Origin of the sequence: Micromonospora wenchangensis (assembly GCF_002210435.1) — a bacterium.
GTDB lineage: Bacteria > Actinomycetota > Actinomycetes > Mycobacteriales > Micromonosporaceae > Micromonospora > Micromonospora wenchangensis.
Map to the genome: position 1 here is coordinate 1 of NZ_MZMV01000050.1, position 51,866 is coordinate 51,866.

The window sequence follows — 51,866 nt, forward strand, 5'->3', positions numbered from 1 at the left end:
CTGGTAACTGCCGGCCCGGCGGGCGCCCCCGGGCGCCCGCCCTCGGCGACACCGGACCACCCGTGACCGACGAGCCACCCCGCCACGACTGCCACCGCGACCTCGGGCCGTACGCCGGGGTCGCCGACCTGCTCCACCGGATCGCCGCCGACCGCCCCCGGCTGGCCGCCCGGCACCGGACCGAGCTGCGGGCCGTCGTGCCCCGGCTCGACCCGACGGCCCGCGCCGCCGCCGACGAGGCGCCGATCCGGTTCCACCCCGCCCGACGCACCGCCGCCCTGGCCTACGGCGCGACCGAGTTCGTGGCGGCCTGGGCGGGCACCCTGCGCCGACCGGTCACGCTCCGGTTCGTCCACGTCGGCGCGGCCGACGAGACCACCCGCGAGCTGCTCGACGCGCTCGCCGGCCGGCTCGGGGCGTACCCGGTGCGGCTGGACCTGCGCGACGACGGCCCGGCCCGGCCCGCGGTCGACCCGACCCCGGCGGCCCTGCGCACCGCCCTCGGCGAGAGCCTGGCCGCCGGCTTCTACCACCACGCGGCCCGCACCGCCCGGCACGGACGCGCCCTGGTCACCCCGCACGACGACCTGCCGCACTGGTGGGCGTTCACCACCGGCCTGGCCACCGCCCTGGCGGCGCTGGACCGGGCCACCGAGGCGCTCGACCTCTACCACGAGACCCGGACCGTCACCGACGATCCGAAGATCACCATGTCCGCCGCGTACGCCACCGCCATGCTGTACGCCCGCCACCTGCCCGCCGACGCGCAGGACCCGGCGCGGGCGCGGCACTGGCTCCAGCAGGCGCTCCGGCTCGCCGGCACGGTGCCCGACCCACGGCAGCGGGTGCTGTCGACGGTCTTCTACGAGCAGGGGGTGGCCCTGCTGGACAGCCGGGCGGGCGAACCGGAACGCGCGCTGCGCCTGATCGACGACGGGCTGGCCCGGCTGACGGCGGTGCTCGCCCCCGGGGAACGCCCGCAGGACGTGGCCCGGCTGCGGCACAACCGGGCCCAGGTCCACCTGGCGCTGGGCGACCCGGAACGGGCCCTGGCCGAACTCGACACGGTGATCGGCCACGACCCCGACAACTGCGAGTACTACGTGGACCGGGCCGCCCTGCACCGGGCGGCCGGGCGGCACCGGGCCGCGATCCGGGACTACGGCAGCGCGATCCGGCTCGGCCCGCACCTGCCGGAGGCGTACTACAACCGGGCGGTGCTGCACCAGGAACGGGGCCGCACCGGGCGGGCCCGCGACGACCTGGAACGGGTGCTCGCCATCGAGCCGGGGCACCTCGACGCCCGGATCGCCCTGGTCAACCTGCACCTCGGCCGGGGTGCGCTCGACGCCGCCGAGGCGGGGGCGCGGGCCGGGCTGGCGCGGGCCCCGGACGAGCCGGCCCTGCTGTGCACCCTCGGTCTGGTCCGCTCCGAGCGCGGCGACCCGGCCGGGGCCGAGGAGCTGTTCAGCCGGGCGGTGACCGGCGACCCGGAGCTGGTCGAGGCGTGGACGAACCGGGCCGCCGTCCGGTTCGACCGGGGGGAGGTCGCCGCCGCCGTGGCCGACCTGGACCGGGCGGTGGCGCTGTCGGCGGCGGCGGTGCCCCGCTACAACCGGGGCACCGCGCTGGCCCGGCTCGGCCGCTGGGACGCCGCCGCGCGGGACTTCGCCGCCGCGCTCGCCGCGCCCGACCTGGACCGGTCGCTACGCCGCGAGCTGCGCGCCGAACTCGCCCGCTGCCGCCGGCACACCTCCTGACCGCCGCACGTCGCGCGCGGTGACCCGGGGCGACGACCGTCGGGGTGCGTGCGGGCCGCGCACCCCGACGGTCGACCGGTCAGCTGCGCAGGCTCCACTGCTGGTTGGTGCCGCCGTTGCAGGCCCAGAGGATCAGCTTCGTGCCGTTGGCCGTGCCGGCGCCGTTCGCGTCCAGGCACAGGCCGGACTGCACGCCGGTGATCGTGCCGTTGGCGTTGACGTTCCACTGCTGGTTGGTCTGCCCGTTGCAGTCCCAGATCACCACCTGGGTGCCGTTGCCGGTGCCCTGCCCGGAGGCGTCCAGGCACTTGGAGCCGTAGACCATGAGCTGCCGGCCGGTGGTCTGGGTGAACCGCTGGTTGGCCGCGCCGGTGCAGTCCCAGAGCTGGGCCTGGGTGCCGTTGGTCGTGCTGGAGCCGCCGATCTCGGCGCACCTGCCGGACTGCCCGCCGACGATCTGCACGCCCTGCGCCGGCGGGTTGCTCGTGCCCTGCACGCCCGCGTTGGCGATGACGGTCTGCGCGCCCGACGGCCAGTTGTTGTTGCTGACCACCGTGTTGTTGTTGACCACGTTGCCCCGGTCACCGTTGGTCACGTTGGTGCTGTTGTTGGTCGACCAGTTGTTGGTGACGGTGAAGTTGCCCATGTTCTCGGCGTACCAGTAGTTGGCGGTGGCCCAGGTGCCGGTGTTGGCGAACACGTTGCTGCGGGCGGTGTAGTAGCGGGAGCCCTCGTCGAAGTAGAGCCCGAACCAGCCGTTGGTGCGCAGGCAGTGGTTCTCGGTGATGCTGCCGCCCGGGTTCGCCGACAGCGTGTAGATGCAGCCGCCGTCGGTCATCTGCTGCATGACGTCGTGCACGTAGTTGCCGACGACCTGGTTGTTGGCGGCGGTGGTGGCGGTGGAGTAGCGCGGCTGGTAGTTGTACAGCCCCCGGTCGGCGTAGTGGTTGCTGCCGCCCGCGTCGTTGGCACCCCAGCCGTACCCGACCGACAGCCCGGTGTACGGCATGTTGTAGACCTCGTTGTGCGACACCAGCGAGGTGTTGACGTACGTGGTCAGGATCGACACCACGCCCCGGTACTCCAGACCGAGGTCGTGCACCCGGTTGTTGCTGATGGTGATGTTCCGGTTGGTCATCCGCTGGTCGCCCGGGTGGTGGGCGTCGGCGCGCACCCCGCCGACCACCACGCCGCCGGCCGAGCTGCGGGCGATCTCGGAGCGGGTGACGGTGATGTTGCTGGCCCCCAGGCCGACCCCGCTGGCGTGCGCGTTGGCGTCGTTGCCGATGCCGATGGCGGTCTGTCCGAGGTTGACGAACTGGGAGTCGCTGAAGGTGATCGTGTTGGCGGCGGAGACCTGCACGGCGGCCGGCATCTGGTTCCAGCTCGGCCGGGTCGCCTCGAACAGCGGGCAGCCCTCCTGGCAGGAGGTCAGGGCGTCGGCCGGGCGGGCCCAGGTGCCGGTGATGTGCGCGCCGGTCTGCTGGTCGGCGAAGCCGTTGCTGCTGCTCGGGCCGAGCCAGCTGGTGCCGGTGAAGGTGATCCCGCTGAACGCGATGTGGTGCGCCGGGGCGTCGTAGCTGCCGCCGACGTTCACCAGCGACTGCAACTGGGGCAGCTCCACGCTGACGCTGTTCATGTTCTGCCCGGCCAGCGGGATGTAGTTGAGCTGCCCACTGCCCGGGTTCAGGTACCACTCCCCCGGGCTGTCCAGGAACTCGTAGGCGTTGGCCAGGTAGAACGGGCCGGCGCGGTGCGGCTTGGACAGCGTGTCGAAGCCGAAGGTGTTGTTGTTCCAGGCCGGCTGCTGCATCGTGAGGAAGTTGCCGCTGATGCTCTGCACCGGGGAGTACCGGTCGGTGAACGAGCCGACGCTCTCCACCTCGACCCGGTTCTGGTTGCCCAGGTTGTTGAGGTAGCTCAACGCGCCGTTGCTGAACCGCATGCCGCTGGTGGTGAAGGTGAAGTCGGCCCGGTTGACGGCGGTGCGGGCCCGGGTGGCGACCGCACCGTTGACGTAGAGCTGCCGGCTGTCGAGCCCGGCGGGCACGCTCGCCCGCCAGATGTTCTTCCCGGCGTCGACCTGCGACCAGCCGGTGACCGCGCGGGCCCCGCTGATCTGCGGACGGGCCGAGGCGGCGGCCCGCCAGGTCACGGTGTAGCCGTTGGTGCCGGAGTCGGCGGCGGTGAACCGCAGCGGCGCGGCCAGCCGGTAGACGCCGTCGGCCAGCTCGACGACGATGTCGCCGGACATCCCGGCGGTGCGGGACCGGACCGCGTTCTGCGCCTCGGTCAGTGAGCAGGGCTGGCTGGTGGAGCAGGCGGTGCCGCTGCCGGCGGGGGACGCGTAGAGGGTGGTGGTGGCGGCGAGGGCGGGGCCGGCCGGGGCGAGCACGGCGACCGTGGCGGCGAGCGCCGTGGCGGCCAGGCCGGCCAGCACCGGCCCGCGCCGGGCGGGTGATGTCGGGACGGACACGGGTGGGACTCCAATCATGGTGGGGTGGTGGGGTGCCCGGCGTCGCGGTGGAATCATGCCGCGACCGGGGCGAGCAGTCCGGCGGCCCGCAGCGCCGGCCACAGCGCCGCCGGGACGTCGGCGTCCGCGCGGGTCAGCGTCTGCGTGACCTGCGCGCGGTTACGCAGGCCGACGACAGTCGAGACGACGGCGGGATGGGAGCGGACGAAGGCGAGCGCCGCCTGCGGCAGGGTGACGCCGTGCGCCTGGCAGACGTCGGCGATCCGGTGGGCCCGGTCGATCAGCTCCGGTGGGGCCTGCTGGTAGTTGTAGGTCGCGTCGGCCGGGGGCCGGTCCTGCGACAGCAGGCCGGAGTTGTAGACCCCGGCGACCACCACGCCGACGCCCCGGCGCTCGGCGGCGGGCAGCAGGTCGGCCAGCGCCCCCTGTTCCAGCAGGGTGTACCGGCCGGCGCACATCACCACGTCGACGTCGGTCTCCTCGACGAACCGGGTGAGCAGGTGGGACTGGTTCATGCCGGCCCCGATGGCCCCCACCACACCCTGGTCGCGCAGCTCCACCAGGGCGGGCACCGCCTCGGCGGCGGCCTGTTCCCAGTGGTCGTCGGGGTCGTGCAGGTAGACGACGTCGACCCGGTCCAGGCCGGTGCGGGCCAGGCTGGACTCCAGCGAGCGGAGCACGCCGTCGCGGCTGAAGTCCCAGACCCGCCGGTGGTCGGCGGGCACGTCGAACCCTTCCGGGTCGCGCCGCTGCGCGTCCTGCGGCGACGGTACGAGCAGCCGGCCGACCTTCGTCGACACCACGTACTCGTCGCGTGGCCGGGTACGCAGCGCCGCGCCGATGCGCCGTTCGGACAACCCGAGCCCGTAGTGCGGTGCGGTGTCGAAGTAGCGCAGGCCGCCCGCCCAGGCGGTGTCGACGGCGGCGGCGAACTCCTCGTCGGTGGTGGCCCGGTAGAGGTTGCCGGCCTGTGCCGCGCCGAAGCCCAGCGCGGTAAGGCGTACCGAGGGCCGACGTGGCAGCGGACGGGCTCTCACGACGACTCCGGTCGGTAGACCCGGCGGGCGGTGTGCCGCCAGATCGCCGCCCGCTCGTCGTCACCGAGCGGGTCGAGCAGTTCCGCCAGCGTGTCGACCCACCTGTCGTACGTGCTGGCGAGCAGGCAGACCGGCCAGTCGGAGCCGAACATCAACCGGTCGGGGCCGAACGCGTCGAGGGCGTGCTCGACGGCCGGGCGCAGGTCCCGCGGCGTCCAGGGTGACCGGTGCACCTCGGTGACCAGGCCGGAGAGTTTCGCCGTGGTGTTGGCCGGGGCGGCCAGGGCGCGCAGGTCGCGGGCCCAGTCGTCGAGGTCCGTCCCGCCGAGGGCGGGCTTGCCGAGATGGTCCAGGACGAACCGCACCTCGGGCAGGTCGCGGGCCAGCCGACCGGCCGCGCCCAGTTGGTGCTGCCGGACGAGCAGGTCGAAGGCGAGACCGGCGGCGCCCACCGCGGTGATCCCCCGCCGCACGTCGGCCCGGTCGAGGAACGCCGGGTCGGGCTCGTCCTGCACGCTGTAGCGGACGCCGACCAGCAGGTGCCCGCCCCGGGCCGTCCGCAGCCGGGCCAGCCGGTCGGTGACGTCGACCGCCGTGACGTCCAGCCAGCCGACGACCCCCCGGACCAGCGGGTGGTCGGCGGCTACGCCCAGCAGGTCCACCGTCTCCGCCTCGGTGGAGTTGGCCTGGACCAGCACGGTCTCGGTGACCCCGGCGGCGCGGGTGACCCGGGCCAGGTCGTCCGGGGTGAAGTCGGCGTCGATGGCGGCCATGGTGGCCGGGTCGATCCAGGGCTGCGGGTGCCGGGCCCGCACCCAGAGGTGGTGGTGGGCGTCGACGGTACCGGGTGGCGCGCTCACCGGCCCAGCCATCCGCCGTCGACGGGCAGGACGATGCCGTTGACGTAGTCCGAGGCCGGGGCGGCGAGGAACACCGTCGCGCCGGCCAGGTCGGTGGCGTCCCCCCACCGGCCGGCGGGGATGCGGGTCAGGATGGCCCGGTCGCGTTCCGGGTCCTCGCGCAGCGCCCGGGTGTTGTCGGTGGCGATGTAGCCGGGCGCGACGGCGTTGACGTTGACCCCGTGCGCCGCCCACTCGTTGGCCAGCGCCCTGGTCAGCCCGGCGAGGCCGGACTTCGAGGCGGCGTAGCCGGGGACGGTGATGCCGCCCTGGAAGCTGAGCAGCGACGCGGTGAAGATGATCTTGCCTCGTCCCCGGGCCACCATCGCCCGGCCGATCTCCCGGCTCAGCACGAACTGGCTGGTGAGGTTCACCTCGATGACGTGGTCCCACATCTCGTCGGGATGCTCGGCGGCCGGGGTGCGGGCGATCGTGCCGCCGTTGTTGACCAGGATGTCGACCGGGCCGAGCGCGTGCAGGTCCGCGACGAGCCGGCGGACCTCGGCCCGGTCGGCCAGGTCGGCGCGCAGCGCGGTGAACGAGCGGCCCGCCGCGCGTACCCGCTGCTCCACCTCGCTGCCGGTGGCCTCGAGGTGCGCCGAGACGCCGACGACGTCGGCGCCGGCGACGGCCAGCGCCTCGGCCATGGCCAGCCCGATGCCCCGGCGCGCGCCGGTCACCACGGCCGTGCGGCCGGAGAGGTCGAACAGGGCGTTCACCGGTCGGCCTCCTGCCAGTCGAGCAGCACCTTCAGCACGCCGCCGCCCTCCTCCAGGGCCGTGAACGCCGACGCCGCCGCCTCGACGGGCACCACCCGGGAGATGAGCTGCCCGGCCGGCACCACGCCGGAGGCGACCAACCGGACCGCCTCCACCATGTCCTCGCGCTGGTAGAGCCGCGCGCCGAGCAGTTCCAGCTCGCGCCAGAAGATCCGGTGCAGGTTCACCGGCCGGGGCTGCGGATGGATCGCCACCATGACCAGCCGGCCCCGGGTGGTCAGCACGTCGACGGCGGTGCCGACCCCGGCGGCGGACCCGGACACCTCGAAGGCCACGTCCGCTCCCGCGCCGTCGGTACGCCCGTCGACCAGCGCCACCACGTCGGTGCCGGCCGGGTCGACCGCGTCGATCCCGACCCCGGCGGCCACCGACCGGCGGAACGGGTCCGGTTCGACCAGCAGGACCCGCGCGCCCCGGTGCCGGGCGACCGTGGCGACGAGCACGCCGACCGGCCCGCCGCCGACGACCACCACCTGGTCGGCGTCGGTCACCCGGCCCCGCCGCACGTCGTGCACGGCGACCGCGACCGGTTCGACCAGGGCGGCCCGGTCCAGCGGCAGGTCGTCGGGGAGCGGCACCACCAGGTCGGCCGGTACCGTCCAGGAGGACTGCATCGCGCCTGGCGAGTCCACCCCGAGGAAGTCCATGGCGTGGCAGACGTGCGCGTCGCCCCGCCGGCAGGCGGCGCACCGGCCGCAGAACCGGGTCGGCATCACGGTGACCGGCTGGCCCACGGCGTAGCCGGTGACCCCCGCGCCGACCTCGGCCACCCGGCCGGACATCTCGTGCCCGATCACCGCCGGCGGGCCCACCCGGGCGTCCATGTCCCCGTGGTAGACGTGCAGGTCGGTGCCGCAGATCCCGGTGTAGGCGACCGCGATCCGCAGCTGTCCCGGCCCCGGCGGCTCCGGCGCGCGCCGCTGCACCTCCAGGTGCCGGGCGCTGCGGTAGACCACTGCCTTCATTCGTGCTCCCTCGCGGTCGGGTCAGTGCGGGACGGCGGACGGCAGACCGTCGTGGTTGTGGTGCGTCGGGGTGCCGGGCAACGGGGTGACGTACCGGCCCGCCGGGGTGGCGGCCGGGTCGGCCACGGCCAGCAACCGGCGACCGGCCCGTTCCGGCCGTACGTTGGGGCCGTCCGGCGTCGGCACGTCGGAGCGGCGCGGGTACCTGCCGATCTCCTCCTCGCAGACCGTGACGCCCAGTCCCGGGGAGTCGCCGAGGACGAACGCGCCGTCCTCGACGTGCAGGTCGCGGGTGATCCCGACCGGCGGGTGGAGGTCCTGCAACTCGCTGACCATGTGGTTGGGCACCGACGTGGCGGCGTGCAGCAGGCCGACGGGGTGGTTGCCGATCGGGCTGACCGGCAGGTCGTAGGCGTGCGCCAGGGCGGACACCCGCAGGAAGTGGGTGACCCCCCACACCGCGGCCATCTGCACGACGTCGACCGCCGCCGCAGCGATCAGCGGCCGGTACTGCTCCAGGCCGGTGAGGTTCTCCCCGGTGGCGACGGACGCCCGGATGCCGCGCCCGACGACGGCCAGGCCCTCGGCGTCCCACCGGCGGACGGGCTCCTCGATCCAGACGAGGTCCAGGGTGCGTTCGAGTTCGGCGACGTGCCGTACGGCCTGCTTGCGGGTCCACGCCTCGTTCACGTCGAGCATCAGGCCGGGCCGCTGCCCCCGACCGGCCTCGGTCAGCACCTCCCGGACCACGTGCAGCCGGTGCCGGTCCCGTTCGATGTCGAGGCCGCCCTTGAGCTTGGCGGCCCGCAGCCCGTGCCGGGCGTAGACCGTGTACGCCGCGGCGAGCGCGTCGTCGTCGAGGCCGATGTCCAGGCCGGAGGCGTAGGCGGGCACCCGCCGGTCGCGTCCGCCGAGCAGCCGCCACAGGGGTTGCCCGGCCGCCTGGGCCTTGATGTCCCACAGCGCGGTGTCCAGCGCCCCGATGGTGCCGAACACCGAGCCGGCGTGTCCCGCCTTGAAGGTCTGCCGCAGCATCCGGTCGTAGAGGGTGGTCACCGCGCGGGGGTCCTCCCCGTCGATCGCGGCGAAGATCCGTTCGAGGTCGGTGTGCGGCCCGAGGCCGACGCCGGTGATGCCCTCGTCGGTGTCGACCAGGACGATCGGCACGGCGGTCACCCCGTCGGCGAACACGCCGTTGGCGTCGCCGACGGGCCGCCCCCACTCCTGCACGGTGGTCAGGGTCCGGTATCCGGTGATCCGCATGTCAGCCCTTCGTGGCGCCGGCGGCGACACCGTCGGCGATCTGACGCTGGAGGAAGAGGTAGATCACCAGTACGGGCACCGCGGCGATCAGCACCCCGGAGGCGAAGGTGGGGATGTCGTCGGAGTACTGGCCGCGCAGCGAGGTCACCCCGACCATCAGCGTGCGGTGTTCGGCCGAGGGCATCAGCAGCAGCGCGATCAGCACGTCGTTCCAGCAGAACAGGGCGTCGAGGATGCCGACCGACAGCAGCGCCGGGGTGCCCAGCGGCAGCATGATCCGTCGGTAGACGCCGTAGACGCTGTTGCCGTCGATCCGGGCCGCGTCGATGATCTCGGTCGGGATGGTCCTGTAGTAGCTGGTCATCAGGAAGATCGTGAACGGCAGGAACTGCGCCACGTAGGCCAGCACGAGCCCCGGGTAGGTGTCGACCAGGCCGGCGTCCGCCATCACCCGGGCCAGCGGCACCATGATCACCTGGAACGGCACGAACAGCGCCGCGAGGCAGCACAGGAAGAGCACCGACGAGCCCCGGAACCGGAGCTGGCTCAACGCGAAACCGGCCATCGAGCCGAACAGCAGCAGCAGGAGCACCGACGCCGTCACCACGCCCACCGAGTTGGCCAGGTAGCGGGCCATCCCCACGCTGTTCCACGCCGCGCCGATGTTGTCGAAGCGTAGGGCGTCGGCCAGGGAGAACCGGTCGAGGACGTACTCGCGGCGGGTCTTCATGGCCACGTTGAGGGTGAACGCCAGGGGGTAGACGGTCGCCAGGGCCAGGACGGCCATCGGGAGGGCGAGCAGCCACCGCCCCCACCGCAGGTGGGACATCACGCCTCCCTCACCGCCCGCCGGAGCAGGCTGATCTGCAGCAGCCCCACCACGAGCATGATGAGGAACAGCACCGTCGAGGCGGCCGAGGCGAGCGCCGGCCGGTTGAGCTGCCCCTGCTGGATCCAGATGTAGTACTCCGGCAGGTAGGTGGAGCCCTCCGGGCCGCCGCTGGTCATCACGTAGAGCAGGCCGAACATGGAGGTGAGCATCCCGATCATCGTGGTGACGACGACGAACTGGATGGTGCGGGAGAGGCTGGGCACGATCACGTGCCGGATGGTCTGGGGCAGTGACGCGCCGTCCACCCGGGCGGCGTCCAGCAGGGAGGCGTCCAGGGTGGCGAAGCCGGCGAGGAACACCACCAGCGCCATCCCGAAGGTCGCCCAGACGTGCACCCCGACCACCACGAACATCGCCACGTCCGGGTCGCCCAGCCAGTCCACCGGCCCGAGCCCGACCCCGCCGAGCAGGGCGTTGAGCGGGCCGTCGAAGGCGAGCAGGAGGTTGAAGATGGCCCCGACGATGACCGGGGACAGCACGGCCGGGAAGAAGTAGACGCTGCGGTACAGCCGGTGCCCGGGGACCCGCAGGTAGATGAAGGTGGCCAGCAGGCCGGGGATCGCCACCGCCACCGGCAGCAGCAGCACGAGCAGCCCGACGTTGCGCAGCGCGCCCAGGAACAGCGGGTCCCGCGCCAGCTCCAGGTAGTTGGCCAGGCCGACCGCCGACCCGTCGCGCTCGCCGTCACCGGTGAACGAGAAGTTCACCCCCAGCAGCAGCGGCCAGAACCGCAGCAGCAGCAGGATCAGCAGGGCCGGGGCCAGCAGCACGTACGGGGCGAGGCGCTCGGAGCGCCGGCCGCCGCGACCGCGACGCGGGGTGGCCCGCGACCCCGACCCGGCCCGTCGCGCCGGGCCGGTGGGGGCCGGGCGGACCGCCGGCGTCGCCTCGTCGACCGGCACGGCTCAGCCGGCCTGGTCGGAGGCGGCCAGCTGCTTCACCGCCTCGTCGACGGTGACCGAGCCGCTCAGCAGTTGCTGGGAGAGCCGGCCCATCAGGTCCAGGGTCTTCGAGGACAGCGCCACGTGCAGGGCGGGCTTGCCGGCCTTGAGGTCGGCGACGATGGTGGTCACCGCCGGGCCGCCCTGGGAGACGTCGATGGTGGTGTCGGCGGCGATCGCCCCGGCGTCGGCGTAGAACGACTTCAGCGCGTCGGTCGAGGTCAGCGAGCGCACCAGGTCCGCGGCGACCTTCGGGTCCTTCGTCCATCTGGCGACCCCGTAGCCGATGCCGCCGTCGTAGGGCAGGCTCGGGGTGGCGCCGGGTTCGACGACCGGGGCGCGCATCACGCCGAGCTTCTCGGCGGTGAGGAACTCGCTGAAGTCCTTCCAGTGCCCGACGTCGGACATCAGCCCGATGACGTGGGCGGCCTTGGCGGACTGGAAGATCGCGAACGAGTCGTTGAACATCGCCGTCGAGTTCGCCCCGTCGCTGTTGAGCTTGGCGTCCTGGGTCTCCTTCCAGAGCGCGAAGATCCGCTTGACGTGCGGGGAGTTCCAGTTCCGTCGGCCGGCGATCCAGTCGTCGTACTCCTGCGGGGTGAGCACGCCGGAGCCGAGGACGGAGAGGAAGAACTGGATGCCGAAGCCCTCCTTGTTGCCCAGGGCGAAGCACTTCGCGCCGGTCCGGGTGGTGATGGTGGCGCAGTCGGCGACGAACGTCGACCAGGTGGTGGCGGGCTTGGCCGGGTCGAGGCCGGCCTTCTCGTAGAGGGTCCGGTTGTAGTAGATCGGGTGGCCCTGCAACGTGACCGGGCCGGCGTAGGTCTTGCCGTCCTTGCTGAACGCCTCCCAGCCGGTGAGCCGCTGCCGGTCCTCGGCCAGGTAGTCGTCGAGGGGCAGCAGCGCGTCGGCCCGGTCCCGGATCTGGCCGCCGCCGTTGAACAGGATCACGTCGGGGCCCTTGCCGGCCTGGATCGCGGTGCCGAGCAGCGTGTAGTACTGCTCGAAGGGCTGGGCGACGAACTCGACGGTAACGCCGGGGTGCTTGCGGGCGAAGTCGGCCTTCGCCTTCTGCAGGTACGCCGCGGCGGATGCCTCGCCGGACTTCCAGTCCCAGACCACCAGCTTCCCGTCCGCCCCGCCGGACGGGGAACGCGTCCCGCCGGCGCTGCCGCAGCCGGCCAGCGCCAGCGCCGCGACGAGGACGGCCGACCACACTGCTCGCTGCTTCATCGCTGCTCACCTTCGAACTCGGTCGATTGCGCTGATCGAGACGCATGAATTGACGAGAAAGTAACTCGTATGACGTATGACGTCAACAGTGGGACGTAGAATTCGCGTCAGTCAGGTCGTGGCGCGGTCCGCGGGAGTCACTGGAGGGGACATGACGGCACGGGAGGTCACCCTGAACGCGTCCACGCCGCCGAGCTGGGCGCGACGACCGGCCAACCTCGCCACGGCCGTCACCGCGGAACTGGTGGAACGCATCGTACGCGGAGTTCACCCGCCCGGCGCCCCGCTACCGCCCGAGCCGGCGCTGTGCGAGGCGTTCTCGGTCAGCCGCACGGTCGTCCGGGAGGCGGTCAAGATCCTCCAGGAGAAGGGTCTGGTGCAGGTCCGTCAGGGCAGCGGCACCATCGTCACCCCGCCGTCGATGTGGGACATGCTCGACGAGCTCGTGCTCGCCGCGACCATCGCCGAGGACGACAGCCTGACCATCCTCGACGACCTGGTGGCCACCCGGCGGGTGCTGGAGTCCGACATGGCCAACGTCGCCGCCCGGCTGGCCGACCAGGAGACCGTCGACCGGCTGCGCGCCCTGGTCGACCGGATGGACGAGCTGGTCGACGACCAGGTCGCCTACCACGAGCACGACCGGGCGTTCCACGACGTGATCATGCAGGCGTCCGGCAACCGGATCGCCCGGGGCGTGGTGCGGTCGCTGGAGAGCCAGGTGGTCAACACCGCCCGCTACATGGGCCGCTCCGAGCGGGCACTGTGCGTGGCGTCCAACCGGGGTCACCGGCGGATCTACGAACGCATCGCGGCCCACGACCCGGACGGCGCGGCCGAGGCCATGGTCACCCACATCACCGAGGCGTGGCTGGTCCGGCGGGGCGGACCGGACACCGGGCGGCTGGTGCGCTGACCCGCCGGGGCCGGCGGAGAGCCCACGGCCCGAAATGGCGCTGCGCAACCAACGGACGTCAATGGCTTGCGGGTGTTAACGATAACAAGATACCGTCGGCCGCGGGAGCGAAGGGCACGCTTCCGCGCTGTGCCCACCGGCACCGGTCGGTGCAGCGGAGTGCGGGCACGGGCAACGTCGGTGGGACACCTCCGGGCACTTCCGTGGATGCGGCACGCCGCCGGGTCGGGTCGAGGGTTCGACGCGCCCGGAATCCCCCGGCGCACGTCGTCCACCGCCACCGTGGGGTCCTGACCCGACCGCGCGCCGACCGCAGAGCCGTCCCCGGCCGGGAGCGCGATCGAGCCGTGACGCCACACCCCCGCGTACCCGCGCACGGCGGGCCGCTCGAACACGTCCAGACCCACCGGCAGACGGCCGGGGTGCCGGCGGAGTCCGGGTAGGCCACCGACGCGTCGACGCCCTCAACACGCATCGCCCACACTGGGAGGTACTGGTGAAACCCGCACTGCCACCGCTGACCCGACTGCGGCGCACCCTCGCCTGGCTGACGGCCCTGCTCCTGGTCTCGACCCTGCTGCCGGCCGGCACCGCGAAGGCCGACAACCCCATCGTCCAGCACATCTACACCGCCGACCCGGCCCCGCTGGTGCACAACGGCCGGGTGTACCTCTACACCGGCCACGACGAGGACGGCTCGACGTGGTTCACCATGAAGGAGTGGCGGGTCTGGTCCTCCGCCGACATGGTCAACTGGACCGACCACGGCTCGCCGCTCAACGTCGGCACCTTCAGCTGGGCGAAGGCGGACGCCTGGGCCGGCCAGGTCATCGCCCGTAACGGCAAGTTCTACTGGTACGTGCCGGTGACCGCGAAGTCGACCAACTCGATGGCCATCGGGGTGGCGGTGAGCGACAGCCCCACCGGCCCGTTCCGCGACGCCATCGGCCGGCCGCTGGCGGCCAACGGCGAGATCGACCCGACCGTCTTCATCGACGACGACGGGCAGGCGTACCTCTACTGGGGCAACCCGAACCTGTGGTACGTCAAGCTGAACGCCGACATGATCTCGTACTCCGGCAGTGTCACCAAGATCCCGCTGACCACCGCCGGATTCGGCACCCGGACCGGCAACACCACCCGCCCCACCCTCTACGAGGAGGGGCCCTGGGTCTACAAGCGCAACGGGATCTACTACAACGTGTTCGCCGCCGAGTGCTGTTCGGAGTTCATCGGCTACTCGACGGCCACCGGGCCGCTCGGACCGTGGACCTACCGGGGCACGGTCATGCCCCGCCAGGGCGGCAGCTTCACCAACCACGCCGGGGTCGTCGACTTCAACGGCGGCTCGTACTTCTTCTACCACAACGGCGCGCTGCCCGGCGGCGGCGGCTACACCCGGTCCGTCGCGGTGGAGAAGTTCACCTACGGCGCCAACGGCACCATCCCGACGATCAACATGACCACCACCGGCGCGCCGCAGATCGGCACCCTCAACCCGTACGTGCGGCAGGAGGCCGAGACGATCGCCTGGGGCTCCGGCATCGAGACGGAGGTGTCCAGCGAAGGCGGGATGAACGTCGGATACATCGAGAACGGCGACTACATCAAGGTCAAGGGGGTCGCCTTCGGCACCGGCGCGACCTCCTTCAACGCCCGGGTCGCGTCGGCCGGCAGCGGCGGCACCATCGAGGTCCGGCTGGACAGCGCCACCGGCACCCGGGTGGCCAGCTGCTCCGTGCCGGTCACCGGCGGCTGGCAGAACTGGCAGACCGTCTCCTGCCCGGTGTCCGGCGCGACCGGCACCCACGACATGTACCTGCGGTTCACCGGCGGCAGCGGCACCCTGTTCAACGTCAACTGGTGGCAGTTCAACGGCAGCGGCACCACGCCGACGCCCACCCCGACCGCGACGCCCACCCCGACGCCCACCGCGACCCCCACCCCCACCCCGACGACCCCGGCCCCGACGACTCCGGCTCCGACCACTCCGGCTCCGACCACCCCCTCCGGGCTGTCCTGCGCGGCCACCAACACCGTGGTCAACACCTGGCAGGGCGGCTTCGAGGGCAAGCTGACCATCACCAACGGGTCCACCCCGATCACCGGCTGGCGGGTGTCCTTCACCCTCCCCAGTGGCCAGACGGTGGCCCAGGCGTGGAACGGCACCCTGACCCAGCAGGGCAACCAGGTGACCGTCACCAACGCCGCCTACAACGGGCAGCTCGGGGCCGGTGGCTCCACCACCGTCGGCTACATCAGCTCGACCACCGGCAGCAACCAGCCACCGACCGACCTGACCTGCACCCCCGTGTGACCCCGTCGCGCGGCTGACAGTCACGCCGGCCCGCTCCGCCCCACCGGGGCGGGCCGGCGCCCCACCACCCGACACCACCGTCCGTACGACCCACCCGGACGGGCGCTCGCCCGTGATCCGGTCCGCTGGAGGTTCCCATGTCCTTCCCGTCCCTCAACCGACGCCAACTTCTCCAGGCCGCCGGCGCCACCGCGCTCGCCTCCGCCGCGGGTGGCACCCTGCTCGGGTCCGGGCCGGCCGGCGCGGCGCTGGTGGTCCCCCCGGCCCGGGCCGACCTGGGCGTCTCGGCGTACCCGTTCGAGCTGGGTCAGGTCCGGCTGACCGCCGGCCGGCTGCTGGACAACCAGAACCGGACGCTGAGCTACCTGCGGTTCGTCGACGTCGACCGGATGCTCTACAACTTCCGGGCCAACCACCGGCTGGGCACCAACGGGGCCGCGACCAACGGGGGCTGGGACGCGCCGTCCTTCCCGTTCCGCACCCACATGCAGGGGCACTTCCTCACCGCCTGGGCGCAGGCGTACGCGGTGCTCGGCGACACCACCTGCCGGGACAAGGCCAACTACATGGTGGCCGAGCTGGCGAAGTGCCAGGCCAACAACGGCGCGGCCGGGTTCACCGCGGGCTACCTGTCCGGCTTCCCCGAGTCGGACTTCGCGGCGCTGGAGGCCAGGACCCTGTCCAACGGCAACGTGCCCTACTACTGCATCCACAAGACCCTCATGGGGCTGCTCGACGTGTGGCGCTACATCGGCAACACGCAGGCCCGCTCGGTGCTGCTGGCGCTTGCCGGCTGGGTCGACACCCGCACGTCGCGGCTGAGCTACAACCAGATGCAGGCGATGCTGGAGACCGAGTTCGGCGGCATGAACGAGGCGCTGACCGACATCTACCAGCACACCGGCGACGGGCGCTGGCTCACCGTCGCCCAGCGGTTCGACCACGCGGGCGTGTTCAACCCGCTCGCCAGCAATTCCGACCAGCTCAACGGCAAGCACGCCAACACCCAGGTGCCCAAGTGGATCGGCGCGGCGCGGGAGTTCAAGGCGACCGGCACGACCCGTTACCGGGACATCGCCGGCAACGCGTGGAACATGACCGTCAACGCGCACACCTACGTCATCGGCGGCAACAGTCAGGCCGAGCACTTCCGGCCGCCGAACGCGATCGCCGGGTACCTGACCAACGACACCTGCGAGCACTGCAACACCCACAACATGCTCAAGCTGACCCGGGAGCTGTGGCTGCTCGACCCGAACCGGGTCGCGTACTTCGACTTCTACGAGCGTGCCCTGCTCAACCACGTCGTCGGCGCGCAGAACCCGGCCGACGGTCACGGCCACGTCACCTACTTCACCCCGCTCAAGCCGGGCGGACGCCGGGGGGTCGGCCCGGCCTGGGGCGGCGGCACCTGGAGCACCGACTACAACTCGTTCTGGTGCTGTCAGGGCACCGGCATCGAGGCGAACACCAAGCTGATGGACTCGATCTACTTCTACAACGACACCACGCTGACGGTGAACCTGTTCGTGCCGTCGGTGCTGACCTGGTCGCAGCGCGGGATCACGGTCACCCAGAGCACCAGCTACCCGGCCAGCGACACCAGCACGCTGACCCTCTCCGGGTCGATGAGCGGCTCGTGGAGCATCCGGGTCCGCATCCCGGCCTGGGCCACCGGCGCGACGATCGCCGTCAACGGCGAAACCCAGAGCGTCGCCACCAACCCCGGCAGTTACGCCACGGTCACCCGCGCCTGGGCGGCCGGCGACACCCTCACCGTACGGCTGCCGATGAAGGTCGTGGTGCAGCCGAGCAACGACAACGCCAACGTCGCGGCCCTCACGTACGGACCGGCGGTGCTGGCCGGCAACTACGGCAACACCGCCCTGAGCGCCCTGCCGTCGCTCAACGCCTCGTCGGTGACCCGGACCAGCACCAGCACCCTGGCGTTCACCGCCACCGCGAACGGGTCCACGGTCAACCTCGGGCCGTTCTACGACGCCCACGGCTTCAACTACACGGTCTACTGGAGCACCAGTGGTGGCAGCACCGGCGGCAGCACGCGGATCGTCAACGTGGGCAGCGGTCTGGTCCTCGGCATCCAGAACATGTCCACCGCCGACGGCGGGCTGGCCCTGCAGTGGGGCGACACCGGCACCGCCGACCACAACTGGGTGGTGGTGACCGACGGCGACGCGGTCCGGTTCCGCAACGTCAACAGCGGCAAGGTCCTCGGCGTGGAGAACATGTCCACCGCCGACAACGCCCGGGTCCTGCAGTGGGCGGACAACGGCACCGCTGACCACCGGTGGACCCTGCTCAGCCAGGGCGACGGCACCTACAAGATCCGCAACGTCAACAGCGGGAAGCTGCTCGGCATCCTCAACGGCTCGACCGCGCAGGGCGCGCAGGCCGTGCAGGACTCCGACAACGGCAGCGTGGACAACCGGTGGCGGTTCGTCGCCAACCAGTGAGGACCACCGTCGGGCCCGCACCGCCGGCGAGACGGTGCGGGCCCGACGGTCCCACGAACGGGGCCGCCCCCGCCAAGGGGCGGCCCCGTTCCGTGCGCGGTGGCTGTCGGCGCAGGCCGGGCGGCCCGCCCCGGGCGCAACGGGCCGGGCCGCCCGCACCGACCGGCCCGCGAGGGGTGCCGACGGTACGGGCGGCCCGGCCGCTCCGCGCCCCTGACCGGCCGGGTCAGGGGGTGGTGAGCTGGAACTGACGGATCGTGCTGGTGCCGCCGAGGGCCTGGGTGGCGTGGTTGAACAGGGCGAACCGGTAGCCCATGAAGAACTGCCAGGTGTTGTCGAGGGTCAGCGCGTTGCCCAGCGCGGTGAAGGTGACCCCGTCGGTGCTGTAGGAGAACCGGGCCTGCCGGCCGGAGCCGGGGCGGATGTCGGCGGTGGCCCGTAGCCAGATGCGTCCCCCGCTGACCGGCGCGGAGGCGATCTCCGTGCCGGTGTTGGTGGTCCGCCAACTGCCGTCCATGGTGAGGTTGTTGGTCATCGACACCCGGGTGGCGCCGTTGTCCCGCCGGACGCCGATCCAGGCCGACGAGTTGCGCAACACCGCCAGCCCGGTCCGGTCGCCGTCGCGCAGCGCCGAGTAGTCGAGTTCGACGGTGGCGGTGGAGGTCGGCCCCTGGATGCGGTGGGTGACCGTGTTCCGGGCGCTGTAGAGGTCGTTGGTGACGGTGGCGGTCTGCAGGCGCAGGCCGTCGTTGACCGACCACTTGCTGTTGTCCGGGTTGTGGTTCCACTCCCACTGCGGGCCGAGGGTGCTGCCGGAGAACGTGTCGGTGCCGGTCAGCGGCTTGACCGGCCGGGTCGGCAGCGGGTTCGGGTACGACGTGCCCCAGCCGCCGTTGACCGTCTGGATCTGCGGCCAGCCGTCGGCGGTCCAGGTGATCGGGGCCAGGGCGGGCACCCGCCCACCGGGGTAGGCGTCCACGAAGGACATGTAGTACCACTGGCCGGCCGGGGTCTGCACCAGGCCGCCCTGGTGCGGCACGCCGCCGCCGGAGATCGGGCCGGGCATGTTGAGCAGCACCTGCCGCATCTCGTACGGGCCGAACGGGCTCGACGACTTCAGCACGTACTGGCCGTTCGCCGGCCGGGTGAGCCAGATGTAGTAGCTGCCGTTGCGCTTGTAGAACCGGGCCCCCTCCAGGGTGCCCACGCTCGACGGGGTGGAGAAGACCTGCTGGCTGCGGACCTCGCTCTTACCGTCGGCGGACAACTGCGCGACGCTGATCTGGGTGTTGCCGTAGGCGACGTACATGGTGTCGTTGTCGTCGACCAGCATGCCGGCGTCGTAGTAGCACTTGTTGATGGTGGAGTGCTGGTTCCACGCCCCGTCGACGGCGGCGGCGGTGTAGATGTAGGTCTTGGCGAAGTCGATGCAGCCGGCCCAGTAGTAGGTGCGGTTGCTCGGACGGTAGTTCAGCGTCGACGCCCAGATCCCGTTGACGTACGCCCGCGCGCCGTTCAGGTCGTACTTCGTGCCGAAGTCCAGCCGGGGCACCGAGTGCCCGGCGAACTCCCAGTTCACCAGGTCGTACGAGCGCAGGATGGGGGCGCCCGGCGAGTAGTGCATGGTCGAGGCGGACAGGTAGAACGCGTCGCCGACCCGGATGATGTCGACGTCGGCGAAGTCCTGCCACACCACCGGGTTGGTGTACGAGCCGCTCGCCGGTGGCGTGGTGGGCGGCGGCGTGGTCGGGGTGGTGCCGCCGTCGACCCGGACGAGCTGCCACTGCTGGTTGGTACCGCCCCAGTCGGCGTACTGGACGATGTTGCCGCCGTCGGCCGTCGAGGCGTTCTGCACCTCGACCGCCTTGCCGCTGTTGCGGTTGAGCAGCCGGACGTAGCCGTCGGCCGAGTCGGCGAGCCGGAACTGCTGGTTGGAGCCGTTGCCGTCGGTCCACTGCACGATCGCCGCGCCGTCGGCGGTGGAGAGGTTGTAGACGTCGAGCACCTTGCCCGACAGCCGCGACTTCAACCGGTAGTAGCCGCCGCCGGAGTCGACGAACTGCCACTGCTGGTTGGTGCCGTCGCCGCGGGTCCACTGGGTGATCCGCGCGCCGTCGTTGGTGGCGAAGTTGTACACGTCCAGCGCCTTGCCGCTGTTGCGGTTGACCAGCACGTACCAGGCGGTGGTGTCCACCGTCGCCGCCGCCGCGCCGGTCGACTGGACCACGACGAGACCACCGCCGACCAGCACCGTCAACAGCGCGGCCACGACCCGTGACCACCAGCCCCGCCGTCGCCGGACCGCGATCGGCACCTCACCCATGGCTACCATGACCCTCCTTCGCCAACGGTCGATCGACGGTCGCGCCGGGAACGCGGGCCACCGTCGTCGCTGTGTTCGAAGCCTGCCGATGTCAACGTTCACTCGGCGGTGCGTCCGCGATGGCGCACGACGCGGCGCGGCGACGGGTCGGGCCTGCCGACCAGCCGCCGCGGGAACGGCTTCAGCTATCCATAGACTGTGAGCGATAACATGATGCTCGTCAAGCTGAAACAGCGCGGACACGATCGACAGGCGCAGATGCCGACACCCCGGGCCGGGTCGGAACGGTCCGACGTGGCCCGGGGTGTCCGGCGCGGGGGGTGGGCGACGCGGGCGGCTGCCGCGTCACCGGTCAGCGGGAGGAGCCGGCGCGCCGCTTGTTGTAGACGTCGAACGCCACGGCGACGAGCAGCACGAGACCCTTGACCACCGACTGGATGGACTGGTCGACGCCCATGAGCTGCATCCCGTTGCTCATCACCGCCATGATCAGACCGCCGACCATCGCACCGACCACGGTACCGACCCCGCCGGTGACCGCCGCGCCGCCGATGAACGCGGCGGCGATCGCGTCGAGTTCGAACATGTTGCCCGCGGCGGGCTGGGCGCCGTTGGAACGCGATGAGTAGATCACCCCGGCCACCGCCGCCAGGAAGCCCATGTTGACGAACATCCAGAAGTTGACCGTCCGCACCTTCACCCCGGACAGCATCGCCGCCGAGAGGTTGCCGCCGATCGCGTAGACCTGCCGGCCGAAGACCGTACGCCGGGTGAGCAGGCCGTAGACCAGCACCAGCACGGCCAGGATGATCAGGACGATCGGCAGGCCCCGGGCGTGGGCCAACTGCCAGGCGAAGTACATGATGACCGCGCCCACCAGCACCACCCGGGCGACGAACAGCGGGAACGACTCCACCGGCTGCTGGTAGCGCACCCGGGCCACCCGGGTCCGGAAACCGCTCACCGCGTACCCGGCCACCGCGACCGCGCCGATCAGCAGGGTGAACGCGTCGAAGCCGTCCCCGCCGAGCAGGCCGTTGAGGAAGCCGGCCGCGACCTGCTGGTAGTCGGCGGGGAACGGGGACAGCGAGATGTTGTCCAGCACCCGCAGGGTCAGGCCCCGGAACAGCAGCATGCCGGCGAGCGTCACGATGAAGGCCGGGATGCCGGCGTACGCCACCCAGAAGCCGTGCCACGCGCCGACCGCGACCCCCACCGCCAGCGCGGCCAGGATGCCGACCCACCACGGGAAGCCCTCCCGGATGACCAGCACGGCGGAGACCGCCCCGGTGAGCGCCACCACCGAGCCCACCGACAGGTCGATGTGCCCGCCGATGATGATGATCACCATGCCGATCGCCAGCACCAGGATGTAGGAGTACTGGAGCACGATGTTGGTGATGTTGCCGGGGCTCAGCGACACCCCGTCGGTGAGCACGGCGAAGAGCCCGACGATGACGACCAGCGCGACGTAGATGCCGCTCTGCCGCAGGTTGTTCATGATCAGCGCGCGCAGGTCGCTGGTGCCGGCGTGCAGGGCGACGCCCGGGCTCTTCCCGGTGGGCGGCGGGGACGGCGGCGATGAGGTCTTGACGCTGGTCATCCCACGCGCTCCTTGTCCTTCGTCATCAGGTCCATGAGGTTCTCCTGGGTCGCCTCGGCCACCGGCACCTGGCCGGTGATCCGGCCGGCGGCGAGGGTGTAGATGCGGTCGCACATGCCGAGCAGCTCCGGCAGCTCCGAGGAGATCAGGATCACCGCCTTGCCCTCGGCGACGAGCCGGTTGACGATCGTGTAGATCTCGAACTTCGCGCCCACGTCGATGCCCCGGGTCGGCTCGTCCAGGATCAGCACGTCCGGGTTGGTGAACAGCCACTTCGACAGCACGACCTTCTGCTGGTTGCCGCCGGAGAGCTTGCCCACCACTGCCATCACGCTGGTCGTCTTGATGTTCATGTCGCGCCGGCTCTGCTCGGCGACCCTGATCTCCTCGTTGCCGTTGACCCAGCCGAGGCGGGCCAGCCGGCCCAGCGCGGCGGCCGAGACGTTGCGCCGCACGTCGTCGATGAGGTTGAGACCGAAGCGCTTGCGGTCCTCGGTGACGTAGGCGATGCCGTGCTCGATGGCCTCCGCGACGGTGTTCGCCCGGACCTCCCGGCCCCGCACGAACAGCCGGCCCCGCACGTCCCGGCCGTACGACCGGCCGAAGACGCTCATCGCCAGCTCGGTGCGCCCGGCGCCCATCAGCCCGGCGATGCCGACCACCTCGCCGGCGCGGACGTCCAGGCTGACGTCGTCGACGACGAGCCGGTCCTGGGTGGGGTGCCGCACGCTCCAGTTCTCGATGCGCAGCACCTCCTCCCCCGGCTTCGAGACCCGGTCGGGATAGAAACTGTCCAGGTCCCGGCCGACCATGCCCCGGATGATCCGTTCCTGGGTGACCTCGCCGGAAGCCAGGGACAGCGTCTCCACGGTGCGCCCGTCCCGGATGACCGTGGTCGCGTCGGCGATCGCGGTGACCTCGTTGAGCTTGTGCGAGATCAGGATGCAGGTGATGCCCCGGTCGCGCAGCCGACGCAGCAGGTCGAGCAGGTGCGCCGAGTCGATGTCGTTGAGCGCGGCGGTCGGCTCGTCCAGGATGAGCAGCCGGACCTTCTTGGACAGCGCCTTGGCGATCTCGACGAGCTGCTGCTTGCCGACGCCGAGCTGGATGACGGGGGTGACCGGGTTCTCGTGCAGGCCCACCGAGGCCAGCAGGTCGGCGGCCTCGGCGTTGGCGCGGTTCCAGTCGATGAGTCCACCCGGGCCGCGCCGCTCGTTGCCAAGGAAGATGTTCTCGGCGATCGACAGGTGTGGCACCAGGGCGAGTTCCTGGTGGATGATGACGACGCCCTGGGACTCGCTGTCGCGGATGCCCCGGAAGTGCACAGGCGTGCCGTCCAGCACGATCTCGCCGTCGTACGACCCGGTCGGGTGCACCCCGGAGAGCACCTTCATCAGGGTGGACTTGCCGGCGCCGTTCTCGCCGCAGATGGCGTGGATCTCCCCCCGGCGCACCGCGAGGGAGACGTCGGCAAGCGCGGTCACCCCGGGGAAGGTCTTCGTGATGCGTCGCATCTCGAGGATGGTGTCGTCCATGGTCAGCGTCCTGATCGTCGAAGCCTGAGGCGGGCTTGCGATGCGTCGGGCGCGGCGGCCGGTGACCGCCGCGCCCGACGACCGGTTTACTTCTTGGCCTGACCGGCGGCGACCTCGTCGGCCGACCAGTACCCGGAGTCGACGAGCACCTTGGTGATGTCGTCCTTGTAGACGGTCTCGATCGGCAGCAGGTACGACGGGACGACCTTGACCTTGTTGTTGTAGGTCTTGGTGTCGTTGGCCTGCGGCTCCTTGTCCTGCAGGAACGCCTCGGCCGCGATCACGGCCTGCTCGGCGAGCAGTCGGGTGTCCTTGAAGACGGTGGAGCTCTGCACCCCGTCGTTGATCAGCTTGACCGAGGCGATCTCGGCGTCCTGACCGGTCACCACGGGCAGCTTCTTGGCGCCCTTGCCGTAGCCGGCGTTCTGCAGGGCGGTGATGATGCCGCGGGAGATGCCGTCGTACGGCGACAGCACCCCGTTGACCACGGTGCCGTCGTTGTAGCCGGAGGTGAGCAGGTCCTCCATCCGCTTCTGCGCGGTCTCCTGCTGCCAGCGCAGGATCGCCGCCTGCTCGATGCGGGTCTGGCCGGACTTGACCTTCAGGGTGCCGTTGTCCATGAACGGCTTGAGGGTGTCCATCGCCCCGCCCCAGAAGTACTGGGTGTTGTTGTCGTCCAGCGAGCCGGCGAACAGCTCGACGTTGAACGGGCCGGTCGCGGTGCCCTTGCCGCCGTCCTTGGTCTGCAGGCCGAGGCCCACCAGCAGGGCGGTCGCCTGGGCGACCCCGACCTTGTAGTTGTCGAAGCTGACGTAGAAGTCGACGTTCTTGTTGCCCAGCAGCAGCCGGTCGTAGGAGATGACCGGGATCTTCGCGGCGGCGGCGGCGTCCAACTGGCCGCTGAGCGCGGTGCCGTCGATGGCCGCGATGATCAGGACGTCCGCGCCCTGCGTGATCATCTGGTCGACCTGCTGGGACTGGGTGGGGATGTCGTCGCCTGCGTACTGGAGGTCGACCTTGTAGCCCTTGGCCTCCAGCTTCTCCTTGACCGCCTTGCCGTCGGCGATCCACCGCTCCGAGGTCTGGGTCGGCATGGAGACGCCGATGGTCAGGTCGGCGGGCTTCTTGTCGCTGGTGTCACCGCCGCTGCCGGCACCCCCGCCGCTGCACGCGGCCAGGCTGAACGCCAGTGCCGCGCCGCCGAGCGCGACCAGGAATTTCCTGCGCACAGGTTTCTCCTCTCCGGAACTCCCGCCGACTGCGGGGACCACCTGTCACCTTTCGGGGTAGTGTTAGCGCTCACATCGCCGCCGTCAACAGTCCCCCGGAAATCCGGACGTCACGGTCTCGTAACGGGGCACACCGCGTGGATCACCCGCCCGCCGGGCCCGACCGACCGCCGGGGCCCTGGCCAGCGAACCGGTTCGCGGTACCCCGCACCGGAGGCCGACCACCGGGCCGGGGCACGCCGACGCGATCGTCACGCCAGGTTTCCGGCTTGTTACGGGCTCGCCATTGACACGACGCGGGCCGACGACCATGCTCTGCTAAATCAGTTTAGCGACCGTCCTTTCTGCACAGTCGGTCGACGCCGGGCCGGACACCCGACCCGGCGACCGGCGAGCCGGACCAACCGGCGTCGGGCGGCCGTGTCCCCAGGAAAGGACCCGGATGAGACTGCGCACCGGACTGATCCCGCTCGTCACCACACTCGCGCTGGTCGCCCCCGCCGGCGTCGCGTACGCCGCGCCCGTCGCCGACCGCGGCGGCCGGGACGCGATCCGCAGCATCACCCCGATCACCACCGTCTACACCTACGGCCAGAAGGTCTCCGCGGTGGCCGTCGAGTACGGCGCGACGGTCAACCCCCGCACCCTGGACAACGGCACCTTCACCGTGGCCGACACGATCTACAACTTCCGCTTCAACCCCATCGAGGACCTGCCGAAGCTCGCCGACCGCACGGTCACCCGCACCTACACCAACAGTGCGCCGGCCCTGCGCCCCGACCACCGCTCGGCCCCCGGCCGGTACGTCATCGTCGAGCTGGACCCGGCCGACCCCGGCGGCTGGACGGTCATCGTCTCCAAGTGCCCGACGTTCCTATGCTCGGTGAAGGTCAACCCCGAGTTGCCCACCCGGGTGGTGCAGCGCAAGGACGTGCACGCCCAGCCCGGCCGGGGCCTCGGCAGGGGCCCGGTGCTGGCCAGGGCGACCCCGGGTGAGTCCCGGCCGGTCACCGAGCCGCCTGTCGACCGCGAGGTCGACGCGTTCCGCTCCGGCTCGTTCGTCAGCGCCGGCACCGTGCTGCCCTACCACTACCGGCTGCCGCGCGACTACCGGCCGGGCCGCGCCTACCCGCTGATGGTCGTCCTGCCCGGTCACGGGATGGGCTGGGACGGCGACAACCTCGGCGTCCAACTCGCCGCCGACATCCCGGCGACCGCCTGGTCGCAGCCGGGCTGGACCGGCAGCCGCGAGGACGTGATCGTGCTGGCCCCGCAGCACCAGCGGGTCGGCGGCGTGGCCGAGGCCGACCTGCTGGTCAAGCTGCTCGACAGCTTCGTCGACGAGTACGCCGTGGACCGCCGCCGGGTCTACGCGACCACCGTGTCGTACGGCTCGCAGCTGCTGTGGGAGGCGTTCGCCAAGCGGCCGGACCTGTTCGCCGGCGGGCTGGTCACCGGGGGTTTCCCGGTCGACGCCGGCCAGGCCACCGCGATCGCCGCCGCCGGGGTACCGGTCTGGATCACCCACGGCGAGCACGACCACCTGCTCCCCGTCGCGGGCGCCCGCAACTCCGCGACCGCGCTGCGGCAGGCGTACGAGGCCCGGGGCAGGACCCCGGCGCAGATCGCCGACCTGGTCCGCTACACCGAGTACGCCGACTCGGCGTTCACCCTCCCGGACTACCACGCCGCGTTCGGGCCCACCTACGAGGACGGCCGCATCCTGCGCTGGCTGCTGGCCCAGCGCAAGCCGGCACGGGCTGGCCGCTGAGCCGGCGCGGCGGCCGACGGCAGCGCGCCCCGGGTGTCCCTCGTCGGGACGCCCGGGGCGCGACGCGTCGGGTCCGGCCGGTCAGTCGTCCAGGCAAGTCCGCAGGGCGGCGGTCAGCAGGTTGGCGCGTTCGTCACCCATGCCCTGCATCTGGTTCACCACGTAGCCGAAGCCGACCTGGTGGGCGTCGTCGCCGAAGCCGAGGTTGCCGCCCGCGCCGTCGTGGCCGAAGCTGCGCTCGGACAGCAGCGGCCGGGCCGGTGGGGAGTGCAGCAGGAAGCCGGTGCCCCACCGCTGGCCGGTGTCCGGCGGGCCGTGCCGCTGCTGGCCCCGGGACCGCACGACGGTCGCGTCGTCGACCGACGCCGGGTCGAGCACGGGCGGTCCCGCCACCGGCGACACGCAGGCGGCGTAGAGGCGGGCCAGCCCGTCGGCCGTGCTCACCGCGCCCGCGCCCGGGATGCCGGCGGCCTGGATGGCGGGGTCGTTGAAGCTGACCAGGCCGGCGTCGTCGGCGGGGAACGCGAACGCGCCGCCCATGGTGATCCCCCGGTCGGCCACCGGGTCGACGAACGGCTCCGCCTCGGGTGCCGGGGCGATGTTCCAGGCGACCGTGTCCCGTTCGGCGGCCGGTAGCCCCAGCCAGGTGCGCAGGCCCAGCGGCGTCGCCAGGGCGTCCCGGAAGAACGCGCCGGGAAGCTGGCCGGTGATCCGGTGGATCACCTCGCCGATCAGCCAGCCGTAGGTCATCGGGTGGTAGCTGTGCGCGGTGCCCGGCTCCCACAGCGGCGTCTGGGCCTCGATCGCCGTGACCACCGGGTCCCAGGCGAGCACCTCGTCGAGGGTCAACGGGCGGTCGAGCGCGGGCAGGCCGGACTGGTGGGTGAGCAGCCAACGCACCGGGATGTCGGCCTTGCCGTGCCGGCCGAACTCCGGCCAGTAGCGGGTGACCGGCGCGTCCAGGTCGAGTCGGCCCTGCTGCACCAGCAGGTAGGCGCAGACCGCCAGGATGCCCTTGGTGCAGGAGTAGACGACGACCGGGGTGTGCGCCGTCCAGGGCCGGCCGGTGCGCGGGTCGGCCGTCCCGCCGTACAGGTCGACGACGCGGCGACCACCGACGTAGACGGTGACCGCCGCGCCGACCTCCCCCCGGTCGGTGAAGTTGGCGCGGAAGACGTCGGCCACCCGCCCGTACCGTTCGTCGGCGTCGCCGTGGATCTGCGGCTGCGTGGCCACTGCTATCCCTTCAGAGAGCCCTGGATCAGGGCCTTGATGAACTGACGCTGGAAGATCAGGAAGACGATCAGGGTCGGGGTGAGGATCAGCAGCGAGCCGGCGCACAACAGCACCAGGTCGGTGCCCCACTGCCCCTGGAACGCCCCGAGCGCGCCCGCCATCGTCCGCTTGGCCGGGTCGTCGACCAGGACGATGGCCAGCAGGAACTGGTTCCACGTCCAGAGGAACATCAGGATGGTCAGCGACGCGATGGCCGGGCGGGCGAGCGGCACCTGGACCCGCCAGAAGAGCTGCCAGGTGCTGCTGCCGTCGACCCGGGCCGCCTCGGACAGCTCGACCGGCACGTTGCTGAAGTGGGCCCGCATCCAGAACACCGCGAACGGCATGTAGAGGCCGATCAGCGGCAGGATGATCGCCCAGCGGGTGTTGAGCAGGCCGAGATCCTGCATCTGGTAGTACAGCGGGGTGACCACCGCCTCGAACGGCAGGGTCAGGCCGAGCAGCAGCAGGGCGAACACGATCCGGCCGCCGGGGACCCGGAGCTGGCCCAGTCCGAAGCCGGCCATGGTGGCGATCAGCACCGAGACCGGCACCACCCCGGCCACGATGAGCAGGCTGGAGCGCAGCAGCGCGCCCATGTTCGCCACCGTGAAGGCGTCGGCGAAGTTGCCCCACTGCGGGTCCGACGGCCAGGCCAGGCCGCTGGGCACGGTGCCCCGGGGCTGCAACGCCGCGGAGAGCATGCTGACGAACGGCAGCAGGGTGACCACGACCAGGACGAGCAGGAAGACCCGGCCGGTCAGGTTCTCGCGCCGGCTCAGGTTCATGACTTGTCCCCCCGGGTCAGTCGCTGGATCGGCAGCACGCAGAGCACCACCAGCAGCATCAGCACGACGGCCAGCGCCGAGGCGAGGCCGACCTGGCGCTGCGAGAAGGCCAGCCGGTAGATCTCCAGGCCGGGCACGGTGGTCTGCAGGCCGGGGCCGCCGCTGGTCGAGATGTAGACGATGTCGAAGCTGGCCAGGGCGGCGATGATGGTCACCGTGAGGCAGACGCCGATCTCCTGGCGCAGGCTGGGCAGGGTGACGGCGAAGAACTCGCGGACCGGGCCGGCGCCGTCGAGGCGGGCCGCCTCGTACAGCGCGGGGTCGATCTTGCTCATGCCGGTGACCAGCAGGATCGTGCAGAGTCCGAGCAGGACCCAGGCGCCGATCACGCCGACGGCGGGCAGCGCGGTGTCGAAGTCGCCGAGCCAGGCGCGGGCCACCCCACCCAGGCCGACCGCCCGCAGCACCTGGTTGACCAGGCCGTTGGACGACAGCAGCCAGCTCCACGCGATGCCCGCCGCGACCAGCGGGATGACCTGCGGCAGGAACAGCACCGTCCGGACGACGGTGCCGAACACGCCGGTGGTGATCCGGCGGACCAGGCTGGCCACCAGCAGGCCGAGCGCGACCGGGACGAAGCTGAAGAAGACGATCAGGACGAGCGCGTTGCCGATGATCTTCAACAGGTCGCTGTCGGTGAACACGGTGAGGTAGTTGTCCAGCCCCGCCCAGCGGGCCACCCCGATGCCGTTCCAGTTGTAGAACGAGTACTGGATGGTCAGCGCGAGCGGGCGCAGCACGAACACCGCGTACATCAGCACGGCGGGCAGGACGAAGAGCCAGCCCGTCCCGCCCGCGCGGGCCCACCGCCTCCGGTGGGCCCGCGCGGGCGACGGGCGGGTGGGACGGTCCGGCGACGGTGCCGTCCCACCCTGCCCGGTCGGTACGCTGCCGAGGGCAGACGTCATCGGGACAGTTCCTTCGCGTACTCGGCCTGGACCGCCTTCACGTACCCCTCGGGGGTCTGCTGACCGGCGATCAGCTTCTGCATCTCGGGGGTGATCGCCGCGGCGAAGATGCCACCGGTGGCGTTGGCGGTGAAGTCCACCGCGCCGTTCTCCTCACCGAGCTGCTGGGACGCCTTGAGCGTCTCGGCCAGCACGGTGCCGGGGGCGGCGGCCGGCACGGGCAGGTCGCTCGGGCCACCCGGGCTGGAGCCGCCGATCTTGACCGCGATCTCGCGGGCGGTGGCGTTGGTGTGCGCCCAGTTCAGGAAGTACGCGGCGGCGTCGGGGTTCTTGGCCTTGGCGCCGATGCCGAAGGTGTTCGGGGCGGACATCGCCACGTGCTTGCCGCCGGCCGACTCGGTCGGGAACAGGAAGAAGCCGACGTTGCCCGGCATCGTCTTGTCGAGGTTGGCCGACTCCCAGTCGCCGTTGAACATGAACAGGCCGTTGTTCTTCTGGAACTCGCCGACCATGCTCGCGTAGTCCAGCGCGTTGGCGTCCTTCGGGAAGTAGCCGGCCTGGGCCCACTTCTGGATGGTCTGGGTGGCCTTGAGCGCGGCCGGGGTGTCGAACGTCGCGCCGGGCTTCTGGAAGATCCAGTCGGCCACCTGGGCCGGGTCGCCGAACTGGTTCTGCAACGCCTGGTGCGGGAAGTTGATGCCCGCGGTGTTCTTGTTGAACTGCATGATCGGCTGCACGCCGGCGGACTTGGCCTTGGCCAGCAGTTCCTCGAACTCGGCGATGGTGGCCGGCGGCTGGGTCATGCCGACCTGCTCGGCCAGCTTCTTGTTGTAGAACACCCCGGTGACGCTGTAGCCGAGGCCCATCCCCCACAGCGACCCGGTGCCCCGGGTGGTGCCGCCGTCGCCGACCCGCAGCTGCACCAGCTGCGAGGCGGGGAACTTGTCCCAGCCGTACGCGGTGAAGTACGGGTCGAGGTTCTTGAGCAGGTCGTCCTTGACCAGGTCGACCATGGTGGGGAGCCGGATGATGTCGGGCGAGTTGTCCGAGGCCATCACCCGGGGCGCGTTCTCCACGATGACCGTGAACTGGTCCTCGCGGATGTTGAACTTGACGTTCGGGTGCTGCTTGGTGAACTCGTCGGCCAGCGCCTTGGCCAGCGGGAAGCCGGTCTCGGCGTACATCTCCAGGGTGATCGGGTCGCTGCCCAGCTCGGTGCTGACGGTGGCGTCGCCGCCGGTGCGCGGCGCGTCGTCGGCCCCGGGGGCGCTGCACGCCGTGGCGGCCAGCCCCAACGCCAGCACGGGGGCCAGGAGCGCCGTCCGGCGGGAGAACCTTGCCAGTGGTGTAGCCAATTGAGGACTCCTCGACTCTTCCGTGCGTGCCCCGGCCGCGGTGCGGGCCGAGCCGGCGGGTCGTTACGGTGGGTGACCAGCCGCAACAGTACGTCGCCGTCGGCGTGCCGCCGCAGCACGCGTTGTCGTTACCGATGACCATGCCGAGGGTCACCGAGGGTGCCGCCCGACCTGTCAAAAGTAGCCGCTAAACTGATTTAGCAGAGCATGCGCGCGGCGACCTGAGCTGTCAAGGACCAAAAGGCAACGGTCCGGAAACATCCGGTTCACGCTCGGCCACCCGCTCCACCGGCCGTAGCGGGTGGTGACCGACACACACCCGGGGTGACCGCCGACACCGGGCCGGGCCGGACCACGCATCATGATGGGCGGGAGCGCGGCCGCGACGCCGCCGGCGATTCGGAGGACTGATGGGCCGCAACAGAGCAACCCTGGCCGACGTCGCGCGGCGGGCCGGGCTGTCCAAGACCGCCGCGTCGATGGTCCTCAACGGCCGGGAGGGCACCCGGCTGTCGGCCGAGGCGCACCAGCGCGTCTTCGCCGCCGCCGAGGAACTCGGCTACCGGCCCAACCTGGCCGCCCGCAGCCTGCGTACCCGCAAGACCGCCACCATCGCGTTCGTCTCCGACATCGTCGCCACCACCCGGTTCGCCGGCGGCCTCATCCGGGGCGCGCTCGACGCGGCCCGGGAGCGGGACCACGTGCTGCTCATCACCGAGACGCAGGGCGACGCCACCTTCGAGCAGTACGCCATCGAGGCGATGCTCGACCGGCAGGTCGACGGCGTGATCTACGCCGCGATGGCCACCCGCCGGCTGACCGTGCCCCCGGCCATCCTCGGCGGCCCGGTGGTGCTGCTCAACGCCACCAGCCCCGACGATCTGCCCTGCGTGCTCCCCGACGACGAGCGGGCCGGCCGTACGGTCACCACCGCCCTGCTCGACCTCGGCCACCGGGACCGGATCGCGCTGATCGGCCGCAACCGGCTCAAGGAGGACGACGCCGAGGTCTCCCTCGCCGCACGCGCCCGGCTGCGCGGCGTCCACCGGGCGCTGGACGACGCCGGGGTCGATCTGCTGACCGAGTGCTTCTGCGCCGAGTGGCTGCCCGAACACGGCTACGCCGCGATGCGGACGCTGCTGGGCCGGCCGACCCGGCCCACCGCGATCATCTGCATGAACGACCGGCTGGCCTTCGGCGCCTACCAGGCGCTCGCCGAGGCGGGGCTGACCGTCCCGGACGACATCTCGGTGGTCTCGTTCGACGACGACCCGATCGCCGCCTGGCTGCGCCCCGGCCTGTCCACCACGGCGCTGCCGCACGAGCAGATGGGTCGGCGGGCGGTCGAGATCCTGCTCGACGGCGGCGGGGCCACGCCGTCGCTCGTCCCCATGCCGCTGCGCCGCCGCCGCTCCCTGGCCGCCCCGGCCGGATAGCCCTCCCCCACCGCCCGTCGACCACGCCAGCGCGGGTCGTCGCAGGAGGGCCGACCTGGCCGCTAAAACGATTTAGTGCTAGCTTCCCCGGCATGCTACGTCTACCCGACCACTGGGTGTGGGACAGCTGGTACGCCCGGGACGACACCGACCGGTGGCACGCGTTCTTCCTGCGCGCCTCCCGCGCCCTGCACGACCCGCACCGCCGGCACCGCCGTGCCACCATCGGCCACGCCGTCTCCACGGACCTGCGCACCTGGCAGCTCGTCGCCGACGCGATCGTGCCCGCCGACGCGCCGAGCTGGGACGACCTCGCCACCTGGACGGGATGCACGGTGCGCGGCCCGGACGGGCGGTGGTACCTGTTCTACACCGGGGTCGGTCGGGCCGAGGACGGGCTGGTGCAGCGGATCGGCCTGGCCGTCTCCGACGACCTGACCACCTGGCACCGGTACGGCACCGGGCCGCTGGTCGAGGCCGACCCCACCTGGTACGAGCTGCTCGACCGGACCCTCTGGTACGAGCAGGCCTGGCGTGACCCGTGGGTGTTCCCCGACCCGGACGGCGACGGATGGCACATGCTCGTCACCGCCCGGGTGAACACCGGCCCGGCCGAGGCCCGGGGCGTCGTCGGGCACGCCACCTCACCGGACCTGCTGCACTGGACCGTGCAGCCGCCGCTGTCGGTGCCCGCCGGGTTCGGGCACCTGGAGGTGCCGCAGGTCGCCGTCGTGGACGGGCAACCGCTGCTGCTGTTCTCCACCGACGCCGCCGGCACCCGCCGCGACGGCCACCGGATCTGGGCGGTCGAGGGGCACGACGTACGCGGCCCGTGGGACGTAGCCGCGGCCCGGCCGTTCCCGCACCCGCACCTCTACGCTCCCCGGCTGGTCGCCGGCCCCACCGGCGACTGGTCCCTGATCGGGTTCCTCGACCACGTCGACGGGGAGTTCGTCGGCGCGCTGACCGACCCGATCCCGGTCCGCTACCGGGCCGCCACCGGGCTGACCCCGGTCGACACGTCCGCCGTCGCCGCGACCGGCTGAGGGTTCCCGACCCCGCCCGGTCGTCCGAGCGGGCGGGACGACGTCCACCGGCACGTCGACGGGGACGTCGGACGACCGGACCCGGACGGTGCCCGCACCACACCGTCCGGGTCCGGCACCCGATCGCCGTCGGCTCGTCCGGGGGCTGCCGGACGAGCCGACGCGATCCGCCCGGTCAGATCCGGTTCCACCGCTGGTTGGCCGCCCCGGTGCAGGTCCACAGGAGCACGGTGGTGCCGTTGGCGGTGCCGTTGTTGTTCACGTCGAGGCACAGGCCGGACTGCACGTTGCTGATCGTGCCGTTGGAGTTGAACGTCCACTGCTGGTTGGTGCCGCCGTTGCAGTCCCAGATCTGGGCCTTGGCGCCGGCGGTGGCGTTGAGCGGCGCGTCCAGGCACTTGCCGAGGGCCTGGAGGGTCTGGCCGTTGGCCGTCCAGCGCTGGTTGGCCGCCCCGTTGCAGTCCCAGATCACCGGCTGGGTGCCGTTGGCGGTGTTGCTCTGCGGCACGTCCAGGCAGCGGCCCGAGGAGACGCTGGACAGCGCGTTCGCCGTGGACGGCGGCGGCGTCGTCGGCGGGGCGGTCCCACCGCCGCTGACCCGGTAGACCACCGTGCCGTGCGACGGCACGCTGGCCGAGATGGTGCCGGTGCTGGTGGTGCTGGCGTTGGTCCAGGCGTCGACCAGGGTGAAGGAGGACCCGGACTTGCCGATCGCGGCGGCGGTGGTGGAGATCGTCGTCGTCGAGCCGCCCTGGTTGAACAGGGCCACCGCCACGTCCCCGTTGGCCAGCCGCTTGGCCAGCACCCGGCGGGTGCCGTCGAACGAGACCTGGGCGCCCTGCAACGCCAGGGCGTCCTGGTTGATGGCGATCAGGTTCGCGTTCTTGAGGATGGTCTGGGTGGCCGCGTTCATCGACCGGACGTCGTTGCCGGCGATCAACGGGGAAGCCATGATCGCCCACATCGCGAAGTGGCTGCGCATCTCGGTGTCGGTCATGCCGCCCCGGCCGACCTCCATCATGTCCGGGTCGGTGAACGCGCCGGGCTTCGCGTACTGGGCCAACGGCACGTTGACGTCGATGATGTTCTGGATGCCCATCGGGTAGCCGTTGGTCTGCCCGCTGTTCCAGGTGTTGGTGATGTCCTCGGTGGTGCGCCACATGTTCGCCACGTCGCCCCAGTTGCGCTGCGGGCCGGTCTTGGCGTGGATGCTGTTGGGATTGATGCTGTAGACGATCGGCCGGCCGGTGGCCGCCAGGGCGTCGCGCATCTTGGCGAACGTGGCGACCTGCTGGTCGATGGACCCGTTCGGCGAGCACCAGTCGTACTTGAGGTAGTCGACACCCCAGGCGGCGAACTGCCGGGCGTCCTGCGCCTCGTGGCCCTGGCTGCCCGTCGCGCCCGGGTAGGAGTTGAAGTACTGGGCACAGGTCTTGTCGACCGGGACCTGGTAGATGCCGAACTTCAGCCCCCGGGCGTGGATGTAGTCGCCGAGCGCCTTCATGCCGCTGGGGAAGCGGGTCGGGTCACCCTGGAGGTTGCCGGCGGAGTCCCGGTTGGGGTTGAACCAGCAGTCGTCGACCACGACGTACTGGTAGCCGGCATCCCGCATCCCGCTGCTGACCAGCGCGTCGGCCGTCTGGCGGATCAGGGCCTCGTTGATGTTGCAGCCGAAGGAGTTCCAGCTGTTCCACCCCATCGGCGGGGTGCGGGCCACCCCGTTGTCCAACGCCTGCGCCATCGGGGCGCGCACGCCCACCAGGACGCCCGCCAGGAGCAGGCCGGCCGCTGCCGCCCGCCCCCAGCTCCGGGCTCGCACGAATCGCTTCACGAGGTCTCCAATCAGTGGCGCCGCCCCGGCCGGGGCCTGCGGCGGACGCGGGAACCCGTCCGCTCGACCACCCGGTGTGAGCGCTAACAATGGCCCCCCATGTTACGGAAGCGTTTCGGGGTATTCAACCGCTTCCATGTATCGATCGATATCCGGCCGGCCCGCCGCCCCCAGGGGCGTCACGGTCGACGGCGGGGTGTCACGGGTCGGTCGACGGGGCGGACCGACCGCGCCGGGCGGACGTCGGGCCGGTGGACACGGGAACGCCCGCGCTCATGGAGCCATCATGGAGCCATCCAGCCACCCGACATCGAATACGATAGCTCCATGCCAGTTGGCTCCAGGCCCGGTCGACGGGCCCGTGGTGAGATCGAGGAGCTGCCCAGCGGCTCCCTGCGGGTGCGGGTGTACGCCGGCATCGACCCGGTGTCCAAGCGGCGGCGCTACCTCACCGAGACGGTACCCGCCGGGCCGGTCGCCGCGCGGCACGCCGAATCCGTCCGCAGTCGGCTGCTCGACACGGTACGACGACAGCACGGGCGGACGCCGGCACCGCGCACACCGGCGGACGACGCCCGTCCGGCCCCGGTCGGCCCCGCCCCCGACGCGTCCGTGCCCGCGCCCACCGCGCCGACGGGTCGGGCGACCGGACCGCAGCGGCGCAGCCGCAGGCGGGGCGAGCCCACGCTGACCACCATCGCCCAACTGGCGGACGTGTCGACACCCACCGTGTCGAAGGTCCTCAACGGCCGCGCGGGGGTCGCGGCGGAGACCCGCGCCCGGGTGGAGGCGCTGCTGCGCGAGCACGGCTACCGCCGGCCGGAACTGGGCACCCCGCACGCCAGCGTGGAGGTGGTCTTCTACGGCATGCAGAGCAACCTGGCGGTGATGATCATGCAGGGGGTGCAGCAGGTCGCCGGGGCGCACCGGTTCGCCGTCGGCTTCACCGACGCCCGCCGGCAGGTCTCGGAGGGGCGGTTCTGGGCCCGCGACCTGCTCGCCCGCCGCCCGACCGGGGTGATCGCGGTCCACCTCGGCTTCACCTCCGAACAACACGCCCTGCTGGCGGCGAGCGCGATCCCGCTGGTGGTCCTCGACCCCACCGGCGAGCCGCCGCTGCACGCCGTCCCGTCGGTGACCTCGACCAACTGGAGCGGTGGCTTCGAGGCCGCCCGCCACCTGCTCGACCTCGGCCACCGCCGGATCGGGGTGATCTCCGGACCGACCGAACGGCTCTGCGCCAAGGCCCGGCTGGACGGCGCGCGGGCCGCCCTGGAGGCGGCCGGCGTCGGACTACCCGCGCGCTGGCTGCGCCACGGCCACTGGTTCTCCTTCGAGGACGGCCTCAACCACGGTCAGGAACTGCTCCGGCAGGACCCGGCGCCGACGGCGATCGTGTGCGGCAACGACCTGCAGGCGCTCGGGGTCTACGAGGCGGCCCGGCTGGCCGGCCGGCGGATCCCCCGGGACCTCAGCGTGGTCGGCTTCGACGACATCCCCTACACCATGTTCTGCGGGCCGCCGATGACCTCGGTGCGGCAGCCGTTGGTCGAGATGGGCGCGGCGGCGGCCCGGATGGTGCTGACCCTGGCCGCCGACAAGAGCCTCGCCCAGACCCGGGTGGAGCTGGCGACCACGCTGGTGGTGCGGGACAGCACCGCCGTCGCGTACGAGCACTGACCCGGCCGGGGCTGCACCGGATCGCGGAAACCTGTCCTTGTCGTTACCGAACCGTTTCGAGTAGCATCCGATCCGATCGATACGGCAGGTCGTCGTGGCGCGCTTCCCCCGCCGTCGACGCGCCCCCGACCCGCCGGTCGAGGACACGCTGCACCACAGGTCGGCCGGCCCGGCGGACGCGGGCCGGGCACCCGCGAGGACCCAGGGAGGGACCAGGCCACCCGTCACCGCCAGTTCGCACACCGCCCGCGATCCGTGATGACGAATATCACGGCACGCGGACGATACTCGGTCGCGTCACCGACCCATACGGGGCGACACGCCGCGTAGACTCTCGCTGATCCAGCGTTGTCCACGGCGTGTGCGCCCATGCCTCGTGTCCGTCGTCCCTGCCCGGACGCCGGGCCGGGCCGCTTCGCCGGCAACGGGCTGCGGGGCGGACCGAGAGGTGTGGGATGACTGTGCGCGCTCCAGCGATGAGAGACGTGGCCCGCCTCGCCGGAGTGTCCCACCAGACCGTGTCGCGGGTCCTCAACGGTCATCCGCACGTGCGGGAACAGACCCGCCTGCGGGTCCAGGCCGCGATCACCGAACTCGGCTACCGGCCCAACCGGGCGGCCCGCACCCTGGTCACCGGGCGGTCCCAGGTGCTCGGTGTGGTGGCGCTCAACACCACCCTCTACGGCCCGGCCTCCCTGCTGTCCGCGTTCGAACTCGCCGCGGCCGAGGCGGGTTTCGCGGTCAGCGTGGGCAGCGTGCGCAACCTGGACCGCACCTCCATCACCGCCGTCGTCGAGCGGCACCTCGCCCACCGGGTCGCCGGCATCGTGGTGATCGCGCCGGTGGAGTCGGCAGGTGAGGCGCTGGAGTGCCTGCCCACCGACATTCCTCTGGTCACCGTGGACGGTGACCCCCGGCGACCGGTGCCGCTGGTCACCATCGACCAGGTGGAGGGGGGCCGGCTGGCCACCAGGCACCTGCTCGACGCCGGTCACCGCACGGTCTGGCACGTGTCGGGCCCGGCGGACTGGTTCGACAGCGCCGGGCGGATCGCGGGGTGGCGGGAGACGTTGCAGGCGGCGGGAGCGGAGATCCCGCCGGTGCTCCAGGCCGACTGGTCCGCCGCCTCGGGGTACCGGTGCGGGCAGATGCTGGCCCGGACCCCGGAGGTGACCGCGATCTTCACGGCCAACGACGATCTCGCGCTGGGCGTGCTGCACGCGCTGCACGAGCACGGCCGGCGGGTGCCGGACGAGGTCAGCGTGGTCGGCTTCGACGACGTGCCGGACGCCGCGTACTTCATCCCGCCGTTGACCACCGTCCGGCCGGACTTCGACACCGTGGCGGAGGCCAGCCTCGACCTGCTGCTCGCGCAGATCGACGCGGGGGTCGACCACACCCTGCGGCGGACCGTCTCCCCCACCCTGGTCACCCGGGACAGCGTCGCCCCGCCCCGGTGACCGGCCGGTAGCACCGTCGTCGTCACCGCAGGGGCCCACCGCCGCCACCGGCCGCGCCGACCGGGCGGGGCCGGGTCAACTCGCGGGCCGCGACCACCAGCTATGGACAGCGGTCATTGTTAACGTTAACGTAACGACAATCGTCAATTCTCGGGACCGACCTCGGACCGCCCGGCGACCTCTCTTTCGATCCCGGGACCGGCCGACGCCGGCGTGACGCCCGCACCAGTCCCCGGCGCGGCGCTCCCACCCTGGAAGAAAGGCCACCGATGAAGGGCAGTCTGCGCGCCGCGCTGGCAGCCGTCGTCCTCGGTGTCGCGGCAGCCACCGTCCTGGTGACGGCACAGCCCGCGACCGCGGCGACCCTGACCAGAGTCACGGGATTCGGCAACAATCCCACCAACCTCAACATGTACCTGTACGCCCCGAGCACCCTGGCGGCCCGCCCGGCGCTGCTGCTCCTGGTGCACTACTGCGGCGGCTCGGCCAGCGGCATCTTCAACGGCAACGGGCACGACTACGTGACCGCCGCCGACCGCTACGGCTACCTCATCGTGGTGCCCGAGGCCACCCGCAGCGGGAACTGCTTCGACGTCTCCACCCCCGCCGCGCTCACCCGCAACGGTGGCGGCGACTCGACCGGGATCATGTCCATGGTCGCGTACGCCCGGCAGCGCTACCCCGTCGACCCGGCGCGGATCGTGGTCTCCGGCTTCTCGTCCGGCGCGATGATGACCAACGTGCTCGCGGCGCAGTACCCCGACGTCTTCTCCGCCGCGTCCGCGTTCTCCGGAGTGCCGGCCGGCTGCTTCGCCACCACCGACGGCTCACTGTGGAACAGCAGGTGCTCCGGCGGCAACGTGATCAAGACGGCGCAGCAGTGGGGCGACCAGGCCCGCGCCATGTACCCCGGGTACACCGGCCGCTATCCACGGATGCAGCTGTGGCACGGCGCGACGGACACCACCCTGGCGTACCCCAACTTCGGTGAAGAGATCAAGCAGTGGACCAACCTGCACGGGTTGAGCACCACGCCCACCGCCACCGACCGCCCGCAGTCGTCCTGGACCCGCACCCGGTACGGCGGGACGGGCCCGCAGTCCCCGGTCGAGGGGATCAGCATCGCCGGGGTGGGTCACCAGCTGCCGATGGCCGGCCAACTCGCGTACGCCATCACCTTCCTCGGCCTGGACGGCAGCGCCCCGACGCCCTCACCCACCCCGACGCCCACGCCGACGGTCTCCCCCACCCCGACGCCGACCCCGACGGTCACCCCCACCCCGACGCCGACGGTCACCCCCACCTCGACCCCGACGCCCACGCCGACCTCGTCGCCGCAGTCGGGCCCCTGCCGGGTCACCGACACGATCAGCGCATGGAACAACGGGCTGACCGCCAGCATCACCATCGTCAACACCGGGAGCACGACGCTCGACGGCTGGTCCCTGGGGTTCACCCTGCCCGCCGGGCAGGTCATCACCGGCGGCTGGAACGCCAGCTACGCGCCGAGCAGCGGCCAGGTCACCGCCACGAACGTCAGCTACAACGGCACGCTGGCCCCGGGAGCGTCGACGACGATCGGCTTCCAGGCCACCCACACCGGTAACGCCGCCGCCCCCGCGACGTTCACCCTCAACGGCGCGACCTGCGTGACCGCCTGACCCGCCGGGTCACCCCCCGTCGCCCCGCCCGGCGTCGGGGGGTGACCCGTCCACCAGCCCGCCGGGCGTACCGCACCGTCCTTCCACCACCAGGAGATCCCGTGCGAGAGAACCGACTCCTCCGCCGACGGCCGGCGCTGGTCGCCGCCACCGCCACCGCCCTGCTGCTCGTCACCGCCGCCGCCACCCAGACCTCGGCCTCGGCCGCCGCCGCCGGCTGCCAGGTGGACTACACCGTCAGCTCGTCCTGGCAGGGTGGCTTCGGCGCCAACGTCACCATCACCAACCTCGGCGACGCGGTGGACGGGTGGCGGCTGACCTGGAGCTACGCCGCCGGGCAGACCGTCACCCAGCTCTGGAACGGCAGCTACACCCAGGCCGGTGCCCAGGTCACCGTCACCAACGCCAGCTACAACGGCGCGATCCCCACCAACGGCACCGCCAGCTTCGGCTTCAACGGCGCGTGGACCGGCAGCAACCCCGCGCCCACCGCGTTCAGCCTCAACGGCACCACCTGCACCGGCGGGGTGAACCCGACCACCGGGCCACCGCCGACCACTCCCCCGCCGACCACGCCGCCACCCACCACCCCGCCGCCGACCACGCCGCCACCCGGCACCAGCCAGCCGTGTGACATCTACGCCGCCGGAGGCACCGCCTGCATCGCGGCGCACAGCACCACCCGGGCGCTCTACGCCGCCTACAACGGCTCGCTCTACCAGGTGCGCCGGTCCTCGGACAACACCACCCGCAACATCGGGGTGCTGTCGCCGGGCGGACGGGCCAACGCCGCCAGCCAGGACAGCTTCTGCGCGAACACCACCTGCGTCATCACGGTCATCTACGACCAGTCCGGGCGCGGCAACAACCTCGGCTACCAGGGCTCCGGCGGCGTCGGTGGCGCCGTCCAACCGGCGGTCGCCAACAAGGAGTCGGTGACGGTCGGCGGGGACAAGGTCTACTCGCTCTACATCCCCGGCAGGAGCAGCTACTGGCGTGACGGCCACCTGACCGGGGTGCCGACCGGCGCCGCGCCCGAGGGCATGTACATGGTCACCAGCGGCACCCACGTCAACAGCGGCTGCTGTTTCGACTACGGCAACAGCGAGACCACCAGGCGGGCCGACGGCGCGGGCGCGATGGACGCGATCTACTTCGGCACGAGCTGCTGGTTCGGCGGCTGCTCCGGCTCCGGCCCGTGGGTGCAGGCCGACCTGGAGTACGGCCTCTACCCGGGCGGCAGCAGCTCCTGGAACTCCAACCAGCGGGCGTTCACCAGCAAGTTCGTCACCGCCACCCTGAAGAACAACGGCACCTCACGGTTCGCCATCAAGGGCAGCAACGCGCAGTCCGGCAGCCTCTACACCCTCTACGACGGGTCGCTGCCGCGCGGGTACAGCCCGATGCGCAAGCAGGGCGCGATCATCCTGGGCAGCGGCGGGGACTGCTGCATCGACAACACCAACCAGAGCGTCGGCACGTTCTACGAGGGGGCGATGGTCGCCGGCTACCCGTCGGACGCCACCGAGAACGCGGTGCAGGCCAACATCACCGCCGCCGGCTACCGCTGACCCCGATGGCCGAGGAGGTCCGATGCAGCACCGTGTCACTTCCGCGGCGACCCGACGGGTGGCCGTCCTGCTCGCCACCACCCTCCTGCTCGTGACGGGCCTGGTCGGCGCCACCGGGCCCCAGCCGGCGCAGGCGTGGGACAACGGCGTCGCCGACACCCCGCCGATGGGGTGGAACAGCTACGACTCGTTCAACTGGAGCGTCACCGAGGCCGACGTCCGGGCCAACGCCGACTACATGGGCGCGAACCTGCGCCAGTACGGCTGGCAGTACATCGTCGTCGACTGGGCCTGGTACTTCCCCGGGCAGCACAACGGCAGCCCCAACCAGGACGCCAACCTGCAACCCCGGCTCCGGATGGACGCCAACGGGCGGCTGCTGCCCGACACCACCCGGTTCCCGTCGGCGGCCGGCGACAACGGGTTCAAGCCGCTGGCCGACCACGTGCACGCCCAGGGGCTCAAGTTCGGCGTACACCTGATGCGGGGCATCCCCCGGCAGGCGGTCGCGGACAACGTGCCGATCCTCGGCACCTCGTGCCGGGCCAACCAGATCGACGCCGGCAACAGCGCGGCCTGGCTGAACCTGATGTGGGGGCTGGACATGTCCAACCCCTGTGCGCAGGCGTACCTCGACTCGGTGTTCCAGTTGCTCGCCGCGTGGGGCGTCGACTTCGTGAAGATCGACGACATCGCCGCGCCGACCTACCGGCAGTCCGAGGTGGAGGGCTACCGGACGGCGATCCAGCGCAGCGGCCGGCCGATGGTGCTGAGCCTGTCGCCGGGGGCCACGCCGCTGTCCGCCGGGCCGCACGTGCAGAGCAACGCCCACATGTGGCGGATCGTCAACGACCTGTGGGACAACTGGTCGTCGGTGGACGCCCTGTTCGACCAATTGCGCAACTGGACGCCGTACCGCAGGACGGGAGCCTGGCCCGATCCGGACATGATCCCGATCGGCCGGCTGTCGAAGTACGGCCCGGTCGGCTCGCCGCGCTACTCGAACCTCAGTGCGGACGAGCAGCGCACCCTCATGTCACTCTGGGTGATCAACCGGGTGCCGCTGATGTGGGGCGGCAACCTGGTGGAGAACCGGGCGGCGGAGCTGGCGTTGATGACCAACAGCGCGGTGCTGGCGGTCGACCAGCGCAGCGCCAACAACCGGCAGCTCACCGGCGGCACCCGGCAGGTGTGGGTGGCCGACGTGCCGGACAGCGCCGACCGGTACGTCGCGCTGTTCAACCGGGAGGGTTCGGCGGCCACCGTGTCGTTGAACCTCGCCGACCTGGGCATCGGCTCGGCCACCGCGACGGACCTGTGGTCCGGCGCGGCCCTGGGCACCTCGACCGGGACGTTCGGCCGCTCGCTGCCCGCCCACGGCGCCGGGCTCTACCGGCTGACGCCGCAGACCACCACCCCGACCCCGACGACCGCCACGCTGACCGCCCGGCACAGCACGAAGCTGCTGGACGTCAGCAACGCCGCCACGACCGACGGCGCGAACGTCGTGCAGTGGGCGGCGAACGGTCAGGCCAACCAGCGGTGGCGGTTCTCCGAGGTCGGTGGCGGCTGGTCCACGGTGGTGAGCGTCAACAGCGGAAAGTGCCTCGACGTCTACGGCGGTGCCGGCACGACCGCGGACGGCGCCCGGGTGGTGCAGTGGACCTGCAACGGGGGCACCAACCAGCAGTGGCGGCTCCAGGACGTCGGTGACGGTTGGGTGCAACTGGTCGCCCGGCACAGCAACAAGTGTCTCGACGTGCTCAACGCCGGGCTGACCGACGGGGCGCAGGTCGTGCAGTGGACCTGCGGCGCCGGCGCCAACCAGCAGTGGCGGCGGACGCCGGTGTGACGCGGCGGGGACGCCTCCGCCGGTGAGGGAGGCGCAGGGCCGGGTTCGCTCCCCGGCCCTGCGCCCTGTCGGAGGTCGCCCGGGTGGTCCGGGCGCGACGGGGCTCCGGGCGGAGCACCTCTGCGGGGGGTGCGCCGCCCGGAGCCGTCGTCGGGTCGGTCAGCTGGCGGTGCAGGTGGGGGTCATCCCCGCCCCGCTGCCGTTGCCCTGGAACCCGAACTCGGTCGACTGACCCGCACCGAGCGCACCGTTGTAGTCCACGTTCGTGAACCGCACCGTCCCGGAACTACCACTGGCCGTCGCCGACCACGTCCCGGTCACACTCGACCCACTCGGCAACGTCATGCTCACCGTCCACCCACGCGTACCCGACGAACCCGCGGTCACCTTCACCGTCGCCACGAAACCACCGGTCCACGAATTCAACGACACCGACGCCGAACACCCGCCCGTGGCCGGCGGGGTCGTCGGCGGCGGGGTGGTCGGGTTCGGCGGCCCGGTGGTGGGGTTCGGCGGGGTGGTCGTCGGGTTCGGCGGCCCGGTGGTGGGGCTGGCGCTGTCGAAGCCGAGGAAGCGGACGGCCTGCGCGGCGTCGAACGGGATGGAGTGCCCGTAGCCCTGGAAGCTGATCGCCTCCACCGGCGGCGTGCCACCGGTGCCGCCGTACCGGGTGCGGGTGGCGCTGGTCTGCGGGTAGTCGGTGGAGCTGGGGGTCTGCGAGACACCGAGCACGTTGGTCCACTGCTTGACCTGCTCGCCGAAGTTGACGTAGCTCAGCGTGGTGTCGGTGGTGCCGTGCCAGATCTGCATCCGGGGCCGCTTGCCGGTGTAGCCGGGGTAGGCGTTGCGGACCAGGTCACCCCACTGCTGCGGGGTCTTCACGATCCGCCCGCCGGAGCACTCGCTGTTCCACTCCGAGCCGTTGGTGGTGGCGAAGCAGCCGAACGGGACGCCGGAGGAGCTGACCCCGGCGTTGAACACGTCCGGGTAGACCCCCGCCATCACGTTGGTCATCATCGCGCCGGAGGAGAACCCGGCGACGCCGATCCGGTTCGCGTCGACCGGGTAGCGGTTCCGCACGTAGTCGATCATCGACTTGAGGCCGACCGGGTCGCTGCCGCCGTCGCGGCGCAGCGCCTGCGGGGAGGAGACGTCCCAGCACTTGCTGCTGCGGGTCACCGACGGGTAGATCACGATGTAGCCGTACCGGTCGGCCAGCGAGCTGAGCCCGTAGCCGGTGTGCAGGGCCGGGCCGCTGCCGGTGCAGTAGTGCAGGGCCAGCAGCAGCGCCGGCCGGGCGGCCACCCGGTCGGGCACGTACAGGTGCATCTGCAGGTTGGTCGGGTTGGTGCCGAAGTTGGTCACCTGGGTCAGCGTCGCGGCCGACGCCGGGTTGGGGGCCGTGACCACGGCCGTGACGGTCGCCAGGGCCGTCGCCAGCGCGGCGGCCAGCAGTGCGAGTCGGGGTTTCATCGGCGGTTCCTCTGTCGGAGTCGGTGGTCAGCGGCGGACGACGGGCCGTCCCGGCGTGCGGGACGACGGTCCGGACTGGCCCGGTCCGGGGCTGGCCGACGATGGTCCGGCCGGGGCGCGTCGCGCCGGCCGGCTGGTGGGGGCGGTGATGCACCGCCGGCCCGACCCGGTGCGCCCGGGTCGGGCCGGCGGCGGTTCTACTCAACTCACGGTGGTGCTCAACTGACTGTGGTGCTCAGCTGGCGGTGCAGGTGGGGGTCATCCCCGCCCCGCTGCCGTTGCCCTGGAACCCGAACTCGGTCGACTGACCCGCACCGAGCGCACCGTTGTAGTCCACGTTCGTGAACCGCACCGTCCCGGAACTACCACTGGCCGTCGCCGACCACGTCCCGGTCACACTCGACCCACTCGGCAACGTCATGCTCACCGTCCACCCACGCGTACCCGACGAACCCGCGGTCACCTTCACCGTCGCCACGAAACCACCGGTCCACGAATTCAACGACACCGACGCCGAACACCCCGAACCACCCGGCGGCGGAGTCGTCGGGTTCGGCGGGGTGGTCGTCGGGTTCGGCGGGGTCGTCGTCGGGTTCGGCGGCGTCGTCGTCGGGTTGGGGATGCCCGACCCGGCGTTGAGCGCGTTCAGCACCGAGTCGTACGCCGGCTTCTTGTTGCCGTTGCAGTCGAACAGCAGGGCGTTGTCGGAGCCGCGCCACGAGTCGCAGTCCCGCACCCCCCACACGGTGATGCTGGTGCAGCGGGAGACGGCCATGCAGGCCCGGGTGACCGTGCCGAAGATGTTGGCCTGGTTGCCGCCGGTCATCACGTCCAGCTCGGTGATCTGGACGTCCACGCCCAGGTCGGCGAAGCGCTGGAGGTTGGCCTGGTAGTCGCTCGCGATCGTGGTGCCCAGGTGGGACTGGAAGCCGACGCAGTCGATCGGCACGCCGCGGGACTTGAAGTCCCGCACCATGTTGTAGATGCCCGTCGACTTCGCGTTGACCCCGTCGGTGTTGTAGTCGTTGTAGCAGAGCTTCGCGCCCGGGTCGGCGGCCCGGGCAGCCCGGAACGCCGCCTCGATCCAGTCGTTGCCGGTGCGCTGCAGGTTCGAGTCACGACGACCACCGCTGCCACCGTCGGCGAACGCCTCGTTCACCACGTCCCACGCGTAGACCTTGCCCCGGTAGTGGGTGGCGACCTGGGTGACGTGGTTGATCATCGCGCTGCGCAGGGCGCTGCCCGACATGCTCTGCGCCCAGCCCGGTTCCTGCTGGTGCCAGAGCAGTGCGTGGCCACGCACGCCCATCCCGTTGGCCTGGGCGTGGCTGACCAGCCGGTCGCCGCCGGTGTAGACGAACCGGCCCTGGGACGGCTCGGTGGCGTCCCACTTCATCTCGTTCTCGGCCGTGACGGAGTTGAACTCACGGTTGAGCACGGTGGTGTAGGTGCTGGTGGACAGCTTGCCCGTCGCGACCGCCGCGCCGAAGTAGCGGCCCTTCTCGGCCGCCGCCGCCCGCAGGGTCGTCCCGGCGCTGGCTACGGGGGCCATCGCCAACGTCATCCCGACGGTGAGTGCGCCGGCCACGGCGAGGGTCGCCGTGGCCAGTAGGGCTCTCTTGGGTCTCATGTCGCATCCTTTTCGAGGTGGGTGCAGCGGTGGTGGTACTGAGGTGCCCGGTTCCCGGTGCGGCGGGTCGTGCCGGCCGGCGGGGTCCGCCGTCCGGTCGGCCAGGACGGACCATCGTGGCCGCCGTACCCGGCCCGGACGAGGGACTGTCGGCGGTGTCCCGGTCGCGGTCCGTGCCGGCCGTCGACCTCGGTGACCTCGACGCCGGGGCCGCAGCCCGGGTCGGCGAGAGGATCACCCGCTGCGGGTAACGGCGCAGCGCCTCCCGAAAAGGGCGCCATGATCCTCCTTCGAGGAGACCGGGCCGGCCGTCGACGGAGTCGTCCCGCCCCTGCTCGGGGCCGGTCGCGCCGTCGCCGGCAGCTACTGATGGGAAATCCTGACCCGACGTCCCACATGCCCTGGGGGGACGTCACGATCCGAGGCTCGACCAGCACGGCTCGCCCGGTGAGCCATCAGGTGCGGTGGTCCTCGACATCGACTGTGAGCGATAACATGTGTTTCGTCAAGTCGTACCGCGGTGAGCCGGGTCGATCGTGGCGACCAGGTTCACCGGCATGGCGTCCGGGCCGTAGAGTCTCTCGCCGTGATCGAGATCGGCACGCAGGTCGACCTGCTGCACCCCGCTGACCGGGTCTGGCGCGCGGTGACCGATCCGGCGCTGCTGGCCCGCTGGTTCGCCGCGGCCGGGGCGGTGCCCGGCCGGCCGGACCGGTGGCGGGTGGGCACCGCCGGGCTGCCCGGCTTCGACGGCGACGTCGAACTCGCCGTCGTTGCCCGGCGGGCACCGGAGCTGCTCGTGCTCCGGTGTGTCGAGGGGGCCCGGCACACCGAGGTGACCTGCGGCGTCACCGCCACCGGCGAGGGCTGCCGGGTGACCGTCCGGGAGACCCTGGAGCACGGCGACTGGTCCGCCGGGCAGGGCGCGCGCCGCGAGGAGTGTTACCGGCAGTCGCTGGCCGGACGCCTGCCCGCGCTGCTCGACTGGTTGGCCTTCCGCGAGGTCGACCTGCGGCGGGACAGTGCCGCGCCGACCGCCGTGCTGCCGGTGGCACTGATGGCCGACGTGGGCCGGCCGCCGACCCGGGGCCGTACCCGCCGGGTGGTGGTCGGATCGGGCGCGGCGGCGCTGGCGCTCGGGCTGGCCGGGTGGGCCCTGCTGCCGCCGGAACGGGAGGAACCGACCGGGGCGGCCCCGGTGGCACCGCCGACGCGCCCGACCGCCACGCCGAGCCCGTCGAGGTCCGCCGCGTCGGCGCGCCCGACCTCGGCCCCGCCGTCGCGCAGCGTCCCGCCGAGCCGGTCGCCGTCGGTGAGCCCGTCGCGCACCCCCACCCCGACCCCGGCGGTCGCGGCGCCGTTGGACGCCCGGTACGCGACGGTGTCGACCCGGGTCTTCGGGTACACCGGGGAGGTGGTGGTCGACAACCCGGGCGGGACGCCGGCCACCGGCTGGACGGTCGTCGTCACGCTGCCCCGGGGCAGTTCGGCGGCGGAGGTGACAGGTGCCGACTGGCGACAGGACGGGCAGTCGGTCACCTTCACCGGCCCGGCCGTCGCGGCGGGCGGCACGCAGGCCATCCGCTTCGACGTCCGCACCGCCGACCCGGTCACCAAGGAGCCCCAGGGCTGCACGGTCGACGAGCGCCCCTGCGCCGGGCTGTGAGCGACGCCCCGCGCCAGCCGGGGTCCACCGTGGACCCGGCCGGTCAGGCCGGCGGCGGTGCGGTGCTGTGGCGTACGGTCAGGGTGGTCGCCAGTTCCAGGCGGACCTGGCCGGTCGGTTCCCCCCGCCCGAGGGCGAGGGCCAGTTCGGTGGCGGTGACCGCCATCTCGCGCAGCGGTTGGTGCACGGTGGTCAGTGCCGGGTCGACCAGGGTGGCCACCGGCAGGTCGTCGAAGCCGACGACGCTGAGGTCGGCGGGAATCCGCAGCCCGAGCGTGCGGGCGGCCTGGTAGACCCCGACGGCCTGCAGGTCGTTGCCGGTGCACACCGCCGTCGGGCGGTCGGGGCGACGGAGCAGGTCGAGGGCGGCGGCCCGGCCGTCGGCGTCGGTCAGGCCGGCGTGCCGGACCAGGTCGGACGTCACCGGCAGCCCGGCGGCCTCCAGGGCGGAGCGGTAGCCGTCCAGCCGGGCCCGGCAGCACAGGACGTGTTCCGGGCCGGCGACCATCGCGATCCGCCGGTGGCCGAGCCCGATCAGGTGGCGGGTGGCCGACCGGCCGCCGGCCCAGTTCGTCGCGCCGACGAACGGGACGTCCTCGGGCAGCTCGGTGGTGGGGTCGAAGACCACGAACGGGATGCCCCGGGCGCGTAGCAACCGGTGCTGTTCCGCGTCCAGCTGGGCCACCATGACCAGGCAGTCCGGCCGCCGGGCGAGGGTGTCGTCGATCCAGTACCGGATCGCGTTGCGCTGCGGCCCGAACTCGGTGAGGACGACGCCGACGCGGTGCTGCCGGGCCACCCGCTCGACCCCCCGGATGATCTCCAGGCCCCACATGTCCTCGATCTCGTCGAAGACCAGTTCCATCATATTGCTGCGGGTGACCGGGGCGGCCCTGCGGTAGCCGTGCCGGCTGATCGCCGCCTCGACGCGGGCCCGGGTGTCCGCCGCGACGCCGGACCGGCCGTTGATCACTTTCGACACGGTCGGCACCGAGACACCCGCCGACGCGGCGATCGCCGCGATCGTCACGGGTCTGGTGGGATCGGCGAGCGACACCAGGTCGCCGCCCGGTCCGCCCGACTCGGCGTGGCTCAACCCGGCCTCCTCCCCGGCGGTGGCTGCCGGTCACGCCGGTGGCCGGGCACCGACCGGGCAGCCGGCACCGTCGCGGGGACCGCCGGCATCGTTCAGGGGGACCCAGGATAACCCGACCGTCGATGTCCGTCCGCCGGGCACGGACGGACCGGGACGGAAACTTTCCATCGACTGCAAGAAATATTCGACGAGCGTTCGGATCGAGCGCGGCAGATCATGGCGGCCGGTCCGGCGCGGGGGCGTGGAGCGCCCCGGTCATTGACGCACGTCGACCGATACTTGTAAGGTCTGCGACGGAAACTTTCCAGGATCATCATCCGATCGTTTCCAGGCGGGAGCCTCGCCACTCATCGCGGACGTCCTGGGCAGCGTCCGCACTCGCCCCGTTCCGGCCGGGCCGCCGGGCGGCCAGCCGACCCCCGGTCGCGCCGGCACGACGCCGTGGCCCGCCCCCGACCCGGACGACACCGGACCGGCCGGGGCCGCCCCGGTCGGCGAGACGTCCGACGACCCCCACCCACCGGCGCCATCCCGGCGAGGAGTTCCCCTGATGAGTACCCAGCACCTCCGACGAATGCGACAGCGGGCCGGCCTGCTCGCCGGCACCCTCGCCGCCCTGCTCCTGGCGGGCCTGATGGTCGCCGGCAACGCCCAGGCCGCCGCCGGCTGCCGGGTGGCGTACACCGTGCCGGCCCAGTGGCAGGGCGGTTTCACCGCCGACGTACAGGTCACCAACCTCGGTGACGCGGTCAACGGCTGGAGCCTGGCCTGGACCTTCCCGGCCGGCCAGCGCGTCACCCAGGCGTGGAACGTGACGACCACCGCCGCAGGCGACCAGGTCACCGCGAAGAACCTCAGCTACAACGCGGCGATCGCCACCAACGGCACCGTCTCCTTCGGCTTCAACGGGTCGTGGACGGGCAGCAACCCGGTGCCGACCTCGTTCACCCTCAACGGGGTCGCCTGCACCGGGGGCGTGAGCACGCCGACGCCGACCGGCACCACCGCGCCGCCGTCCCCGACGCTCTCCCCCTCCCCGACGGTCTCGCCGACGACCTCGCCGTCGCCGTCACCCGGTGGCGACCCGATGGCGGCGGTGGCCGCGATGCAGCCCGGCTGGAACCTGGGCAACACCCTCGACGCGATCCCCGACGAGACCGCGTGGGGCAACCCGCTGACCACCCAGGCCCTGCTGCGGCAGGTGCGCTCGCAGGGCTACCGCAGCATCCGCCTGCCGGTGACCTGGACCGACCACACCGGGCCGGCCCCGACCTACACCATCGACCCGGTCTGGTTGGCCCGGGTCCGCCAGGTGGTCGACTGGTCGCTGGCCGAGGGCTTCTACGTGATGATCAACCTGCACCACGACTCCTGGCAGTGGCTCAACGGCTACCCGGGCGACCGCACCACGGTCATGAACAGGTACACCGCGCTGTGGACCCAGATCGCCACCACGTTCCGTGACCACTCGGCCAAGCTGGTGTTCGAGAACATCAACGAGCCGCAGTTCAACGGCACCGCCGACGACGCCCAGGGCGACGAGGTGCTGCGGGAGCTGCACCTGGCGTTCGTCCGCCTGATCCGCCAGTCCGGCGGCGGCAACGCCACCCGGCTGCTGGTGCTGCCCACCCTGCACACCAGCGGCGAGCAGGCCCGGATGGACGCGCTGAACACCACGATCAGCCAGCTGCGCGACCCCAACATCGCCGCGACCATCCACTTCTACGGGTACTGGCCGTTCAGCGTGAACATCGCCGGGGGCACCCGCTACGACAGCAACGTCGAACAGGACCTCGTCGGCACCTTCGAGCGGGCCCGCGCCTCGTTCGTCGCCCGGGGCATCCCGGTGATCATCGGGGAGTGGGCGCTGCTCAGCTACGACTACACCCGCCCCGGCATCATCGAACGCGGCGAACTGCTGAAGTTCTTCGAGGCGGTCGGCTACCACGCCCGCACCCGCAACCTCACGACCATGCTCTGGGACGCCGGCTCGTTCCTCAACCGCACCACGTTGCAGTGGCGGGACCAGGGCATCTACGACCTGATGAAGGCGAACCTGACCACCCGCTCGGCCACCGCCTCCTCCGACCAGGTCTACCTGCCGCGCAGCGGCACCATCACCGCCAAGTCGCTCACCCTCAACCTCAACGGCACGTCGTTGCAGGGCCTGCGGCAGGGCGGCACCAACCTGGTCGCCGGCACCGACTACACCGTCTCCGGCAGCACCCTGACGCTGACCGCGTCGGCGCTGACCCGACTCGCCGGCAACCGCGCCGCCGGGGTCAACGCCACCATCGAGGCCCGCTTCTCCCAGGGCGTGCCCTGGCAGATCAGCATCATCTCGTACGACCCGCCGACCCAGTCGGCGGCCAGCGGGACGACCGCCTCGTTCGCCATCCCCACCCAGTTCCGGGGCGACCAGCTCGCCACCATGGAGGCCAAGTACGCCGACGGCAGCGGCGCCGGACCGGCCAACTGGACCTCCTACAAGGAGTTCTGGACGCACTTCCAGCCGGACTACACCGCCAACACCATCCTGCTGAAGCCGGAGTTCTTCGCCGAGGTCAACGACGGCCAGGTCACCCTGACCTTCCACTTCTGGAGCGGCACGCAGAAGACGTACCGGATCACGAAGTCCGGGAGCACGGTCACCGGCAGCCCGGCC

The 51,866-nt window shown here is 71.9% G+C and carries 37 protein-coding genes; 16 read left to right on the forward strand and 21 right to left on the reverse strand.

Translation table 11 applies throughout. The annotated features are described in order from the left end of the window. Positions 1 to 62: 62 nt before the first annotated feature. Positions 63 to 1,760, forward strand: coding sequence for a tetratricopeptide repeat protein (locus B5D80_RS24420; RefSeq protein ID WP_088646276.1), 1,698 nt, complete (start codon positions 63 to 65; stop codon positions 1,758 to 1,760). A gap of 79 nt (positions 1,761 to 1,839) precedes the next feature. On the opposite strand, the gene B5D80_RS24425 is transcribed toward B5D80_RS24420, so the two are convergent. The 9 genes from B5D80_RS24425 to B5D80_RS24465 are packed head-to-tail and all read right to left on the reverse strand — an operon-like array spanning position 1,840 to position 12,245. Further along, positions 1,840 to 4,236 (reverse strand): RICIN domain-containing protein, encoded by a 2,397-nt coding sequence (locus tag B5D80_RS24425; protein WP_211291632.1) that lies wholly within the window; start codon positions 4,234 to 4,236, stop codon positions 1,840 to 1,842. Between the two features lie 53 nt (positions 4,237 to 4,289). Further along, the gene (locus tag B5D80_RS24430) at positions 4,290 to 5,273 is read right to left on the reverse strand and encodes an aldo/keto reductase (protein ID WP_088646278.1); all 984 of its coding nucleotides are present in this window, start codon (positions 5,271 to 5,273) and stop codon (positions 4,290 to 4,292) included. Beyond that, positions 5,270 to 6,133, reverse strand: coding sequence for an amidohydrolase family protein (locus tag B5D80_RS24435; RefSeq protein ID WP_245854954.1), 864 nt, complete (start codon positions 6,131 to 6,133; stop codon positions 5,270 to 5,272). Before B5D80_RS24435 ends, B5D80_RS24430 begins: the two co-directional genes overlap by 4 nt. Next, entirely contained in the window at positions 6,130 to 6,891 is a 762-nt protein-coding gene (locus B5D80_RS24440; RefSeq protein WP_088646280.1) for an SDR family NAD(P)-dependent oxidoreductase, read from the reverse strand. Before B5D80_RS24440 ends, B5D80_RS24435 begins: the two co-directional genes overlap by 4 nt. Beyond that, complete coding sequence (locus tag B5D80_RS24445; protein WP_088646281.1) at positions 6,888 to 7,916, reverse strand: zinc-dependent alcohol dehydrogenase; 1,029 nt, start codon at positions 7,914 to 7,916, stop codon at positions 6,888 to 6,890. The genes B5D80_RS24440 and B5D80_RS24445 overlap by 4 nt, the downstream gene beginning before the upstream one ends. Before the next feature lie 21 nt (positions 7,917 to 7,937). Beyond that, entirely contained in the window at positions 7,938 to 9,179 is a 1,242-nt protein-coding gene (locus B5D80_RS24450) for a mandelate racemase/muconate lactonizing enzyme family protein (protein WP_088646282.1), read from the reverse strand. A gap of 1 nt (position 9,180) precedes the next feature. Beyond that, complete coding sequence (locus B5D80_RS24455) at positions 9,181 to 10,008, reverse strand: carbohydrate ABC transporter permease (RefSeq protein ID WP_088646283.1); 828 nt, start codon at positions 10,006 to 10,008, stop codon at positions 9,181 to 9,183. Beyond that, the gene (locus B5D80_RS24460) at positions 10,008 to 10,973 is read right to left on the reverse strand and encodes a carbohydrate ABC transporter permease (protein WP_245854955.1); all 966 of its coding nucleotides are present in this window, start codon (positions 10,971 to 10,973) and stop codon (positions 10,008 to 10,010) included. Before B5D80_RS24460 ends, B5D80_RS24455 begins: the two co-directional genes overlap by 1 nt. 3 nt (positions 10,974 to 10,976) lie before the next feature. Beyond that, positions 10,977 to 12,245 carry an ABC transporter substrate-binding protein gene (locus B5D80_RS24465; protein WP_088646284.1) on the reverse strand — a complete coding sequence of 423 codons (1,269 nt, stop codon included), beginning with the start codon at positions 12,243 to 12,245 and terminating at the stop codon, positions 10,977 to 10,979. A gap of 151 nt (positions 12,246 to 12,396) precedes the next feature. On the opposite strand from B5D80_RS24465, the gene B5D80_RS24470 reads away from it, so the two are divergent. The 3 genes from B5D80_RS24470 (at position 12,397) to B5D80_RS24480 (ending at position 17,952) form a co-directional block, all read left to right on the forward strand. Then, complete coding sequence (locus tag B5D80_RS24470; protein WP_088646285.1) at positions 12,397 to 13,161, forward strand: FadR/GntR family transcriptional regulator; 765 nt, start codon at positions 12,397 to 12,399, stop codon at positions 13,159 to 13,161. Positions 13,162 to 13,708: 547 nt separating this feature from the next. Beyond that, a complete protein-coding gene (locus tag B5D80_RS24475) occupies positions 13,709 to 15,478 on the forward strand; it encodes a family 43 glycosylhydrolase (RefSeq protein WP_425437250.1) in 1,770 nt (589 codons plus the stop codon). A gap of 137 nt (positions 15,479 to 15,615) precedes the next feature. Continuing rightward, entirely contained in the window at positions 15,616 to 17,952 is a 2,337-nt protein-coding gene (locus tag B5D80_RS24480; protein ID WP_088646286.1) for a beta-L-arabinofuranosidase domain-containing protein, read from the forward strand. 226 nt (positions 17,953 to 18,178) lie between these two features. Here B5D80_RS24480 and B5D80_RS24485 read toward each other — a convergent pair whose 3' ends face one another. The 4 genes from B5D80_RS24485 to chvE form a co-directional block, all read right to left on the reverse strand. Continuing rightward, entirely contained in the window at positions 18,179 to 20,284 is a 2,106-nt protein-coding gene (locus B5D80_RS24485; RefSeq protein ID WP_088646287.1) for a family 43 glycosylhydrolase, read from the reverse strand. A gap of 343 nt (positions 20,285 to 20,627) precedes the next feature. Further along, positions 20,628 to 21,878 carry a multiple monosaccharide ABC transporter permease gene (mmsB, locus tag B5D80_RS24490; protein WP_088646288.1) on the reverse strand — a complete coding sequence of 417 codons (1,251 nt, stop codon included), beginning with the start codon at positions 21,876 to 21,878 and terminating at the stop codon, positions 20,628 to 20,630. Next, the gene (gene mmsA, locus B5D80_RS24495; protein ID WP_088646289.1) at positions 21,875 to 23,413 is read right to left on the reverse strand and encodes a multiple monosaccharide ABC transporter ATP-binding protein; all 1,539 of its coding nucleotides are present in this window, start codon (positions 23,411 to 23,413) and stop codon (positions 21,875 to 21,877) included. Before mmsA ends, mmsB begins: the two co-directional genes overlap by 4 nt. 86 nt (positions 23,414 to 23,499) lie before the next feature. Beyond that, positions 23,500 to 24,642, reverse strand: a complete 1,143-nt coding sequence (gene chvE, locus B5D80_RS24500) for a multiple monosaccharide ABC transporter substrate-binding protein (protein WP_088646290.1) — start codon at positions 24,640 to 24,642, stop codon at positions 23,500 to 23,502. 442 nt (positions 24,643 to 25,084) lie between these two features. Here chvE and B5D80_RS24505 point away from each other — a divergent pair, with 442 nt between their 5' ends. Beyond that, positions 25,085 to 26,413, forward strand: coding sequence for a hypothetical protein (locus tag B5D80_RS24505; RefSeq protein ID WP_088646291.1), 1,329 nt, complete (start codon positions 25,085 to 25,087; stop codon positions 26,411 to 26,413). Positions 26,414 to 26,494: 81 nt separating this feature from the next. Here B5D80_RS24505 and B5D80_RS24510 read toward each other — a convergent pair whose 3' ends face one another. The 4 genes from B5D80_RS24510 to B5D80_RS24525 are packed head-to-tail and all read right to left on the reverse strand — an operon-like array spanning position 26,495 to position 30,799. Continuing rightward, positions 26,495 to 27,649, reverse strand: a complete 1,155-nt coding sequence (locus tag B5D80_RS24510; protein WP_088646292.1) for a serine hydrolase domain-containing protein — start codon at positions 27,647 to 27,649, stop codon at positions 26,495 to 26,497. A 2-nt stretch (positions 27,650 to 27,651) separates the two neighbouring features. After that, a complete protein-coding gene (locus B5D80_RS24515) occupies positions 27,652 to 28,476 on the reverse strand; it encodes a carbohydrate ABC transporter permease (RefSeq protein ID WP_088646293.1) in 825 nt (274 codons plus the stop codon). After that, positions 28,473 to 29,444 carry a carbohydrate ABC transporter permease gene (locus tag B5D80_RS24520; protein WP_088646294.1) on the reverse strand — a complete coding sequence of 324 codons (972 nt, stop codon included), beginning with the start codon at positions 29,442 to 29,444 and terminating at the stop codon, positions 28,473 to 28,475. The genes B5D80_RS24515 and B5D80_RS24520 overlap by 4 nt, the downstream gene beginning before the upstream one ends. Beyond that, entirely contained in the window at positions 29,441 to 30,799 is a 1,359-nt protein-coding gene (locus B5D80_RS24525) for an ABC transporter substrate-binding protein (RefSeq protein WP_211291633.1), read from the reverse strand. The genes B5D80_RS24520 and B5D80_RS24525 overlap by 4 nt, the downstream gene beginning before the upstream one ends. A gap of 410 nt (positions 30,800 to 31,209) precedes the next feature. Between B5D80_RS24525 and B5D80_RS24530 the strand changes: the two genes are divergently transcribed. Then, positions 31,210 to 32,235 carry a LacI family DNA-binding transcriptional regulator gene (locus B5D80_RS24530; RefSeq protein ID WP_088646295.1) on the forward strand — a complete coding sequence of 342 codons (1,026 nt, stop codon included), beginning with the start codon at positions 31,210 to 31,212 and terminating at the stop codon, positions 32,233 to 32,235. Then, positions 32,232 to 33,281: a family 43 glycosylhydrolase gene (locus B5D80_RS24535; protein ID WP_483869381.1), complete on the forward strand. Its 1,050-nt coding sequence runs from the start codon at positions 32,232 to 32,234 to the stop codon at positions 33,279 to 33,281. Before B5D80_RS24530 ends, B5D80_RS24535 begins: the two co-directional genes overlap by 4 nt. Before the next feature lie 175 nt (positions 33,282 to 33,456). Here the strand turns inward: B5D80_RS24535 and B5D80_RS24540 are convergent, their stop codons facing one another. Then, positions 33,457 to 35,022: a glycoside hydrolase family 27 protein gene (locus B5D80_RS24540; protein ID WP_088646309.1), complete on the reverse strand. Its 1,566-nt coding sequence runs from the start codon at positions 35,020 to 35,022 to the stop codon at positions 33,457 to 33,459. Positions 35,023 to 35,439: 417 nt separating this feature from the next. On the opposite strand from B5D80_RS24540, the gene B5D80_RS24545 reads away from it, so the two are divergent. The 5 genes from B5D80_RS24545 (at position 35,440) to B5D80_RS24565 (ending at position 43,336) form a co-directional block, all read left to right on the forward strand. Then, positions 35,440 to 36,792 carry a LacI family DNA-binding transcriptional regulator gene (locus B5D80_RS24545; RefSeq protein WP_088646297.1) on the forward strand — a complete coding sequence of 451 codons (1,353 nt, stop codon included), beginning with the start codon at positions 35,440 to 35,442 and terminating at the stop codon, positions 36,790 to 36,792. Between the two features lie 476 nt (positions 36,793 to 37,268). Further along, the gene (locus tag B5D80_RS24550) at positions 37,269 to 38,252 is read left to right on the forward strand and encodes a LacI family DNA-binding transcriptional regulator (protein WP_211291634.1); all 984 of its coding nucleotides are present in this window, start codon (positions 37,269 to 37,271) and stop codon (positions 38,250 to 38,252) included. 269 nt (positions 38,253 to 38,521) lie between these two features. Further along, positions 38,522 to 39,913 carry an extracellular catalytic domain type 1 short-chain-length polyhydroxyalkanoate depolymerase gene (locus tag B5D80_RS24555; RefSeq protein ID WP_088646299.1) on the forward strand — a complete coding sequence of 464 codons (1,392 nt, stop codon included), beginning with the start codon at positions 38,522 to 38,524 and terminating at the stop codon, positions 39,911 to 39,913. Positions 39,914 to 40,014: 101 nt separating this feature from the next. Then, positions 40,015 to 41,484 carry an arabinofuranosidase catalytic domain-containing protein gene (locus tag B5D80_RS24560; RefSeq protein ID WP_088646300.1) on the forward strand — a complete coding sequence of 490 codons (1,470 nt, stop codon included), beginning with the start codon at positions 40,015 to 40,017 and terminating at the stop codon, positions 41,482 to 41,484. A 22-nt stretch (positions 41,485 to 41,506) separates the two neighbouring features. Continuing rightward, positions 41,507 to 43,336 (forward strand): alpha-galactosidase, encoded by a 1,830-nt coding sequence (locus tag B5D80_RS24565; protein WP_088646301.1) that lies wholly within the window; start codon positions 41,507 to 41,509, stop codon positions 43,334 to 43,336. 159 nt (positions 43,337 to 43,495) lie between these two features. Here B5D80_RS24565 and B5D80_RS24570 read toward each other — a convergent pair whose 3' ends face one another. Next, positions 43,496 to 44,809 carry an extracellular catalytic domain type 1 short-chain-length polyhydroxyalkanoate depolymerase gene (locus tag B5D80_RS24570; RefSeq protein ID WP_088646302.1) on the reverse strand — a complete coding sequence of 438 codons (1,314 nt, stop codon included), beginning with the start codon at positions 44,807 to 44,809 and terminating at the stop codon, positions 43,496 to 43,498. 55 nt (positions 44,810 to 44,864) lie between these two features. Between B5D80_RS24570 and B5D80_RS33470 the strand changes: the two genes are divergently transcribed. Then, on the forward strand, positions 44,865 to 45,035 hold the full coding sequence (locus tag B5D80_RS33470) for a hypothetical protein (protein WP_158224233.1): 171 nt from the start codon (positions 44,865 to 44,867) through the stop codon (positions 45,033 to 45,035). Between the two features lie 9 nt (positions 45,036 to 45,044). Here B5D80_RS33470 and B5D80_RS24575 read toward each other — a convergent pair whose 3' ends face one another. Next, entirely contained in the window at positions 45,045 to 46,439 is a 1,395-nt protein-coding gene (locus B5D80_RS24575) for an endo-1,4-beta-xylanase (RefSeq protein WP_088646303.1), read from the reverse strand. Between the two features lie 116 nt (positions 46,440 to 46,555). On the opposite strand from B5D80_RS24575, the gene B5D80_RS34900 reads away from it, so the two are divergent. Together B5D80_RS34900 and B5D80_RS24580 are read left to right on the forward strand one after the other, a co-directional pair. Then, on the forward strand, positions 46,556 to 46,690 hold the full coding sequence (locus B5D80_RS34900; RefSeq protein ID WP_281253496.1) for a hypothetical protein: 135 nt from the start codon (positions 46,556 to 46,558) through the stop codon (positions 46,688 to 46,690). 335 nt (positions 46,691 to 47,025) lie between these two features. Next, complete coding sequence (locus B5D80_RS24580; RefSeq protein WP_088646304.1) at positions 47,026 to 48,105, forward strand: SRPBCC family protein; 1,080 nt, start codon at positions 47,026 to 47,028, stop codon at positions 48,103 to 48,105. Between the two features lie 43 nt (positions 48,106 to 48,148). Here B5D80_RS24580 and B5D80_RS24585 read toward each other — a convergent pair whose 3' ends face one another. Further along, positions 48,149 to 49,201, reverse strand: coding sequence for a LacI family DNA-binding transcriptional regulator (locus B5D80_RS24585; RefSeq protein WP_245854956.1), 1,053 nt, complete (start codon positions 49,199 to 49,201; stop codon positions 48,149 to 48,151). Positions 49,202 to 49,751: 550 nt separating this feature from the next. On the opposite strand from B5D80_RS24585, the gene B5D80_RS24590 reads away from it, so the two are divergent. Next, a partial coding sequence (locus tag B5D80_RS24590) for a cellulase family glycosylhydrolase (protein WP_245854957.1) occupies positions 49,752 to 51,866 on the forward strand: 2,115 nt, incomplete at its 3' end.

Coding starts and splice junctions, on each gene's coding strand:
- B5D80_RS24550 (WP_211291634.1), top strand. CDS start 37,269: ATGAGAGACGTGGCCCGCCTCGCCGGAGTGTCCCACCAGACCGTGTCG.
- B5D80_RS24520 (WP_088646294.1), bottom strand. CDS start 29,444: ATGACGTCTGCCCTCGGCAGCGTACCGACCGGGCAGGGTGGGACGGCA.
- B5D80_RS24465 (WP_088646284.1), bottom strand. CDS start 12,245: ATGAAGCAGCGAGCAGTGTGGTCGGCCGTCCTCGTCGCGGCGCTGGCG.
- B5D80_RS24570 (WP_088646302.1), bottom strand. CDS start 44,809: ATGAAACCCCGACTCGCACTGCTGGCCGCCGCGCTGGCGACGGCCCTG.
- B5D80_RS24480 (WP_088646286.1), top strand. CDS start 15,616: ATGTCCTTCCCGTCCCTCAACCGACGCCAACTTCTCCAGGCCGCCGGC.
- mmsA (WP_088646289.1), bottom strand. CDS start 23,413: ATGGACGACACCATCCTCGAGATGCGACGCATCACGAAGACCTTCCCC.
- B5D80_RS24450 (WP_088646282.1), bottom strand. CDS start 9,179: ATGCGGATCACCGGATACCGGACCCTGACCACCGTGCAGGAGTGGGGG.
- B5D80_RS24530 (WP_088646295.1), top strand. CDS start 31,210: ATGGGCCGCAACAGAGCAACCCTGGCCGACGTCGCGCGGCGGGCCGGG.
- B5D80_RS24555 (WP_088646299.1), top strand. CDS start 38,522: ATGAAGGGCAGTCTGCGCGCCGCGCTGGCAGCCGTCGTCCTCGGTGTC.
- B5D80_RS24565 (WP_088646301.1), top strand. CDS start 41,507: ATGCAGCACCGTGTCACTTCCGCGGCGACCCGACGGGTGGCCGTCCTG.
- mmsB (WP_088646288.1), bottom strand. CDS start 21,878: ATGACCAGCGTCAAGACCTCATCGCCGCCGTCCCCGCCGCCCACCGGG.
- B5D80_RS24470 (WP_088646285.1), top strand. CDS start 12,397: ATGACGGCACGGGAGGTCACCCTGAACGCGTCCACGCCGCCGAGCTGG.
- B5D80_RS24485 (WP_088646287.1), bottom strand. CDS start 20,284: ATGGTAGCCATGGGTGAGGTGCCGATCGCGGTCCGGCGACGGCGGGGC.
- B5D80_RS24545 (WP_088646297.1), top strand. CDS start 35,440: ATGCCAGTTGGCTCCAGGCCCGGTCGACGGGCCCGTGGTGAGATCGAG.
- B5D80_RS24540 (WP_088646309.1), bottom strand. CDS start 35,022: ATGGCGCAGGCGTTGGACAACGGGGTGGCCCGCACCCCGCCGATGGGG.
- B5D80_RS24575 (WP_088646303.1), bottom strand. CDS start 46,439: ATGAGACCCAAGAGAGCCCTACTGGCCACGGCGACCCTCGCCGTGGCC.
- B5D80_RS24515 (WP_088646293.1), bottom strand. CDS start 28,476: ATGAACCTGAGCCGGCGCGAGAACCTGACCGGCCGGGTCTTCCTGCTC.
- B5D80_RS24455 (WP_088646283.1), bottom strand. CDS start 10,008: ATGTCCCACCTGCGGTGGGGGCGGTGGCTGCTCGCCCTCCCGATGGCC.
- B5D80_RS24505 (WP_088646291.1), top strand. CDS start 25,085: ATGAGACTGCGCACCGGACTGATCCCGCTCGTCACCACACTCGCGCTG.
- B5D80_RS24445 (WP_088646281.1), bottom strand. CDS start 7,916: ATGAAGGCAGTGGTCTACCGCAGCGCCCGGCACCTGGAGGTGCAGCGG.